Raw genomic sequence first — 44149 nt, 5'->3', positions numbered from 1 at the left:
AGCCCAATAGCGCCGATGGTACTGCATTTATGTGGGAGAGTAGGTCGCCGCCTTTCTTATTTCTAAGTCTCAATTCAGCCGAATTGAGACTTTTTTTTTATCCATATTTATGGTAAATACGGATCAATACCAAAAGTTGTGGATTAAATAAAAAAGGTTGAACTTTGATATTAAAATATTTATGTCTTCGGCCCCTTTATTATCGATAGCCAATTTATTACTTCCCGAAGTTCTTGTTACATATTTTGAACTGATTAAACACGAGGTTAAAGAAGAAGAAATTCATTTTTATTTCACAGAGTTACATAATATTCCAGAAGAATTTAAAGCTGTTAAACTACATTCTAAAGGTTTTTTTCCAGAAGCTACCGTTCAAGATTTTCCTATTCGAGGTAAAATTAGGGTATTCTTATAGTTTATAAGTATCTAATATTATGTTTTTTAACTTATAGCATTTTTTTTTAAAAATCCTATTAGAAATTTTGTATTCTTCCTCTAAATGTAAAACATAAGTTAATTAAAAAGGCAATTTGTATTTTATAAAGGCATTTTGATCTCTTTAGTCAAACATTATTTAGATTATTTTAGTTATATTTTGTGATAATATTGAATTATTTTTACGTTATGTAGTTAAGACTTTGTTTCTTTGTAATCGTATGAAAATCATAAAAATTATCATTTTATTATTTATTAGTTTTTTTGCCAATGCTCAAGTTGGTGGAGAAACTGTATACCAATTTCTTAACATTTCTACCTCAGCAAGACAATTGGCTTTGGGAGGTGAAGTTTTAACAATTACTGATGATATTAATCAGCCTATATGGAATCCTGCAACTATTAGTATTGATTTAGACAGAAAAGTTTCTGTAAATTATTCTAGTTTTCTGGCAGGCATAAATGTAGGATCAATTTCTTATGCTAGTGAAGTTTCGAGAAGGTTTGGCGTAATTCATGGTAATATAAAGTATTTTGATTATGGTTCTTTGATTGGTGCTGATGAACAGGGTAATGAAACGGGTACTTTTAGGGCTAACGATATTGCTGTTTCTTTAGGTTATTCTTACAACATACCAAGATCTAATTTCTATGTAGGAACAAATTTAAAATTTATAAATTCTAATATTAGTAATTTTTCTTCTGTGGGTGTTGCTGTAGATTTGGCGCTGTTGTATACAAGTATTTATAAACCTTATTCTTTTACTGCCGTTGTTAGAAATTTAGGAACTCAAATTAAATCTTTTAGTGGTCAAAATGAAGATTTACCATTAGAAATTTTAGTAGGAGGGAGTTATCAATTAGAACATGTTCCTTTAAAGTGGTATGCTACAGTTGATAATTTGCAACAATGGGATATTTCTGTGGCAAATCCTTCTGATCAAATTATAGATTTGGAAGGAAATATTACGGAGGCGGAAGTCGGTTTTTTAGGGAACGCAATAAGACATCTTGTAATTGGTGCAGAATTATTTCCCAAAAGTGTTATAAATTTAAGATTAGGTTATAATTTTAGAAGAGCGGCTGAATTAAAATTACAAAACGCTAGAAGTTTTAGTGGTATTTCTTTTGGTTTTGGTATTAAAATGAAACGTTTTAAGTTTAACTTTGCCAATTCTAGATTTCATTCTGCTACTAATGTGAGTACTTTTAGTCTAGAAATTGATTTGGATAGTAACCGATTTTAACTATGAAAAATATAACTATTGCTATTGATGGATTTTCATCTACAGGTAAAAGTACCATTGCAAAATTAATTGCACAAAAATATAATTATGTTTATGTAGATACAGGAGCAATGTACAGAGCTGTTACTTTGTTTGCAATGCAGCATAATTTGGTAAGTTCTGATTTTTTAAATGAACATGAATTGATTGAAGCATTAAAAAATATTGAACTGACTTTTATATTTAATGCTGATTTGGGTTTTGCTGAAATGTTTTTGAATGGTAAAAATGTTGAAAAAGAAATAAGAACTTTAGAAGTATCTAAGTTGGTGAGTAAAATTGCTACAATTTCTGAGGTTAGAAAAAAGTTAGTACTAGAACAAAAAGGTTTTGGAGTAAAAGGTGCCGTTGTAATGGATGGTAGAGATATTGGAACTGTAGTTTTTCCTAATGCAGAATTAAAATTATTTATGACTGCTTCTGCGGAAAAAAGAGCTACAAGGCGTTATAAAGAATTAATAGATAGGGGTGATAATGTTTCTTTTGAGGATATTTTATTTAATGTACAAGAACGAGATAGAATTGATTCTACCAGAGAAGATTCTCCATTATTAAAAGCTGATGATGCTATTGAGTTTGATAATTCTGATATGGGAATTACAGAGCAGTTTGAAAGAATTTGTAGTTTAGTAGACCAAAAAATTGGCGTATAACTAAATGCTTGCAAAAGTTGTAGCCCTGATTGAACGGTCTGTTTGAGCTCTTGCACTTTTTTGTGCAAAGCGAGTAGTGAAAGCAGGAAATAGCTTCAAAAAAACACTAAATTAAGTTTTATAGGCTAAGGTATGTTTAAATATTTATGGGTTTGTAAAGAAATTTTCCATTTTGGATTTTTCATTACATAATTTACAATTTCTTCGGTCATTTTTTCTTTTTTAGACCATTCTGGTTGTAAAAAAAGCTGACATTTTTCTGAAACTTTAGTGGCTTGTTCTTCAGCAAATTTAAAATCTGATTGATTGTGAATAATCATTTTTAATTCATCTGCTTCTTTATAAACTTCTTCTAATGGTAATTTTGTTTTTTTAGGAGAAAGACAAAACCAATTCCATTTTCCTGAAAAAGCATAGGCTCCAGAAGTTTCTATATGCGTTTTTATTTGATTTTTCTGAAGCAATGCTGTAATATAATCCATAGACCACATTAAAGGTTCGCCACCAGTAATTACAACAGTGTTTGCATGTTTTTTTACGTTTTTTACAATGTTGTCTGCAAGTGTTGGTGGGTGCAAATTAGCATCCCAACTTTCTTTAACATCGCACCAATGGCAACCTACATCACAACCGCCAACTCTAATAAAATAAGCGGCAGTTCCTGTATGAGCGCCTTCTCCTTGAATAGTGTAAAATTCTTCCATTAAAGGAAGCATAACGCCTTTATCTACTAAGTCTTTTGTTTTTTTATCCATTGTCTACTTTCTTGCAGCAACCACTTCAATTTCAATATTTGCAGTTCCAACTAAATCGGCTGCAAAGGTAGTTCTTGCAGGGAGATTATCTGTAAAAAAAGTGCGATAAATTGTGTTCATTTTAGAAAAATCATCAATATTAGATAATATAACTGTGCATTTTACAACATCTTTTAAGGTTAAATTATGTTGTTTTAAAACGGCCTCAATATTTTTTAAAGTTTGTTTGGTTTCTGCTTTAATACCTCCATTTACTAATTTACCTGTTTTATGATTTTTACCAATTTGACCTGTTAAAAAGTACAAATTACCAACTTGAACTGCATCAGAAAAAGGAACATTTGCCCTACTTTTTTCATGAGATTTGTGGTGTTTTATGATGGAAGAACTTTCTTTTTTGCATCCAAAATTCATCAGAAATAAAAAAAGAACTGCTATTTTTAAAAGTGTTTTCATAAAGTTTTGATTTTCAATACAAATATAAAAACAATTCTTCTAAAATAATTTGGTTGTAAGTTGTTAAAAATCAAATGATTTTTGTAAATTTGCACTCCTTTTTACGGTAACAGATTTGTGAAAGGAATAAGAAACAATTATTTATAAAAACATCTCTTTGCGTTTTAATCGTTAAAAATCTGTAAAACAATAAGATACAAAATTAATTTAGACACATGTCTGAAGAAACAAAAAACACTGAAGAGCAAGTAGCTGCTACTGAAGTACAAGAAACAGCAACTCCTGCTGTAGATCCAAAACAATTTTTAGCAGATTTTAACTGGCACAGATACGAAGAAGGTATTGATGAAGTTGATGAGCAAAAATTAGTAGCTTTTGAAAAGGCTTTAGAAGGAACTGTAGGTTTTGTAAACGAGCGTGATGTAATTGAAGGAACTGTAATTAGAATTACAGATAGAGATGCAATTATAGACATTAACTCAAAATCTGAAGGAGTTATTTCTTTAAACGAATTCCGTTACAACCAAGGTTTAGCAGAAGGAGATAAAGTAGAAGTATTGGTTGATAAGAGAGAAGATTCTTCTGGTCAATTGGTGTTATCTCACAAAAAAGCAAGAGTAATTAAAGCTTGGGAAAGAGTTAATAATGCACATGAAACTGGAGAAGTAGTTAATGGTTTTGTAAAGTGTAGAACTCGTGGTGGTATGATTGTAGATGTTTTTGGAATAGAAGCATTTTTACCAGGATCTCAAATTGATGTTAAGCCAATTAGAGATTACGATCAGTATGTAGAAAAAACAATGGAATTTAAGGTTGTAAAAATAAACCACGAATTTAAAAATGTTGTAGTTTCTCATAAAGCTTTAATTGAAGCAGATATAGAATTACAGAAAAAAGAAATCATTGGCCAATTAGAAAAAGGACAAGTATTAGAAGGTGTAGTTAAAAACATTACTTCTTATGGTGTGTTTGTAGATTTAGGTGGTGTAGATGGTTTAGTACATATTACAGATTTATCTTGGTCTAGAATTAATCATCCTAATGAGGTTGTAGAATTAGACCAAAAATTAAATGTTGTAATTTTAGATTTTGATGATAACAAATCTAGAATTCAGTTAGGTTTAAAACAATTATCTGCACATCCTTGGGAAGCTTTAGACAACGAATTAAAAGTTGGCGATAAAGTTACAGGAGAAGTTGTAGTAATTGCAGATTATGGTGCATTTGTAGAAGTAGAACAAGGAGTAGAAGGGTTAATTCACGTTTCTGAAATGTCTTGGTCTACGCACTTACGTTCTGCACAAGACTTTGTAAAAGTTGGAGATAAAGTAGAGGCGCAAGTTTTAACTTTAGACAGAGAAGACCGTAAAATGTCTCTTGGTATGAAGCAATTACACCCAGATCCTTGGACAGATATTACCACTAAATACCCAATTGGTTCTACACATACAGGTACTGTAAGAAATTACACAAACTTTGGTGTTTTTGTAGAGTTAGAAGAAGGTATAGACGGTTTAGTATACATTTCTGACCTTTCTTGGACTAAGAAAATTAAGCACCCATCAGATTTTGTAACTGTTGGAGATAAATTAGAAGTTCAAGTATTAGAATTAGATGTAGAGAACAGAAAATTAAACTTAGGTCATAAGCAAACACAAGATAACCCTTGGGATGCACATGAAGCTACGTTTGCAATAGGTTCTACACATACTGGTACTGTTAAAGATAAGAACGATAAAGGAGCTGTTGTAACACTTTCTGAAGGAGTAGAAGGTTTTGCACCAACACGTTTCTTAGAAAAAGAAGATGGTACAAAGTTAGCTAAAGGAGAAACTGTAGAATTTATTGTTACAGAATTTTCTAAAGAATACAGAAGAGTTGTAGTTTCTCATACTTCTATCTTTAGAGAAGAAGAAAAGAGAAATATTAAAGCTGCTGCTAAGAAATCTGCAGATGTAGAAAAAACTACATTAGGAGATATTGGAGGTTTAGCTGCTTTAAAAGAGAAAATGGAAGCTGGTAACAAAAAGAAATAATCTTTAGCTTTTTATTCCAATACATTTTAAACCCGATACATTTTTTGTATCGGGTTTTTATTTGTTATGAACTTATTATCAGTCTTTTTTTTAAGTACCAAAAATTACTTTTTTTAAGGTTTCCAAAACCTTTAGTTTATGTACTTTATTATTTTATCTCAAAATCTTAAACATTTCTTTTAATATTTAATGTTGATATTTTTTATTCTTGAGCTGTGCTGAAACAAAAAATACACTTTAATTTGATGAAAATGAGATGGAAATTACTAATAAATTTTCCTTATTTTTGTAGTACTTCGAGGATGATTTCTTTCCCACGCTGAATTTCTAGTACTTTCTAGAAGGATAAAGGTAGAACAGGAATGTTTTTATAATAAACATTTAAAAGATTACAAAATGGCTGTTTTAGACAACTTAACTTCGCAAGAAGCAATTGATTTAGAGAACAAATATGGTGCACACAATTATCACCCATTACCAGTGGTGCTAAGTAAAGGAGAAGGTGTATATGTTTGGGATGTTGAAGGAAAAAAATATTATGATTTCTTATCTGCCTATTCTGCAGTAAACCAAGGGCATTGTCACCCAAAAATTGTAAATGCAATGATTGCGCAGACAAAAACCTTAACACTAACTTCGCGCGCATTTTATAATGATATGTTAGGGAAGTATGAAAAATTTGCCTCAGAATTTTTTGGTTTCGATAAATTATTACCAATGAATACTGGCGCAGAAGCTGTAGAAACCGCTTTAAAAATTGCCAGAAAATGGGCTTATGAGGTAAAAGGAATTGAAGAAAATAAAGCAAAAGTTATTGTTTGTGAAAATAATTTTCATGGAAGAACTACTACAATCATTTCATTTTCTAATGATCCTGTGGCGCGTAAAAATTTTGGACCTTACACAGAAGGATTTATTAAAATTGAATACGATAATTTGCAAGCACTTAAAAATGCTTTAGAAATAAATAAAAATGTTGCCGCATTTTTGGTAGAACCCATTCAGGGTGAAGCTGGTGTTTATGTGCCTTCTGAAGGATATTTGGCAGCAGCTAAACAATTGTGTGAAGATAATAATGTACTTTTTATTGCAGATGAAGTACAAACAGGTATTGCAAGAACTGGGCGTTTATTAGCTACTTGTGGTAATTGTAATTGCCAAAATAAAAATTGTGAAGGTACACCAGAAGTAAAACCAGATATTTTAATATTAGGAAAGGCACTTTCTGGTGGTGCATACCCTGTTTCTGCAGTTTTGGCAAATGATGCTATAATGCATGTAATTAGACCTGGTAATCATGGTTCTACCTTTGGTGGAAACCCAATTGCAGCAGCAGTTGCAATAGCAGCTTTAGAGGTAGTTGCAGATGAAAAATTAGCAATTAACGCAGACAGATTAGGAGAGATTTTTAGAAAAGAAATTGGTGAATTTTGTAAAACAAATGCCTTAATAAAATCGGTAAGAGGTAAAGGTTTGTTAAATGCAATTTTAATAAATGATACCGAAGAAAGTTCTACAGCTTGGGATATTTGCATGAAGTTAAGAGATAATGGTTTGTTGGCAAAACCTACTCATGGCAATATCATAAGATTTGCACCACCTTTAGTAATTACAGAAGAGCAATTAAAAGATTGTATTGCTATTATAAAGCAAACAATTGCAGCGTTTTAATTATAGTAAACTGATTAAATTGATACTATGAAAACCACAAATAGAATGAATTTGTGGTTTTTTGTTTATTTTTGAAATATATCTAACTTAAAAAAAATACAATGCAACAAAATGCACTTACAGAATTAGAAGAATTAACGCTGAATGCAGCGTCAAAAAGCTTTTTGAAAGAAACCGCAAAATGGTCATATTTTTTATCGATTATCGGATTTATTTTTGTGGGCTTAATGATTGTTTTTAGTTTTTTTGCTGGTACTATATTTAATAGTTTACCAAATATGGAACAAATGCCTTTTGATATTGGACCAATAATGACAGGTACTTATCTATTGTTGTCTTTAATTTACTTTTTTCCCATTTTATATTTGTTTCAGTTTTCTGTAAAAATGAAAAAAGCACTGCAATCTAAAGATGATGCAGATTTAGCTACGGCTTTTGAGAAACTAAAGTCGCATTATAAGTTTGTTGGAGTTTTAACCATAATAATACTGTCTATTTATGTGTTGTTTTTTATAATGGCAATATTTGGTGCAGCTGTTACAGGTTAAGTACTTTAAAAATGATACTAAAAAAGCTTTCGAAAGAAAGCTTTTTTAATTTTAAAATAATTGCTTTAAAAAAGTAGCATTGTAATTGCCATAAGAATCATTATAGCGTTTTCTATAAATGTAGCCTGTGTCATTGGTAGTTTTAATGCAGTACCTAAACAAGCACATTGTATTTCTTTTTTGCTTAATAGCGTTTTGGTGACACCAATTGTTGTAATTCCTAAAATTATTATGGTTGTTATGATAGCAATATCAATTTGAAAACGCATCAGAAAAAATAAACCCAAAATAGTTTCTAAAAAAGGATATATTTTTGAGTAAAAAGTTATCTTTTTAGCTAAAGGATCATACATTTTAAAAGAAGTTCCAAAACCTTTTAAATCTAACATTTTAAAAAAACTAAATACAATATAAAATAAACCCATAAAATCTAACATGGCTTGTTGGGTTTGCCAATTTTTATAGTTTAATAATACACTAGCAACAGAAATATAAAAGAGAATTATAAAAAGTGGTTTTAATTGTTTTAGTTTAGAAATTTTCTCTTTTTTTTGCGATTTAACAATGGTTGCTCTTAAATTTTCTTTTAAAGTGATGCTGTATTTTACTGGTAAAACGTCTTTAAATTTTTCAATTGGAATTAAATTTTCTGTTGAAATTTCTGCTTCTTTTTCTTCTAAATTAATAACCACTTGTTTAACTTCTGGGATGCTTTTTAAATAATTTATAACTGTATTTTTACAGTTATTGCAAGTCATTCCTAAAATTTGATAAGTGTTTTTCATAAGACTAATTTACGGTATCCTTTTTCTTTTTACTAAAAAGCCCGTTTAAAACATTTTTTACTTTGTCTTTAGTTATTTCTTTTATGGCTTCTTTTGTGTCTTTTGTGTCTTTGGTTTTTGTAGAATCTTTAGCTTTGTCTTTTGTGCCTCCTAAGATATTTATTAACTTATTAGTTCCTTTATCTACTAAACTTGCTTTTTGTTTTGCAATTAACTGCTGCACTAAATCTGATGTTGCTTTTTTAATATTAGAGTTAAAGTTTGGGTTAGAGAAGCTACCTGTTAAAGATGCTTTTACGGGTATGCTTTTTATCTCATTCGCATCTTTTGGGTTTAATTTTGCTAATACACTTGTTACAGAATTCCCTAAATATTTTACAGGTATATTTAAAGTAAGATCATAATTCATTTCATTATTAAAACTATGATTTCCGCCAATGTTAATGCCAATGTCTTTATAATTAAAATTAAAAGGCGTAATGTTAACACGTCCATTATTAAAAGTTAATAAGGCATTTATTCCGTTTAAATCTAACTCTTCTGTATTTATAAAGTTAATTTTATTACCTACTAAATTTAAAACTTTAGATTGGTTTGGTTTTAATTTTGGGTCTAATAGTTTGCCAAATAAATCGCCAGAAATAGTTTGTAAATTAGGCGCCATATGTTCTCCCAATGTACCAGCAACATTTATGTTAGAATTTATTTTACCACCTATGCTTTCTGCAATAGGCGCTATGCTTTTAAGCATTTCTATATTGGTAAAAGATTCTTTAATATTTATTTTATTCAAATCTAAAGACATTTTAAACGTTGGTTGTTCTTGTTTGGTAGATACATTTCCGCTAAAACCAATTTCACCATCAAAAACATTAGATTTTATATTTTCTAGCCTTACTGCTTCATCTTTAATAAAAAGTTTTCCAGAAACGTTTTGAAGCGTAATATTATCATAAATTACACTTTTTGCTTGTGCATTTAAGGCAATGTCTAAGAAACTAGGAATTTTAAGGTTTTGGGTTGTTTGCGATGTGGCGTTTTCATTAGTATTATTTTCATCAGTAAGAAAATCGTCTATTTTTATAGTGTTCGCAGCTAACTTAAAATTACCTTCTAACAATTGGTCTTTAAATAGAAAGCCGTAAAAATTATCTAATTTACCATTTATATTTAAGTCTGAACTGCCTGTTTTTGCAATAAATTTTTCTAGGTTTATTGTTTTGGAATTAAAGGAAATCGTAGTATTTTCTATAAAGAAGGCATTCGCAACATCTTTATCTTCATATTTAAAGTTGTTTAAAGAAATTGATCCTTTGTTTTTTATGTTTTGGTAATTTCCTTTATCTACAGAATTCATATCAAAAGCAGTAGCAATATCTGCTTTTAAAATTCCGTCTAATTGGTTTTTAATAGCTACAGGATAAACTTGGCTAATGTTTTTAAGGTTAATTGTACCTTTTGCATTTAAATTAGTAAAAGGGTTTGTGGTAAAATTTGCTACTTTACCGTTTGCAGAAAACGTGTCTTCATCAATTTTAAAAGTGCTATTTTTTATATTGATATAGGTGTCTTTGGTAAAACCGGTTTCATTTATAATTTTTGCCGTTAAATTAATGTTGTTAACGGCCTTTGGCAAATCATCATACTTAAAACTTGCATTTTTGGCATCAAAAGAAATTGCCAATGTGGGTATTGTGGTTTTCGTAAGTTTTCCTTTTACAACACCTTTTAAATCAAAATTACCTGTTGTTTTTACAGATGATAAGTTATTTGCATATTGTTTAGGCAATAAACCTAATAAGTTTTTAAATGAAGATGTTGGTGTATTAAAATCGATATCATACAATTGATTTTCTTCTATAAGCTGAATAAAACCATGAAATTCTAGTGGTAATTTATTAATGTAGCCTACATTTTCTTTGAAAGTATATTTCGCGTTTTTTAAATCTAAACCTAAAAGTGCATCTAATTTTACGGAAACGTTATTTAAATAATTCGTATCCTCCATATCAAAAGAAACTTTTGCCTTAGTTTTTGTATCTAAATCTAATATGTCTTGTGCAAAATTTCCTTTTCCTGAGTGATAAATGCTGTCTACCTTCAAACGCATTTTAGAATTACTATCGTAATATGTAAATTTTAAATTATTGGCTTTGTAAGCATTTATATTTAGCGAAAACGTGTTTTGTTGTTCCTTTGTAATTGTGTCATTGGTTTTCTTTGCAATGTCATAATTACCAATATTTTCTTTATTAAAGTTAATATTAACAATACTATTGGTAACGCCTAAACTGGTTATGGCTAATGTTTCAGAAGCACTTTTAAATAATTCTGTTATTTTTAGATTTAGATCTAATTTTTCTGAATAAAACAAGGTATCTCCAGTAAACGGCGCTTTATTTATAATAGCTAAATTGTTTATTCGCAAACTTGCGTTTGGGAAGTTTCTAAGCAAACTTAAATCTGTTTCATTAAAAGTTAATGTTGCATTAATATTATTGTTTGCTGTAGTTTTAACCATTTCTACAATTTTATCTTTAAATAAAAAAGGAGCGGAAATTAAAACCACTAATAATACAAGTACTGTTATTATAGTAAATTTTAATACTTTTTTAAATAAAGGTTTTTTTTGGTTTGTGGCATTCATGTATTTAATTTTTTTGCTTAAAGCAAAAATACCTCTTTTACAAGAGGTATTTCTGTTAAGATACTATTAATAAAACAGTAAAAGCTGTGTTTTATTATTTAAACATATCCATTCCTGGTATATTTGGCATACCAGATTTGGCTGCAATTGCCATTTCATTTTCATTAATTTGGCTTGCTTTAGCAATGGCTTTGTTTAATGTTAAAATTAAGTAATCTTCCAACTCCTCAGCATCCTGTAACAAAGAATCATCTATTGTAATTGCTTTTATTTGTCTGTTAGCAGTTAAGGTAACTTTAATTTTGTTGTCGGTTGAGTTTTCATCAACCAAAACACTGTCTAGTCTTTTTTTTGTTTCCTCTACTTTTTTTTGAGCATCTTTTAACTTACCCATCATTCCAGAAATATCTCCAAACATATTTTTCTATTTATTTTAAAATACAAATTTACTAAATTTAGTAAGAATTTAAATCAACAAAAAATGAGAAAGTTATTTATTAGAACTACACTTTTAAGCCTTATTTTTGCAATTGCTTGTAAAAATAAAGACATGAAAAGTATAGACGCAAAAATACCTGTAGCAGAAAAACAACCCACTCAATTAGAGAAACATGGAGATGTTAGAATAGATAATTATTTTTGGATGCGACTTTCTGATGAGCAAAAATTAGCGCCTGTTAAAGATGAGCAAACTAAGAAAGTAATTGATTATTTAGAAGAAGAAAATAGTTATTATGATAAAGTAACTGCTTACACTAAAAATTTCGAGGAAAAATTATTCGAGGAAATGAAAGGTAGAATAAAAGAAGATGATTCTTCTGTGCCTTATAAAGATAACGGATATTTTTACATTACAAGTTATAAAACAGGCATGCAATATCCTATTTTTAGTAGGAAAAAAGAAAATTTAGATGCTAAGGAAGAAATTTTGTTTGATGTAAACGAAATGGCAAAAGGTTTCGATTATTTTCAACTAGGTGGTTTAAATGTTTCTCCAGATAATAAATTGGCAGTTTTTGCTACAGATACTGTTAGCAGAAGGCAATATTTTTTAAGAATTAAAAATTTAGAAACGGGCGAAATATATAAAGATATCATAGAAAATACCTCAGGAGGTTCTGTTTGGGCTAATGATAATAAAACTATTTTTTATACCAAGAAAGATCCCGTAACTTTAAGGAGTTATAAAATATTTAGGCATGTTTTAGGAACACCAACGTCTGAAGATGTTGTTGTTTTTCATGAAAAAGATGAAACTTTTGGTACTTATGTTACAAAATCAAAATCTGATAAATATATAATTATTGGCTCTTACAGCACCGTTTCTACAGAAGCACAATTTTTAGATGCAAACCAACCAACAGGCAGTTTGCAAATGTTGCAAGCTAGAGAGAGAGATTTAGAATATAGTGTTTCTCATTTTGAAGATCATTTTTATTTGTTAACCAATAAAGACAATGCCACCAATTTTAAGTTAATGAAAACCCCAATTTCTAAAACTAGTAAAGAAAATTGGGTAGATGTAATACCACATAGAGAAGATACTTTATTAGAAGACTTTTCTATTTTTAAAGAATATTTGGTTTTAGAAGAACGTGCAAACGGCTTAAACAAAGTACGCATAAAACGTTGGGATAATAAAGACGATTATTACTTGCCTTTTAACGAGGAAACCTATGCTGCTGGTGTGTATAACAACCCAGAGTTTGATACAGATGTAATAAGGTATTCTTACAATTCTTTTACAACACCAAGTTCTGTTATAGATTTTAATATGGCAGATAAATCCAAAGAAATTAAAAAAGAACAAGAAGTTTTAGGAGGCAAATTTAATAAAGAAAACTATAGAAGTAAGCGGGTTTGGGCTACTGCAAGAGATGGTAAAAAAGTAGCTATTTCTTTGGTGTACCATAAAAACACAAAATTAAACAAAGATACACCACTACTGCAGTATGCATATGGTTCTTATGGTTATACCATTTCAGATAGTTTTTCTACTACAAGATTAAGCTTGTTAGATAGAGGTTTTGTATATGCTTTGGCACATATTCGTGGCAGTCAATATTTAGGTAGAGATTGGTATGAGGATGGCAAAATGTTGCATAAAAAAAATACATTTAACGATTTTGTAGATTGTTCTAAATATTTAATAGAAAAAAGCTATACTTCTGCAAAGCATTTGTATGCCATGGGAGGTTCTGCAGGTGGTCTATTAATGGGTGCAATAGTAAACATGAATCCAGAATTGTATAATGGTATTATAGCAGCAGTGCCTTTTGTAGATGTAATTTCTACAATGATAGATGATTCTATACCTTTAACCACAGGTGAGTATGATGAATGGGGAAACCCAAATGATAAAGCATATTACGATTATATAAAATCGTATTCACCTTATGACCAAGTAGTAGCAAAAGCATATCCTAATATGTTAGTTACCACAGGTTATCATGATAGCCAAGTACAATATTGGGAGCCAGCAAAATGGGTAGCAAAATTAAGAGAATTAAAAACAGATAACAATCTTTTAATGCTTAGGACTAATATGGAAGCTGGTCATGGAGGAGCATCTGGCCGTTTTAATGCATTAAAAGAAACAGCAAAAGATTATACTTTCTTTTTGGCTTTAGAAGATAAATTAGACGTAGAATTGATAAAGGGTTAAAATCAATTTTGTAATTCAAACTGAAAATGTACTTTTGCATACGATAAATGATAAAACTTAGATTAAACGCTGTTTGGGTTTTTTATGAAATTGAAGAATGATAAGTAAAACAGGAATACACAATAATATTTTAGAGTTGGTAGGTGATACGCCCTTGGTAAAGCTTCAAAAAATTACCAAATCTTTAAAAGGTTCTTATTTTGCAAAATTAGAAGCTTTTAATCCTGGTCACTCATCAAAAGATAGAATTGCACTGCACATTATAAATGATGCAGAAAAAAAAGGAATCCTTAAAAAAGGAGCAACTATTGTAGAAACTACTTCTGGTAATACAGGTTTTTCTTTGGCAATGATAAGTATTGTAAAAGGCTACAAATGTATTTTAGCCGTTTCAGACAAATCTTCACAAGATAAAATAGAATTACTAAAAACAATGGGAGCAGAGGTGCATATTTGTCCTGCAAATGTGCCAGCAGAAGACCCTAGATCTTATTACGAAGTAGCCAAAGCAATTCATAAAAAAACTAAAAATTCCGTTTACATTAACCAATATTTTAACGAATTAAATATTGAAGCGCATTATAGAACCACTGGTCCAGAAATTTGGAAGCAAACACAAGGTAAAATAACACATTTAATTGCTGCAAGCGGAACAGGTGGTACAATTTCTGGTACTGGAAAATACTTAAAAGAGCAAAACCCAAATATTAAAATTTTAGGAGTAGATGCAATTGGTTCTGTTTTAAAAAAATACCACGAAACAGGAGAATTTGATACTAATGAAATTAAACCATATAAAATAGAAGGTTTAGGTAAAACTTTAATACCCACTGCAACAGATTTTGATGTAATAGATGTTTATGAAAAAGTTGCCGATAAAGCATCTGCATTTACAGCTAGAGAAATTATAAAAACAGAAGGTATATTTCCAGGATATACCTGTGGGGCAGTTATGCAAGCTACTAAACAATATGCTGCTAAAAACTATTTTAATGAAGATAGTTTTGTAGTTCTTATTTTTCCAGATCATGGATCTCGTTATTTAAACAAAATTTATAACGATTCTTGGATGAGACAACAAGGATTTTTAGACTAAATAACAATACTTTTCATCCTATTCTCTTAATTGCAAAAGATATTTAATTTTTCTACCTTTGCGCACCTCAAAAACAGTAGAAAATGACGACAGATTTATTTGAAAGAATCATAAAAGACAAAGGTCCTTTAGGAAAATGGGCAGACCAAGCAGAAGGCTATTACGTTTTTCCAAAATTAGAAGGTCCCATTTCTAATAGAATGTCTTTTAATGGTAAAAAAGTAGTTACCTGGAGTATTAACGACTATTTAGGGTTGGCAAATCATCCAGAAGTTTTAAAAGTTGATGGAGAAGCTGCTTTAGAGCATGGTATGGCATACCCAATGGGCGCTAGAATGATGTCTGGTCATACACCTTTACATGAACAATTAGAGCGTGAATGTGCGGAGTTTGTAAACAAAGAAAAAGCATATTTATTAAATTTTGGTTATCAAGGTATTATGTCTGCAATAGATGCTTTGGTTACCAAAAACGATATTATTGTTTATGATATAGATACACACGCTTGTATTATAGATGGTGTGCGTTTGCATGCTGGAAAACGTTTTGTTTATCGTCATAACGATATGGAAAGTTTTGAAAAAAACATTAAACGTGCCGCAAAAATGGCTGAAAAAACAGGTGGAGGAATTTTAGTAATTTCTGAAGGTGTTTTTGGAATGCGTGGTGAGCAAGGGCGCTTAAAAGAGATTGTAGCTTTTAAAAAAGAATACAATTTTAGATTGTTGGTAGATGATGCACACGGTTTTGGAACTTTAGGAGAAGGTGGAAGAGGAACTGGTTTTGAACAAGGCGTGCAAGATGATATTGATGTATATTTTGCAACATTTGCAAAATCTATGGCAGGTATTGGTGCTTTTTTAGCAGGAAATAAAGATGTAATTCAGTTTTTACAATACAACTTACGTTCTCAAATGTTTGCAAAATCTTTACCAATGGCAATGGTAAAAGGCGCATTAAAACGTTTAGATATGATAAGAACTATGCCAGAATTAAAAGAAAAGTTGTGGAAAAACACCAACGCTTTACAATCTGGTTTACGTGCCGCTGGTTTCGATTTAGGAACTACACAAACTTGTATTACACCAGTATTCTTAAAAGGAGATATTCCAGAAGCAATGGCTATGGTAAATGATTTGCGTGAAAATCATGGAATTTTTTGTTCTATTGTAGTATATCCTGTAATACCTAAAGGATTAATTATTTTAAGGTTAATACCTACAGCAACACATACACAAGAAGATATAGATGAAACAATAATTGCTTTTTCGGCAATTAGAACAAAGTTAGAAGACGGTACTTATAAAAAGATTGCTGCTGCTTTGGTTTCTTAAATTGAAGTAAAAATTTTATCAAATAAAAAGCCTATATTTTTAAAGTATAGGCTTTTTTATTACTTAAGTAACCAAAACTTTAACAACAATTGCTATTTGGATCGCAACAATTGGTTGTAGCTATTTTAACTTTTGCTTTTTTAGGAATAATACCACAACTATCTTCTGCTAAACAAGCAGTTTGCTTGGTAGTTAAAACAAAGTTTTTGCCATTAAAATCCAAACCAAACTTGCTAATAGTTTCTGCTTGATATTCCACTTCGATTTCTAAATCTTTTAAGTTTAAAATTTTTTCAGAAAGTGTTATAATGTCCATTAATTTTTCTGGATGCAATCTATGATCGTAATCATCTGCATTCCATAATTGAAAATTAATTACTTTCTCTTTACGTAATACACCACCACAATCTATAAAGTTTTTGGTTATTTTACCCACTTCTGTAACATGAAAATGATTTGGAACTAAATCTCCATTAGGTAGTTGAAAGGCAATGGTTTCTAATTGATTTAATTGACTTTTTACTTCAGATAATTTCATAATAAATGTTTTTTAGAATTATTTAGTGTTTCAAACAAATTAACAGCAGTTAATTGCCGTTAAATCTTGATTTAAAAATTGTTGCATAACTGTTTTCATCTTAGACCATTTCTGTGCATTAATACAATAACAAAGGCTATTGCCCGTAATTTCTCCTTGAATTAAATCTAAATGCGTTAACTCCTTTAAATGTTGAGAAATTGTAGGTTGTGCCAAACCAATTTCGTTTACCAAATCTCCGCAAACACAACTGTTAATTTTAAAGAGATGTTCTAAAATAGCAACTCTAGCAGGATGGCCAAAGACTTTTGCAAACTGAGCAATTTCGTTTTGTAAAGCTGTAAATTTTTCTGTCTTAGTAAGTCCCATAATGAAATTTTATTTATACATTGCAATATTACGATTAATAAAATTAATTTCATCAAAAAATATCCATTAAAAGCTATTGTACTCAGAATAGTTAAAATATTTTCGGTTGCATAAATTGATAGCAATAAAAAGTTACCACAAGGAAATTAAAGATATTTTAATAACGCTTTAATTATTGGTTGTATTTTTATTTTAGTGGGTATTCTTTAAAAGGTATTTTCAGCTAAAGCAATAAATATTCTTTTTGGGTGCAGCAACTTGAGTAAAATCTAATGTTTGTTGCGTATTTTAGCAAGAGTAAGCATCAACAAAAAAAAATATAAATTAATTTGTTTTTATGGTTGGTAAAACTTGGTAAATATTTTTCTTTCTTAGCGATAGCTATTTTTAGAAAAATTAAAATATCAGCATAAAAAATTAGCCTTAATAAAATAGTATTATAATCTTTCTTCAATCCATTTTTTAAAACTATAAAAGTTTTGTGGAGCAACACCATGCCCAACGTTATATTCAGAATAAGTACAGTTAAAATTTAGATTGTCTAAAAAAGGTTTTGTGTTTCTTGCCCATTCAATTGGTAAAACTTGATCTACAATTCCATGAGAAGCGTAATAATCTGTTTGTATTTCTTTAGAAATTTCTTCTGGTAATAATTCTGTATTTACATAACCACTTAAAGCAATTACGTAGTTTACTTTATTCGGGTAGAAAAAACTTAAAGAATAACTTAAAATAGCTCCTTGACTAAAACCTAACAAAAATGTTTTACTCGTTTTGTATTTCGTCTTTACTTCATCAATAAAAACTGCAATTTTATCAATAGAGTCTTTGGCTTCTTTTAAATCCGAAAATTTGCCATTAATATCATCAAAATTTATAGAATACCACGCATAAGCATTAAAACCCATAGCAAGAGGTGCTTGTGCACTTATAATTAATAATTCTTCTGGCAATTCTTCTGCAAAAGAAAATAAATCTTGCTCGTTACTGCCATAGCCATGTAGTAAAATTAATAAAGGTGGGTTGTCTGATGCTTTTTTAGGTGTTCTAACAATATGTTGTAAGCTCATTCTTTTAAAATCGAATTAAATATTTTTAAACCATTCTTGAAATTTCTCTCCAAATAAAGGTACTAATTTTAGTTCTTCTTGCACTGCACTTATAATTCCTAAAACAAAGAGTATTAAAACGCCAATTCTACCAATACTACCTGCAGTTGCTCCAAAATAACCATATACAATAAATTTATTTGCAAAATATAAAATGTGCAAACCTATGCTTTGTCTAACATGAAAACTCGTAAAATAGTTGTTGTTTTGTTTGTTTGTATACCATGCATACAATAAACCAATAATAGTAATGTAGCTTAAAATTCCTGTAGTTTTACCGTCTTTGAATGTGTGCTTTTCCATTGTGGTTAATCATTTAAAATTAACTGATTATTTGCAAAAATTCCATAAACTTTTCCTTTTAGTTTTTTATTGATAAAAGGACTGTTTTTTGAGGTCGATTGAATATCAGCCTTCGTAAACAGCATATTTTCGTCTGGATTAAAAAAAGAAAGTTCTGCTTTTTCACCTTCAGCAATGCTAATTTTATCTAAACTAAAAATGGCTCTAGGTTTATTGGTAATGCTATCAATATAACTTTCTATAGAAAAAACAGTATTTAATGCACCAAATGCAGTTTCTAAACCAATTACTCCATTTTTGGCTTCACTAAATTCTACCTTTTTATGTTCAATATCAATTGGGTTGTGGTCTGATGTTATAATGTCTATTACGCCATTTTTTACAGCTTTTTGTAAAGCAAGAGTATCTTTTGCAGTTCTTAAAGGTGGGTTTGTTTTAAAATTACTATCAAAACTATGCAATTCATTATCTGTAAGTGTTAAATGATGCACAGCAACGCTGCAAGTAACATTTAATTTTTTCTTTTTAGCTTCTTTAATTAAAGCCACAGATTTTTCTGTTGAAATTGTAGGAATGTGCAATTTTCCACCTGTATATTCCAATAAAAATAAATCTCTAGCTATTTGTATGTGTTCTGCTAAAGCAGGAATTCCTTTTAAGCCTAATTTTGTGCTATTAATACCTTCATTTGCAATTCCTTCTCCTGCAATAACTTTGTTTTTTGGAAAACTTAAAACTAAACCATCAAAATTTTGAGCATACAATAATGCAATTTTCATTAAATTATCATTAGCAATTGGTTTGTTGTAATCTGCAAAAGCAATTGCTCCAGATTGCTGCATGTCATACAATTCTGCCATATCAATTCCTTTACTTCCGCTTGTTAAAGCTCCAATAGGGTAAAGGCTTGTTGCACTGCCAATAGCTTTGTTTATTAAAAATGCTACACTAGTTTTATTATCTATTATTGGATTTGTGTTCGCATTTACTGCAATTGCTGTAAACCCACTTTTAGCAGCCACATTTAACCCATTTTTTATAGTTTCTCGCTCTTCAAAACCAGGTTCGCCTAAAGATACACTACTATCAAACCAACCACAGGAAACGTGCAAGTTTTCTTTAGATACAATTTGATAATTATCTTTTTTTGTAATGGAATCTGTTATTTGAGTAATAACACCATCTTCTATTAAAATGTCTTTTTTTTGTTGATGGTAAGCACTTGAAGAATCTATAATCGTTGCCGATTTTATAAGCGTAATCATGGTTTATAGAATTTTAATATCAAAATTTCTAATAACAAAGATACAATTGCCAATGCTAAAAACCATTTCCAAAGCCAATGAACTTCATTATTTTTCTGTATTCCTTTAAAAACAGCTGTTACATCATTAGAAACTTCAATTTTTGAATTTTCTGTTTGAAGTTTTTCTAAATCTAAATATTGCAACATACTTTCTTCCTTAGGATAGTTAAAAGCTAAATGTTGCAATACGTCTGTATTTTTTAAAACTTTATAAAAACCAGCGTGTAGCGGTTGTTCTTTGGTAAACAACGCTACTTTATTTTGATACGTTTTTTGTAACGGAATAAAACTTTCATTTTCTCCAGAGAGTTTTAAAATTTCATCTTTTTCTAATTTCGTTTCAATTTCTATGGTATTTTCAGTATTTAAAGGATAGGCTAATTTTGGGTATTGAAAACTTCTTTTTCCGAAATTGTAAAAAATAGGTACAATTAATGGTGAATTTAAAAAGTTGCTATTTTCTTTTTGGATGGCTCCAGAAACATAAAAAAAGTTATTTTTCAATTCGCTTATAAAGTTGCTATTGTCTTCAAAAGAAATTATGGTAGCACCTTTTCTAGAAATAGGGTAGTGGCTTTGCAAATTAGGATATTGAAAATTGTTTACTTTTTTAGAAAATACATTTTTAAAAATAGGGTGATTGTAATTGATATTAGTAATTTTTAAAGTGTCCTTAATTTGATTTTTTACAGTACCTAAATTTAATTTTTTAAGGAAGTTATTGTAAGAATTTAAGTCTATTTTTTTATTTGGAATCATAACAATACTTCCTCCATTTTTAGAAAAATCTTGTAAACTTTTAGATAGAATTTCAGGAATTTCTACAAGCTCATTTAACACAATTAGTTGTTGCTTTTTAAGCATATTATAATTCAAATTTAAAACGGAAAAACCCGTGAATTTAAATTCGTTTTTAGTGTAAATTTTAGAAAGGTATTCTAGGTTTTCTCCAATGGCTAAAACCTTTGTTTTTTGAGCATTGTTTAAAGAGAAAAAATAGTTATTGTCAAAACCATAAGTATCGCTAAAAGTTATGCTTATTTTGCCTAGAAAAACAGGTGTATTTTGCACTGTAAATGTTATTGTTTTATTAGCATCTTTTTCTATGGAAAAAGATTGTTTACTCACCAATGTGTCTTTATTAAAAATTGCAATAGGTACATTGTCTATTTTGTTACCTTGGTTTTTAACGATAACATTTACTAAAAAATTTGAAGTATTAGAATTGGAAATAAAAACACTATCTATAGAAATGTTATTTAAAACAGTTGGTACTAGTTGAATTGCCGAAAAATCTGTTGTTACATTTGTAAACTTAGTATTGTAATTTCCTTGAAAATCAGATATTAATATATTTTTATTTAAAGTGTTTGTTTTAGTTGATGTTTCTTGTTTTATTTTTAAGAAAACTGTAGATAACTCTAATGTTTTAGGTGTGTTTTCTACGTTTAACAAGATCTTTTTAAGTTCTTGTTGATTTAAATCTTTATAAAAATCTGTATTGGTAAGCAAAGAATAGTTGGCTTTGTCTAAAGTGTTTTCTATAATCTCTTGCGCAGCAATTTTTAATAAGTTACCCTTTTTTCCTTTTGTATTTGTACTTAAAGAATTGTCTAAATAGATAAAATTATGCTGTTTTTTATTGATGTTTTTATTGCTAAAATATGGTTGAGAAAAAGCAAGAAGTATCGCTGAAAATAATAACAATCTTGTGGCTAAAATTAACCATTTTTTTATGCGAGAACTTTTGCGTGTTTGTTGTTGTAGTTTTTGTAAAAATGCAACATTTGTAAAAGGGACTTTTACAAATTTTTGTAACTGAAATAAATGAATTAAAACAGGAATAATTAGTAGTGCTAAAAAGTATAAAACGTCTGGATTTTTAAATTGCATTTACTTAGCTATTTTGTATTTTTTTCTTAATTGAATTAGGTTGCGTATTATTAAAAATTAAATAAATTTATCATTTAAATTTTATACTTTTTTATGGGTGTTTTGTTTTTAAATTTAAGATTTCAAAAAACTAAATTATTACAAAATAAGCAGATTCAATAGAAATGTTCATTTTTAATTAAAACTTTTCAAAAACGCCCAAACCAAACAAAGCAAAATCATATTTTACAGGATCTTTTATGTCTAATTTTCGTAATTTTTTATCTAGTTCTGCAACAGCTTTCCAATCGTTTTGTTTTCTAGTTAGTAGTTTTAATTTCCTGGCTACATTGCCAGAATGTACATCTAAAGGACAAGATAAATGCGCAGGGTTATGTGTTTGCCAAATACCAAAATCTACACCTGCTTTATCGTTTCTTACCATCCACCGTAAAAACATGTTTATCCGTTTTGCCGCAGAATTTTTTAAAGGATCAGAAATGTGTTTTAATGTTCTTGGTTGATGCTTAATTTCAAAGAAAATTTGTTTAAAATTATGGATTGTAGTTTGGTAATTATTGGTGTTGTCTTTTATAGATAATACCTGTTCTAGACCATTATGAGAAGTGTAAATATGTTTCAAAGACTTTATAAATTGTTGAAAATCTATAAAATTAAATGTTCTATGCACAAAGTTTTCAAAAGTCTTTAAATCTTTTTCTTTGTGATTCATTATAAAATCATGCGGTGAATTTTCTAACAATTCAACCATTTTATTGGCATTTCTAATAATCATAGTACGGTTTCCCCAAGAAATAATTGCAGTTAAAAATGCAATAATTTCGATATCTTCTTTTTTAGAAAACAAATGTGGAATTTGTATTGGGTCTGATGCTATAAATTTTGGGTTGTTGTAAAGTGCAACTTTTTCATCTAAGAATATTTTTAAATCAGCTGTTTTCATTTGTAAATTACCCTAAAAAGCTCATTAATATTAAAATTCCATTATAGGCTCCATGTAATGCAATTGCCCAAATAAGGCCAAATCGAATTCTGATATAACCTAAATATCCACCCAATAATATTTGTGGTAATACTAAAAGTGGAGACAGTATAATTACGTTGGTGGTTATTTCAAAATTAAAAATATGTACAAAGCCAAATAATATCGCAAAAATGTAAAATGCGCTTTTAAAATTTCTTTTATTTTTAAATAAAGTAAGTGGTGCTCTAAAGATAGCTTCTTCTATTAATGGAGTTAAAACAGCACCCAATAATAGGACTTGTGTTTTGGACATGTTCGCAAACATTTCTTCTACTTTGTGAGTGCTCATGTCTATAAAGTTTAAGTACTCTAATAAAGAAAATAATGGCGAAATTGCTAACCCTGTAACCAAACAGATTATTAAAAGATGGCCAAATATTTTTAGTCGATAATTAATATCTGTATTTGAATCTTCTTCTAAAACAGGGTTTTTTAAATAGTTTACTAAATTTTTAAAGGTCTCTTTCATGTTTGTTTTTAAAAGTTAATACCAAATTTACATCCTAAAGAGAAGTTTAGCAGATTTTTTCTGTTATAATTTTTAAAATCTCTAACATCAAAACCAGGAAGACTATCATCATAAAATCTATGAATAGCTTTATCATATTCTAAATTTATATGGTCGAATCTTTTAATTCTTAATCCTAAACCTGTATAAAAATCAAAATAAAATTTATTGCCAATGGGCAAAAGCAAACCATATTTTAAGTTGATTACAGTTACCCTTTTTTTAGTAGCAAAGTCATCTGTAATTATGCTGCGTTCAGAAATATTGTCGTTTTCATAATAGGTTATGTAATCGTTATATTGGCTATTTATATTACGAACTTCAAAACCTAAATATTCATTTAAATGTACATTTTTTGTTAAGTTAATGGCATTGTACCATTTTGCTTCTAAGCGATAATTAAATGCTTTTTCTTCTAAATAAGAGATGTTATGTCTGTTTAATTTTATGTTAGGTAAAAGAGCACCATATTCTGCGCTTAAACTTATATTGTTTTTAACAAAGTATTCTAAGCCTAATGTTGCCATAGGAATAGAAAAAAAATCGAATGGTTTTAGAGGGGAAGTATATATAAAAAGCTTTTTTTGAGGAACAAAGGTTATTTTTTTATTACTTAATACAATTTTATTAGTTAAAGTATCTGTAATAAAGTGCAAATTATTACTATATCTAAAAGCTTTTTTTGTAATAATATCTGGTATTAAGCCAATACCATAGTTATATATATTAAGTAAAGTAGTAGCAGATATTTTTTTGTTAAAAGAAAAATCTTGTTGTAAACTATCTTTTAAAACAGTAATTTTTAGTGGTTTTGTAGAGCGAATTGGCCAAATAGTAGTTTTTTGCCTGTTTATAGAAATTGTATCTTTTTTAAAAATGATTTTACTGGTTTTATCCGCAGAAATTTTTACGGAAGTTGTCTTACCATTTAATATGGTTGCACAAGAGTTTAGCAAGAACATCAAGAATATAAAAAACGAGTATTTTTTCATAAAAACTAAATAATTTTACCATCTTTCATTGTTAGTTTTCTATCTGCCATTGCCGCCAATTCTTCGTTATGCGTTACTAAAACAAAGGTTTGCCCAAATTGGTCTCTTAATTTAAAAAACAACTCATGTAAATTTTTAGCGCTTTCGCTGTCTAAATTTCCACTGGGTTCATCTGCTAAAATTATAGATGGGTTATTGATTAGCGCTCTCGCAACTGCAACGCGTTGTTGCTCTCCGCCAGAGAGTTCATTTGGTTTGTGTTGAATTCTATGAGATAGTCCTAAAAAATCTAGGATTTCTTTTGCTCTTTTTTCAGTTGCTATTTTAGATTTTTTATTAATGAATGCAGGTATGCAAACGTTTTCTAAAGCGGTAAATTCTGGTAATAATTGATGAAATTGAAAAATAAACCCAACATGGTTATTTCTAAAGCTAGAAAGTTGTTTGTCAGTTAAATCTTTTAAAGAAATATTATTGAGTGTAAGCTCAGAATTTTTTTTGTTTATGGGCTTGTCTAAGGTTCCTAAAATTTGTAGAAGTGTAGTTTTTCCAGCGCCAGAAGGACCTACAATAGCCACAACCTCTCCTTTTTTAATGGTAAGATTTACACCTTTTAGTACTTCTACATCACCATAATATTTGTGAATATTTTTACAAACAATCATTCTTTATAATTTGTAACGAAATTATAAAAAAGAAATCAGAAATACATAGAAGTACCTCTGATTTCCAAATTCAAAAACTTAAATAACTCAAAAAATAATACTAAAACTATTTCTTATAACCATATAGTCTATAACATTTACAATTACTTACAAAATATTTGCGAATTTTTAAATTTTTAAATTATTGAATATTTGTATTTTTTTGAAATTATAATGCAAAGTTGTTAAAGAATTCTTAAAGAAAGTTTTTCTATTTAATTTTTGGTTTTTTTATGAGGTAGAGTGCTAAATTTTATATCTGAATTTGTACTTTTGCTTACGTTTAAAATATTACAAAGGATGAACTTACACGAATATCAAGGAAAAGAAATATTAAATAGTTTTGGAGTTAGAATTCAAAGAGGAATTGTAGCAAATACACCAGAAGAAGCAGTTGCTGCAGCTAAAAAATTAACAGAAGATACTGGCACAGGTTGGCATGTTATAAAAGCTCAGGTACATGCAGGTGGTCGTGGAAAAGGTGGAGGTGTAAAGCTAGCTAAAAACTTAGATGAAGTTAAAAGTATTTCTGATGATATTTTAGGAATGATGTTAATTACACCACAAACTTCTGCAGAAGGAAAGTTGGTAAATCAAGTTTTGATAGCAGAAGATGTGTATTATCCTGGAGATGAAGAACCAGATGAATATTATATGTCTGTTTTATTAAACAGAGCAACTGGCAAAAACATGATTATGTATTCTACTGAAGGTGGAATGGATATTGAAACAGTTGCAGAGGAAACTCCACATTTAATTTTTACAGAAGAAATAGATCCTTTATTAGGAATTATGCCTTTTCAAGCGCGTAAAGTTGCTTTTAATTTAGGTTTATCTGGTGTTGCTTTTAAAGAAATGACAAAATTTGTTACAGCTTTATATACTGCTTACATCAAATCAGACTCTTCTATGTTTGAAATTAATCCGGTTTTAAAAACTTCTGATTCTAAAATAATGGCTGTAGATGCTAAGGTTTCCTTAGATGAAAATGCGTTATACAGACATAAAGATTACGCTGCAATGCGAGATTTAAGAGAAGAAAACCCAATTGAAGTAGAAGCCAAAGCTGCAGGTTTAAATTATGTAGATTTAGATGGTAACGTAGGTTGTATGGTAAATGGTGCTGGTTTAGCAATGGGTACTATGGATTTAATTAAAGAATCTGGAGGAGAGCCAGCAAACTTTTTAGATGTTGGTGGTACTGCAGATGCAGCAAGAGTAGAAACTGCATTTGGTATTATTCTAAAAGACCCAGCTGTAAAAGCAATTTTAGTAAATATTTTTGGTGGTATTGTACGTTGTGATAGAGTTGCACAAGGTGTTGTAGATGCATACAAAAATATGGGAGACAAAATTACAGTGCCAATTATTTGTAGACTACAAGGTACAAATGCAACAGAAGCAAAAGAATTGATAGATAATTCTGGAATGGAAATAATTTCTGCAACAGAATTTCAAGAAGCAGCAGATAAAGTAAGTGAAGTTTTAGGATAAATTATTGTTTTAATAACTTTGTAGAAGTAAAAAACCTCGTGAAAACGAGGTTTTTTTTGTGTTTATATTTCGTATATTAAAAAAAAGTTAAATTTCATAAATCTTTTGGTTTTAATTTAAATTTATGATTTTAAGGGTTTTAATGTGATTTTGTTAAAAATCTATTCAATTTTTTGCGTTATATCAGGATTGTGCAGGATAGTTGAACATGGTATCATTTCTATTTTTGGCAAAAATAATATATACTAAATTAACTTAATTATGAGAGATTTTAACACTAAGGTGGGGGCTTTAGTGATTTTAATGTCCCTAGGAACATTTTATTCTTGTCAACAAGAAGATAATGAATTATTAAATGAAGAACAGTCTATTGGAAAAGAAGCTGCTTTAGAAAATGAACTGCAAGCAAAAGGTGTTTGTGACACCAATGATTGGGATATAATTGATGCCATAAGTGGTACTGATTATAACTCTAGTATTAGTACTAACATAGATGATAGAAGTTGTTCTTATGATTACAAACAATCTACTTATGGTTCTAGTTACAATTGGGGTGGGTACAGATTAAACAGCGCTAATAACCAGTCGGGTAAATTACAAGTTAGAATGGAGCGTACAAGTCCGCAGACAAATTTCTCTAACGGTAAATACATTGAAATTTCAGGTACTGTAAGAATTTTAAATACTGGTTTAGTAAATGGCCCTTATGCTCCTAATGACATGAGAGATAAAAACGGAACGTATATTGCGCAAGTTAAAGGAAAACACACAAATTTAAGAACAGATTTAAGAGAATCTAGAGATCCTGCAATTGTATTATTTATTGCAAAACCAAAAAGATCTAATAATGGTCTTGGTGGTGTAATAAGAGATAGTAATGGAAAAATAAAAGAATTTGAAATCTATGCAGAACTTGTAAAGAAAAGAGGTGGATCTTCAAGCTCAGGTAGAAGACTAATAAAAATTGCAACAGTAAAACGTAATAGAAACTTTAACGTAACCATTAGAACAGAATTTTATACAAGTGGTGGTAGAAAAAGACAGCGAGTTAGAGTTAATATTAACGGTGTAGCAAAAACATTTGAAATTTCAGTTCAGAATACAGCTGGTCAATCTGCAGATCCAGAGGAAATGAGAATTCGTATGGGAGCTTACAGATGTGTAGGTGGACGTGCAGAAATTTTATGGAGAGATGATTTAACGATGTCTAGAAACTAAAAATAAGTTTTTTTAAAATGTAAACCCAAAGCAGTAATTTGTTTTGGGTTTTTTTATTGTAAAATTTTCGAGATAATATGTTGTACCTATCAATTTTGTTAGAAATTTAAATGTGAGAGCAGTGCTAATTAAAAAAAAACATACAAATTCATTTGAATATCATAATTTGTTAAAAGTTAGATTTTATCAGTTTTTTTTAACTTTATATGTAGTTTCATAATAACCAAGTTTTCCATCATCAGCAATACTTTCTATAATAACCATCATTTCTCCAATATTGTCATCTGTATAAAATTCTATTTTTGAAGTTCCGTTTTTATCTAATTTTACTTCTGGTTGCCAAAAAATGGTTGAGCGTAAATCTGGTACTTCCCAATCTCTTTTAGTTAAATTTTGGTGTTTTGGAGCGTAAAATTCTTTGCTAATAGCAAAACTAGGTAAGATATTTTTATAGATACCTTTTGTTTCTGTAATGCCAAATAAGCCTTTACCTGTATGGGTGTAAATATTTAGAAAAGAAAAATCCGGTCTAATTCCAGCTGGCATAAATTTATTAAATACATCGTAATAATATTTTGCAGAATTTTTTGGAAACCTTATAATTTCTACACTTTTAATTTCTTCGGATGGAATATTTTCTAATAAAGGATAGTCTTGTATTCTTACAGGTATACCATCTATAATAGTAAAAGTAAAAAAAGTATCATAAACATGGGCGTAAGAGAAACCTCCAACTGCATCAGGGTCATTAGATTTAATTGAAACTATGTCTACAGGCGTGCCGTTTTGAGTGCTAAAACTAAAGTTTGTTCCTTGTACATAACTTAGTGTAGTAGAATCTGCTATATAATTTAAAGGAACATTAATTACATTTATATCTGCAGCGTAGTTAAAAGTTAGAATACTAAACAAACCATAAGACCATTTTTTAATTTTAGATTTCAATTCTTTTTCTTCAATAATAACATCGGGTTCACCGTGTTCTTCAGTCATTTTTTTTTGAATAGGAGAAAGTAATCTTGTTTTTACAATTACTTCATCTAACACAAAACCATTTTTATCTACACGAAATGGGTTTTCTTTCGCAAATCTTTTTCTATTTTCTTTTACGTAAAGATTAAATTCATCTGCAAGTTGTAATTTTTCTAGTTTTTCAAAGTTTATGTTTAAAGGAGTTGGTTTGTCTATATTAATGGTCAATTCCTTTTTTTTACCTTTATGGTTTGTTGTTTGTATTAAATATTCCAATTCGCTATTAAAAATATCTTCTAAATCAAAAGAAAATCTACCTAAACTATCTATAGTAGAAACCTTGGCTTGTAAATTTTTTTTGTCTAGGGTCATTAATGTCAGGTTTACTGGTTTTTTAGGCTTTCTTTTTCGCTTTGTATATTGTTCAACGGTCCCAGAAATTTGCAATTTTTTTTCAGGTTGATGTTTAAACTCGATTTTTTTATTAGTAGGCTTAAAAATATAATTTCGCCAACCTTGTGTTAATAATAAAGCATCCATGGCATAAAAACGATGTTTGTTTTGGGTGTTAAAATAAAAATTAGGTTGTTCAATTTTTCCTTTTAATTCTGATTCTAATAAAAAGTACGACAAAATATTTCCTCTTTGAAATTGCATCTCACCCAACTGTTTTTTGTTTAAAACTAAAAAAGAGGTTTTTGCGTTTAGGCTGTCTTTTACATGAATATCAAAAGTAATATTGTCTCGCTGTTTATATATTTTTTTATCTGTTTTTGCGCTAATTTTTAAACGATTGCTATTTTCTTTAAAATTAAATACCAGGCGTTCGCAAAGAGGTACTTTGTTTTTGTTAAATACAGTAAATGTTACAATTCCCTCGGGAAACAAGCTTTTTTTAAAAGCCATTTTTACGCTACCTTTTTTGCATTGCACTTTAGTTTTAGAATAAGTTATACCTCTTGCTTGTGTCTTTATAAATAAACTATCGGTTTTAGAAAGGTTGGAGTGTACTAATACATTAAAAAAATCTTGACTAGATTTTACACTTAATACATGTCCTTTTTCACGGGTTTTAGGTAATTGAAATTTGTAAGTAGTTTCTGGATCTTTAATAATTTCTGCATAATAAGAATTGTCTTTATCAGGTTTTAATTGATAAAATCCCATTCCTAACTGGTTGCTTTTAAATTCAGTAATAGAAATCCCATTTTTATCTTTAATAATTCCACTAATTGGTATTCCTTCGTTTTTATAATCTAAAGCTTTAAAGGCAATATTGCTTGTTAGTCCATGTACAAGTTTGCCACCTTCTGGAAAAAATTGTAAATCGATATAATTTTTATCAATACCTATTGTTTTACTGTAAGAATTAAAGGTTTTAAAGTTGTTGTTTTTTATTCTTACAGCATCTAATTGAATATCAATTTTAGCCTTAACAGCGTTAGAAGGTAGTATATAATTAAAAGAGTATTCTTTGTTTTTATCTTTAAGAACTATTAATGAATCCTTCTTGTTATCAATACTTAAAAATACTTTTAGTTTTCCCTTAAATGCTGGATTAATTATTTTTGGAAACACTTTAGCGGAAAGTTCTAATGCTTTATTTGCTTTTTCAGAGATAACAACATTTCTAATTACCTTTTTGTCATAAGCTGTTTTTGTGGGTTTATAAATATCAATGTATTGTTTGTGAATAATGCTTTCTTTGAAATTTGTATTCCATTTTGTGTAAGCACGTACCAAGTATTTACCAGCTGGTAAAGAGCGAGTGTTTTCTTGAAGATCAAAAAAATTATTTCCAATGCCGTTTTTTAACTTAACTAGTTTAGAAGCAATAATTTTTTCATCAAAATTTATAAGTTCTACATAAAGTATATTACTTAAGTTAGATTTTTTATGGTTAATGTTGGTAACAATTGCTTTAAACCATATAATTTGGTCTGTAGTAAAAACAGTGCTATTCAGTTGCAGGTAGATTTTTTCTGCGTAAGCTATTTTATCAAAACTTTTAAGATTTGTCTTTGTCTGTGCCTTTGTATTGTTGGATAGCGTAATACTGAAAATAATAATTATACAAAGGATAATAGGTTTCTTCATAATTAAAGTTTGATAAAATTATTTTAAGTTACGAAAAAAAAATATTAATCTGTTTTAAATCGTTTAATTTTAAGTAGTTATTAATACAAAAGGTTTCTAGTTTGTTTAAATAATGTTTTTTGTAGTGGTTAATCAAATTTTAATTTGCTTAAATTGAAAAGCATAACCATAAGATCGAAATTTAGAATATAAAATAAGTAAACAGACTAGTGTTTAGTTGAAGAATACTTTTATACAGATAGCAATAAATACAGTTTTTGTTACTCAAATTAAAAAGGCATAATTTTTACAAAACGGATTTTTTTTAAAGAATTGCAGTATTCGTAACAGTTTATTTGTACTTATTAATAATAGTTAGAAACTTCTTTTTTATAGTATTCATAATAGTAATTAAAGTTAAGATTGTTTGGGTATTTAATAATTAGTATATGTATTAATCGTAATTTTAATATCAATTTAATGTAAATAGTGTATTTTTAAAGTGTTTATCACTTATTTTTTTAAGGAATTTATAACATTTTAAAGTTTTTTTCCTTTGTATTTTTGCATCAGTTTTAAAACACACAAACAAAAAAATAAAAAACAAAATGAATACATTAAAAATTAAAACAGTAGTAGTAGCCTTTTTATTAGGGTTTAGTAATTTAGTAGCAGCATCTAATGAATTACCGCTTGATAAAAAAGAAGTAATGACAACAATTACAAAAGATGTACAAAAGCTTTTAAAAAATTCTGAATTAAATTTAACTAATACAGAAAAAGCAACGGTAAAAATTATGATTAATAATAAAAATGAAATTGTAGTTTTATCCGTGGAGACCAATAGTGCAGTGGTAGATACTTTTGTTAAAAGTAGATTAAACTACAAGAAAATTTCTACAAAAACAGCCTCAGAAGTATTTATACTACCAATTAAAATATTAGGTATTAAATAATTTTGTTATAAATTAATTAAAAAGAGTTCCTATAAAACTAAAATTTTATAGGACTTTTTTTTGGTATTATTTTTGTTTCATTTTTGTTTGAATAGTCTTTTTAATTTGTAAGTTTGAAACAATGTTTAAAAAAATAATATTATTTAGTTTATTAATGTTTGCCATACAAGCTAAAGCAGTTAACTCAGTATTAGGAGTTGTAAAGTTTGATAAGGTTTATCAAGATAAAACTATTTTAATTCAAAAAATTAAAGCAAAAATTAAGGCTTTAAATGAAAAACGAGAGAAGTTGCAATCGCTTAAAAAATGGACTCCAGAAAAGGAAAAAGTTTATCAGAAGCAGGTTGCAAGTTACACCAATAGTTTGCGAAAATTAGGTGTTAACTATATAAAAAAGTTACATCCAGATGCCATTATAAGAAAGTTGCAAAAGGAATTAAAATACATTAATAACGCAAGAATTAATAAGAATGCAAGAGAAGACGGTTTGTCTGACAGATATGATTCTATCTACAAAAAAAAGGCGCAAATATTAATTGATAGTATTATTAAGTTAAGAAGCCTAAAACCTAAAACTATTGATTAATTCTTTCTTAAAAATCATAAAAAAGCCTTTGAAATTTCAATTTCAAAGGCTTTTAAGTATTTGTTAATTTAATAAATTGTAAGATTGTATGGCTATTTCTAATTCTTCATTAGTAGGAATTACAAATATTTTTACTTTGCCTGTAGTTTTCTGTATTTCTCTTATTTCTTTAGATTTTAAAGCATTTTTATTAAAATCTAAATCAATACCCAAAAAGTCTAAATTTTCACAAACTAGCGCTCTTATTATTGCAGAATTTTCTCCAATGCCTGCAGTAAATACAATAGCATCTAAACCATTTAATGCGGCTGTAAAAGCACCTATATATTTTTGAATTTTGTAAGTTGCCAAATCAAGTGCATTTTTACAATTTTTATTGCCATTGCTTGCTTTTTCGGTAATTTCTCTTAAATCAGCATGTCCTGTTAAGCCCAACATACCAGATTCTTTTTGTAATAAAGTATTTACTTCTTCCGCGTTTTTATTCAATTTTTTCATCAAAAAGAAAATTACAGAAGGGTCTATATCACCAGACCTGGTTCCCATTATTAAACCATTCATTGGTCCAAAACCCATAGATGTATCTATAGTTTTGCCATTTTGTAAAGCAGCCATACTGCAACCATTACCTAAATGAATGGTAATAATTTTTGAATCTTTTAGGGCAAGTTTTTCTATTGCTTTTTCAGAAACGTATTTATGACTAGTACCATGAAAGCCATATGCTCTAATATGATGGTTGTCTAGATAATTATTAGGAATTGCATATTGATAGGCTTTTTTTGGCATGGTTTGATGAAAAGCAGTATCAAAAACAACGATTTGTTTGGCAGATTTAAAAATGGTTTCTGAAATTTCTATTCCTGTTAAATTTGCTGGATTGTGCAATGGAGCTAAATCAAATAAGGCTTTTATGTTGCTTTTTACCTCTTTTGTAACAAGCACTGTTTTGCTAAATTTGTTACCACCGTGAACTACTCTGTGCCCAACAGCTTCAATTTCATTTGCATTAGTAACTACGCCAATTTTAGGGTCTGTTAAGGTATCTGCAATTTTTTGCAAACCTATTTTATGATTTAAAATTGGCAACGTTTCCAAAAATTCTTCTCCCTCTTTTTCATGCTTAAATATGGCATCTTCCATTCCAATTCTTTCTACCAGACCAACACATTTTACAATTTGTTTAGGCATTTCTATTACTTGATATTTTAAGGAAGAAGAACCTGCATTTAATACTAGTATTTTCATTTTGTTTGAGTTGTAAAGTTGCTGTATAATTTAAAAATCTACTATTTTAATTACTATTTTTATTTTTAATTAATTACTTATTTATTTTACAGTGAGCTTCGTTAAGATTTAAGTTTTTTTGTTACTAACAACCAACAACTAATCCTGGTTTGCTTGAATTGCTGTTAGTAAAACCGTGTTAAAAATGTCATCTACAGTACAACCTCTACTTAAATCGTTTACAGGTTTGTTTAAACCTTGTAGCATTGGGCCAATAGCCAAAGCACCTGTTTCTCTTTGTATGGCTTTGTAGGTATTGTTCCCTGTATTTAAATCTGGAAAAATTAGCACAGAAGCTTGTCCTGCCACATTAGAATCTGGCATTTTAGTTTTGGCTACAGACATATCAACTGCTGCATCATATTGTATAGGGCCTTCAATTTTTAAAGCAGGTTTCTTGGTTTTTGTTAATTCTGTGGCTTTTCTTACTTTTTCTACTTCTTCTCCTTTTCCTGAACTTCCAGAAGAGTAGGAGAGCATTGCAACTTTAGCTTCTATGCCAAAAGCTTCTGCAGATTGTGCAGATGAAATAGCAATTTCAGACAATTGTTCTGCATTAGGGCTTGGGTTTACAGCACAGTCTCCCATAACAGAAACTCTATCTGACAAACACATAAAAAATACCGATGAAACCACTGAAACCCCTGGTTTTGTTTTTATCAATTGTAAAGCAGGTTTTATGGTGTGCATTGTGGTGTGTACTGCTCCAGAAACCATACCATCTGCCAAACCGTTTAAAATCATTAAAGTACCAAAATAAGAAACATCATGCACCAAATCTTTTGCGGTAGTTTCAGACATTCCTTTATGTTTTCTTGCTTCGTACAAAGTGCTTTCAAAGTTTTTATTATGAATAGAATCTGTAGGATTTAAAATATTTATTTTATCTAAATCTATTTGTAAACCAATTTGATCGCATTTTAGTTGAATCGCATTTTTGTCTCCTAACAGCGTTAAATCTACAATATCTAATAATTGTAAACGTGCTGCAGCTGTAATAATACGTTCATCTTCTCCTTCTGGTAAAACAATATGTTTTTTATGTACTCTTGCTTTTTGTAATAAATTATATTGAAACATACTTGGTGTTAATTTATCTGATTGATAAGAAGTAAGTATGTTTGTAAGACCTTCTGCGCTTACATGTTTATCAAAAGTATCTAAAGACAATAATATTTTTTTGTTGTGTGAAGCATAAATTTTAGATTTTACCGCTCCAATTTTATTAGTTAGGTTAAATGTACCACCATTAACAGCAATAATAGGCACTGTAGATTGTACACCTTCTATTAATTTTAAGATAGATTCTTCTGGTATTAAAGAGCCCGTAAGTATAATGCCCGCAATTTTAGGATAGTTTTTAGATGCGTTTGCTTGTAAGGCGCCTAAAATAATATCTGCTCTATCTCCAGGTGTAATTACCAATGCATTTTCTTTTATTCTTGTTAAATAATTTCTAAGTTGCATTGCACCAGTACTGTAGCTTCCAATGGCATTTTCTAAAAACTGATCGCCAAACAAAACAACTCCGTTTAAGGCTTTAACAACTTCTTTTACGGTTGGGAAAGCTAAAAAATCTATTTTAGGAATAATGTCAATTTGTAATTCTTTAGGAAAATGATTGGTTAATTCTTCTTGAATATAATCTACCTCGTCTACTTCGATTTTGTTGGCAATAATACCCAAAACATCCACCTCTTTTTGAACAAAAGAATTGTAAGATAATTGCATGGTATTTATAAAATCTTTTTTCTTTTTGCCGTTTCCAGAACCTACAATTAGTGCTGGTATTCCTAGATTTTTGGCAATCATTAAATTTACGTCAAGTTCAGTAAAACCACCACTTCCAGAGAAATCTGTACCTTCTACAAGCACATAATCGTAGTTGGCCTCTAATTTCTTGTATTTTTTTATAACGGTTTGTATTACTTCATCTTCTTTTCCTTCACTTAAAAGTTCTACTACCTCACCTTGTTTGTAAGCGTAACAGTCGTTATAATCTATTTCTAAATTAAAAAAGTTGATTGCAGTATTGGTGTGCTCATCTATTTGGTTTTCATTTAACTCATTAATAATGGGTCTAAAATAACCTACTTTAGAAGATTTGGTTAGCATCATTCTTAAAAGCCCTAATGATATTAAAGATTTTCCACTATCAGATTCTACGGTAGCAATGTATATGGCTTTACTCATGTTTTATATAGTTATATTACAAAAATAAGGCATAAAAAAATGACTAATTGTGATATTAGTCATGATTTATAATTTATTTATGAAATTTTTTCTTTTAGAAGAATAGTTTTTAAACCTGTAAAATTCCCATATTAAATTTCTTTTCGATAGGAGCGTGGTTTGCAGCTTCAATACCCATAGAAATCCAAGTTCTGGTGTCTAGAGGATTTATAACAGCGTCTGTCCAAATTCTGGCAGCCGCGTAATAAGGAGAAATTTGCTTGTCATAACGCGATTTTATTTGATCAAACAATTCAGCCTCTTTTTCAGGTGTAATTTCTTCTCCTCTTTTTTTAAGAGATGCAGTTTCTATTTGTAATAATACTTTTGCTGCAGAATTACCACTCATAACTGCCAATTCTGCACTTGGCCAAGCAACAATTAATCTAGGGTCAAAGGCTTTACCACACATGGCATAATTACCAGCGCCATAAGAATTGCCAATAATTACCGTAAATTTTGGCACAACAGAATTGCTTAAAGCATTTACCATTTTTGCACCATCTTTTATTATGCCTCCGTGTTCAGATTTAGATCCTACCATAAAGCCGGTTACATCTTGCAAAAATACTAAAGGTATTTTTTTCTGATTGCAATTGGCAATAAATCGAGTTGCTTTGTCTGCAGAATCATTATAAATAACACCACCAAATTGCATTTCTGTTGGTTTGGTTTTAGAAGAAGTTGTTTTTACTAATTTACGTTGGTTGGCAACAATACCAACTGCCCAACCATCAATTCTTGCATAACCTGTAACTATGGTTTGCCCGTAACCTTTTTTGTATTGTTCAAATTCAGATTTATCTACCAAACGTTTAATGATTTCTAGCATATCATATTGCGCGTTTCTTTCTTTGGGTAAAATTCCAAAAATATCTTCTTCTTTCTCCTTTGGAGGAAAAGCTTCTTTTTTATTGAAACCTGCATTTTCTGGAGCACCTATTTTATCAACAATAAATTTAATTTTGTCTAAAGCATCCTTATCATCTTTTGCTTTGTAATCTGTAACTCCAGAAACTTCACAATGTGTAGTTGCTCCTCCTAAAGTTTCGTTATCTATAGATTCTCCAATGGCGGCTTTTACTAAGTAACTTCCTGCTAAGAAAATACTTGCAGTTTTGTCTACAATTAAAGCTTCATCACTCATAATTGGCAAATATGCACCACCAGCAACACAACTTCCCATAACTGCAGAAATTTGGGTAATTCCCATACTGCTCATTATTGCATTATTTCTAAAAATACGTCCAAAATGTTCTTTGTCAGGAAAAATTTCATCTTGCATAGGTAAATATACACCTGCAGAATCTACTAGATAAATAATAGGAAGTTTGTTTTCTATGGATATTTCTTGTGCTCTTAAATTCTTTTTACCCGTAATAGGAAACCAAGCGCCCGCTTTTACAGTAGCATCGTTTGCAACTACAATGCATTGTGTACCTTGTATATAGCCAATTTTTACAATTACACCACCAGCAGGACAACCTCCGTGTTCTGCATACATATCTTCACCGGCAAAAGCACCAATTTCTATAGATTTTTCATTATTATCTAGTAAATAATCAACTCTTTCTCTTGCAGTTAATTTTCCTTTTTGATGTAGTTTGTCTATTCTTTTTTGACCACCACCTACTTTTACTTTTACAAGTCTTTTACGTAAATCTGATGCTAGTAATCTATTATAATCTTCGTTTTTATTGAAGTTGATGTCCATAGATAAATTTTCTTAATTTTTGCTAAATTAAGAAATATAGTTGTGATAGTTTTAGCATTAAAACATGATTAACCATAAAACTTTCTTAAACTTTTTTAATATTTTTTACCTTCTTCTTAATAAGGAAAAATTACCTTTTTTATGAATTGTAGGTTTGCTAGTATCTGCAGGAATTAAGGTGATGTTATACCAATAATCATCAGAAGATAGTAGTTTTCCATTAAAAGTACCATTCCAGCCACCAGATTCTAGCGGAATTTGTGCTACCAACTTACCAAATCTATTAAAGATATTTATACTACTATTTGGATAAAATGCTTTGTTGGCACCTTTTACTACCCAAGTATCATTTACACCATCGCCATTAGGCGTAAAGAATTTAGGAAACTGTAAAACAGATATTTGTAAAGTAGTATCTGGCGAACAACCATTTTTATCATTTACAATAATGGTATAAATTCCACCTGCTAAGTTTTCAAAAATAGGTTCGTCTTGAAAAAGTGTTGTGGTATTTTCATCATCGTTTCTTAAAGCAAATTGATAATCTCCTATGCCTAAATTATTGTTGATAATATCTATATTTACCGATAAATTATTTTCTGAACCAATATTATTTCCTTCATCTACAACGGTTACAAATTCTGGTAATAAAATAGCAGGGTTTGATTCGTTTACAGAAATAATTTCTGTTCTAGAACAATCGGTGCCGTTTGTGGTTGTTGCAGTAACTGTGTAATTTCCGCCAACAACAACATCTAGCGTTTGAGAATTTCCTACAACGTTTCCAGCCATATCTTTCCATTCATAAGTGTAAATTTCTGAAGGATTTTCTGCAGAAATAGGTAAAGGAGTATTATTTAAACAAACAATTTGTGGCGATGTTACATTAAAATTTGGCAAAGGATTTACAATAACATCAAAAGTAGCATCATCATTTACACAAAAAGTTGCTTTATTTTGAATTCTTACAAAAATGGTTTCTGTGGATGAGGTGTTTGTATAAGGAGATAAAATAGCATCAGCACCAGAAGATGCATTTGCAGATGAATTATGAAAGGTAACAATAAAATCATCTGGATCTTGGGCGTTTCCTAAAAGCGCAGGAATTTGACTGTCTAAATCTATGTTTTGAATAATTCCGTTTGCATCATCGCCATCAACAGCATCATCACAAAAAGAAAGATTAGAAACAGGATTAAAAGTAGGTTCTGGATTTACTAAAACATCAAAATTAGAAATACCATTTGCACAGCCTGTTGTATTATTTACAATACGCACAAAAATAGTTTCTCTGTTTGGTGCTAGATTAGTATAAGGAGACATTAAAGGCAAATTACCACTTTGTGCATCTGCTAAACTTCTATGGTAGGTTACAGTGTGATTTGCAAGATCTTGAGTTCCTAAAATAGTAGTTGTTTGTGCTTCTAAATCAATAGATTGAGAAAACCCATTTCTTGCAGAACCATCAGAATTGTCATCACAAACTTCTAAATCTGGTACAAAATTAGCGACAGGAACAGGATTTACAATTACATTAAAAGAAGTTTGACTGGTATAACAACCTGTAACATTATTAGTAACCCTAACAAATATTTCTTGAGAATTGGCAATTGTATTAGCAAAAGGAGAAAGAATAGGAGCATTACCAGTATTGGCATCTGTAGCCGTTAGATGATAAGTTACTTTAAAATCGGTATCATTTTGTGTCCCTAAAATATCTGTAGTTTTATTTTCTAAATTAAAGTTTTGTACAATTCCATTGGTGTTCATTCCATCTTCGTTATCATCACATAATTCTAAATCGGGAACAATTTCTGCAGTTGGTACAGTGTTAATTTGTAAGAAAAATTGGCCTAAACCTTGGCAATTATTGTTTATAGTACTTAAAATTTTATAATATATAGGAAAACGAATTCCGTTTGCATTTGTGGTAATATCAATTTTAGAAAGATTGTTTCTATAATTGGTAATATCAATTTGGTTTAAAGAGTTGTTTCTATCTAAATTATTTTCAAAATATAAAATTTCGAGATTATTACGATTTGTAATCATTGCACCATTAAATATGTTAGCATCTATAGTGTTTTTATCTAACATAAAAGTTGTAATGTTATCTGTATCATTATTGTTTGGTCCGTTTGTGCCATCTGCTTGTAAAAAATCGTCACAAGCAGGTGTTTGTAAATCTGCATAAGGACTATCTGACTCTTCACCTACGTTAATTTGTAATTCTACAAGATCTCTAGCACAATTTTGATTTGTTGTAACGCTAACAAATACAGATTGTGTAAGATTAGTCTGCACTGGGTAAGAAGTAATAGCTGTTATTTGATTGGTACCTGCTGCATCTGTAAAATATTGAAAAGTAACATTTGTTGTGTTAGAAATATTTGGTTCTGCCAAAGTTAAATTAACAGTTGGGTTTGCAGTACCAGTAGCCACACAATGTTGTAAAATAGGGTTAGGAAGTAATACAGGTAAAGGATCTACAATTAATTCTAAGGTAAGATTAGCATTAAAACAAGCTGAATTGTCTACATTTTCTACTCTTATAAAAACAGTTTCTGAATTGGTTACTGTGTAGTCATTGTTTTTATCAATTATTGTACTTGCATCATTATTTATGGCGCCAATTTGCGTGGTATGATAACTAACGTTGTTTTGTGTATTACTTAAAGTTCCTAAAATTTCAGTATCTTTTGTATTGAGTAAAAAAGTATTAATAATGCCATCTGTATCGCTGCTACTTTCTATATCATCACAAATTCTATAAGGTTCTGGTTGGGTAGGAGTGGGAAGTCCTGTTACAGCCAATTCAAATTCTGTAATATCAAAACAAACATCTGGTACAAAAATATTTTGTATTCTAGCATAGATAGTTTGTGAGCTAAAAGGATTTTGATTTGTGTATGGATTAGGTAAGGCATTTTCTCCAGAATTTGCATCTGTTAGATTGTCAAAATATAAAACATCAAAAACCCCAGCGTCTAAACCATTTCTAATTTCAATAGATTTAGTTGCTTGTAAATCAAATGTATTAAAACCATCGTTATCTGTATCACAAAAAATAATATCTTCTGGTTTTGTGGCATTTGCAGCTTCAAATACAGTTATTGCAAAATTAGCTTCAAACCTAGTAATATTTCCACATTCATCTGTTAAATTTACTTCTAATGTATAAGTACCTGAGTCTGCATTTGCTAAATTAGTAAAAACTAAATTTGGGTTTGTTGTAACTGTGTTTCTTGTAGTACCATCATTAAAAAACCATTCATAGCTAATATCTGTGCCAGATAATACTTCTGGTACAATGGTTTTATTAGAACCCGCACAAAAACTTAAATCTTGATTATTAATTACTGTATCACTATCATTATCTGTAACTTCTATTGGTAATAATAAAGATGATAAAAAGGGAGGAAGACCTTGACTTGCAGTAACTGTTGCTCCTACTGGTACAGAAAGGTGACTGTAATCGCAGTTTTCACCCAATTCATCTGGTCTGTTAATTACACTAATATTGTTAGAATTGTTGGCAGACCAATATATTTTACCATCTGGACCTAACTGTAAAGCAGCTCTAGAGTTTCTATAACTCATTATAAGTTCTCTAGAGTTATTAATTTCTTCAATAGATGCTTGTTTAAGATCGTATTGATACAAGTTTGCATTTGAACTTTCATTGTTAAAAAAACCAGTTGATATATAAAGCACATTACTAGTTATTGAAAACTCAACACCATAACCATCTGCAGAACCAGAACCAAAAGTATCTAATCTGCTTACTTGATTGCTTCCATTTAAATTAGAAACCAAACCTGTAGTTGCATCAAAATCAAAAATAAAAGTGCCTGAGCTCATATTTGCTGCTACTAATTTGCTTCCGTCTGGAGAAACTTTTAAATAACCTCTTTGATCATCTGTACTAAAATTAGGGATAACACTAATTACTGGGTTTAAAACATCTACACCACTTTCATTTACTTTGTAGGCATAAAATTCATTATTTCCAGAAGCTGCTGTTCCTTGAGCCATGGAAATCACCCAAAAGCTATTACAAGCAGCAGCCCTTACAGCTGTTACTTTTTCTGACCATAAATTATCTTTTCCGCTAGATAAATTTATTGCGCCTGCATCTCCAATACTTGTATTAATGTCTCCTAAACCGTTGTTTAAAGACATATCAATTTCGTAATAAAAAAAACCAGGCGTTCCTGGAAAAGGAGCGTTTCCTGTGGCTGTTGTACCTACAGTAAATAAATAATAAATATTAGGTTTACCAGGAGCTGGCACTGTTAAAGCAGATTGAGAGCTTGAAGAATCTCCTTTTAATCCTGTAGCATTTGGCATTGGGTTGTTGTTTTTATCCCAAATTGTAAGATTTCTAGAAGTTCTTAAACTATCATCATTTGTAGGCGCGCCAACATAAAATAATAAATTACCATTAGCGTCTGAAAAAGAAGAACAACCTTCTAAAGTATTTAATTGACTACCAGAAACGGGTATGGGAGAACCAGAATTAAAATCTAAAGCTGCGCCATTACCAAAATACCAGAAATTAGCTTCTTTTTGAGCAAATACATTTAACGCAATAAACACTACTATTAAGGGCAAGAAATTCTTCATTTGATGGCATTTCAATTACAAGCCTCAAATATATTTAAAAAGCACTATAAATCTCGCTTTTTTAACAATGTAAAAGATAAATAAACAAAGATAAATGTCCAGACAGCAACAATAAGAATGGTAGAAAAGTCTACGGCATAACTTTTTGTAAAAGTTTCTCCCATTTGGTTAGCAAAAGTTTTCACAGCGCCTAGTTTAGATCCTGGTTCTTTTATTAAATTAGACATGGCTTCTAAAGGTAAAAATTGCATAATTTGAGCAACTATTTCAGATGTACTTTCTTCATTTTTATAACTCCAGTATAAATAGCCTCTAAAAATATTTTCAGCAATAAACCAAACTACTATTGCGCCAACGGCAAAGGCAGATCTTTTAATTAATATTCCAAAAAATAAGCCCATTGAGAAAAAACAAACTAGTTTTAGAAAAAAAGCAAATAAATATTGCAAGCCAGATGTTATAATACCAAATTCTGTATAATCTGAATAGCATAAACCTAAAATTAGCGAAACCAAAAAAACAAAAATTGTAGAAATAGCAGCAAAAGCAATAACCGTATAAAATTTAGAAAGTATAAACTCTTTTTTACTTAGACCGTCTATTAGATTTTGTTTTAGTGTTTTGTAACTATATTCATTCGCCATCATAGAAACAATAACTAACAACAAAAAGAATTTTAAAATAGAAGCTATATAGGTGTTAAAATGCCATATGTAAGGAAAATTAAAAATACCCATTTCTGCTAAATGGAATTTTATAGGGCCAATATCAAATCTTATGGCAGCAATTAAGGCAATACAAGTTAATAACCCAAAATATATTAAAGTTAAAACTTTACTAGCGCTATTGTATTTTAATTTATGAAACTCTATAGTTAATAATCGTAACATGGTACTTGTGTTTTTAAAAGGTTGGCAGTTGTACTAAAACAAAGGCTAAAAAATTTTAATTGATAGTTGTTAAATCTAAAAACTTTTGTTCTAAACTAGGTTTTCGTTTTACTAAATGGCTTAAAATAAAGCCTTTATTAAATAAAAAACTATTTATTTCTGTTGCAGTAATATCTTCTTTTAAAGTTGCGATAATAGTTTCTTGTTCTTTGTTTACTTTTAAAATTGAAGGATGATTATTTAAAACAGACAGCAAGTTACTTTCATTTTCTGCTACTTTTAATTCAAAAAAACCGTTTGATGCCGTCATTTCATCAACACTACCACTGTAAAGTTTTACGCCATTTCTAATAACAATTACATGAGAACAAACTTTCTCTACTTCATCTAATAAATGAGAAGCTAATAATATTGTTGTTCCTGTGCTTGCAATTTTTTGTATTATTTGTCTAATTTCATGTATTCCTTGTGGGTCTAATCCGTTTGTAGGTTCATCTAAAATTAAAATTTCAGGATCATTTAGCAATGCAGATGCTATTGCCAAACGCTGTTTCATACCTAAAGAGTAAGTTTTAAATTTACTATTTCTTCTATCAAAAAGATTTACTGTTTTTAGCTTTTCTTCTATTTTTTCTGTTGATATGTCTTTTATGGTACAAATCAATTTTAAATTTTGAACGGCAGTCATGTACGGGTAAAAATTAGGTCGTTCTATAATTGCACCTACTTTTTTTAAGGCTTCATGCGTAGATAATTTTCCGTTAAACCAAGAAAAATTTCCAGAAGTTTTATTTACAACATTTAAAATAATACCTAAAGTAGTAGATTTTCCACTACCATTAGGACCTAAAATACCATAAACATTACCTTTTTGAATATCAAAAGAAAGATTATTTACAGCATGTACAGCACCATATTTTTTGTCTAAGTTTTTAAGCGATAAGATGGTTTCCAAAGAAAATATTTTAGTTAGTTATTTAAGTAA

Annotated in this window: 35 protein-coding genes; 13 read left to right on the top strand and 22 right to left on the bottom strand. The window is 29.4% G+C overall.

Going from position 1 to position 44149, the window contains the following annotated elements; all coding sequences use genetic code 11:
- Positions 1-181 precede the first annotated feature (181 nt).
- The 3 genes from Q0762_RS05825 (at position 182) to cmk (ending at position 2374) form a co-directional block, all read left to right on the top strand.
- On the top strand, positions 182-415 hold the full coding sequence (locus tag Q0762_RS05825; RefSeq protein ID WP_298764729.1) for a hypothetical protein: 234 nt from the start codon (positions 182-184) through the stop codon (positions 413-415).
- Between the two features lie 241 nt (positions 416-656).
- Positions 657-1682 (top strand): type IX secretion system protein PorQ, encoded by a 1026-nt coding sequence (gene porQ / locus Q0762_RS05820; protein WP_298764726.1) that lies wholly within the window; start codon positions 657-659, stop codon positions 1680-1682.
- Positions 1683-1684: 2 nt separating this feature from the next.
- Entirely contained in the window at positions 1685-2374 is a 690-nt protein-coding gene (gene cmk, locus Q0762_RS05815; RefSeq protein WP_298764723.1) for a (d)CMP kinase, read from the top strand.
- A gap of 125 nt (positions 2375-2499) precedes the next feature.
- Here the strand turns inward: cmk and Q0762_RS05810 are convergent, their stop codons facing one another.
- Positions 2500-3129, bottom strand: a complete 630-nt coding sequence (locus Q0762_RS05810; RefSeq protein WP_298764720.1) for a 7-carboxy-7-deazaguanine synthase QueE — start codon at positions 3127-3129, stop codon at positions 2500-2502.
- Between the two features lie 3 nt (positions 3130-3132).
- Positions 3133-3585 (bottom strand): Rid family detoxifying hydrolase, encoded by a 453-nt coding sequence (locus Q0762_RS05805; protein WP_298764717.1) that lies wholly within the window; start codon positions 3583-3585, stop codon positions 3133-3135.
- 215 nt (positions 3586-3800) lie between these two features.
- Here Q0762_RS05805 and rpsA point away from each other — a divergent pair, with 215 nt between their 5' ends.
- From rpsA to Q0762_RS05790, 3 genes are all read left to right on the top strand, one after another.
- The gene (rpsA, locus tag Q0762_RS05800; RefSeq protein WP_298764714.1) at positions 3801-5621 is read left to right on the top strand and encodes a 30S ribosomal protein S1; all 1821 of its coding nucleotides are present in this window, start codon (positions 3801-3803) and stop codon (positions 5619-5621) included.
- A gap of 396 nt (positions 5622-6017) precedes the next feature.
- On the top strand, positions 6018-7292 hold the full coding sequence (rocD, locus tag Q0762_RS05795; protein ID WP_298764712.1) for an ornithine--oxo-acid transaminase: 1275 nt from the start codon (positions 6018-6020) through the stop codon (positions 7290-7292).
- 101 nt (positions 7293-7393) lie between these two features.
- Entirely contained in the window at positions 7394-7840 is a 447-nt protein-coding gene (locus Q0762_RS05790; RefSeq protein ID WP_298764709.1) for a DUF5362 family protein, read from the top strand.
- Positions 7841-7905: 65 nt separating this feature from the next.
- On the opposite strand, the gene Q0762_RS05785 is transcribed toward Q0762_RS05790, so the two are convergent.
- The 3 genes from Q0762_RS05785 to Q0762_RS05775 all read right to left on the bottom strand — a co-directional run bounded on the left by Q0762_RS05785 (position 7906) and on the right by Q0762_RS05775 (position 11690).
- Positions 7906-8625, bottom strand: coding sequence for a heavy-metal-associated domain-containing protein (locus Q0762_RS05785; protein ID WP_298764707.1), 720 nt, complete (start codon positions 8623-8625; stop codon positions 7906-7908).
- 4 nt (positions 8626-8629) lie between these two features.
- Positions 8630-11272, bottom strand: a complete 2643-nt coding sequence (locus Q0762_RS05780) for an AsmA-like C-terminal region-containing protein (RefSeq protein WP_298764705.1) — start codon at positions 11270-11272, stop codon at positions 8630-8632.
- Between the two features lie 94 nt (positions 11273-11366).
- Positions 11367-11690, bottom strand: a complete 324-nt coding sequence (locus tag Q0762_RS05775; RefSeq protein ID WP_298764702.1) for a YbaB/EbfC family nucleoid-associated protein — start codon at positions 11688-11690, stop codon at positions 11367-11369.
- Between the two features lie 132 nt (positions 11691-11822).
- Between Q0762_RS05775 and Q0762_RS05770 the strand changes: the two genes are divergently transcribed.
- The 3 genes from Q0762_RS05770 (at position 11823) to Q0762_RS05760 (ending at position 16367) form a co-directional block, all read left to right on the top strand.
- On the top strand, positions 11823-13937 hold the full coding sequence (locus Q0762_RS05770; RefSeq protein WP_298764732.1) for a S9 family peptidase: 2115 nt from the start codon (positions 11823-11825) through the stop codon (positions 13935-13937).
- 97 nt (positions 13938-14034) lie between these two features.
- On the top strand, positions 14035-15033 hold the full coding sequence (locus Q0762_RS05765; protein WP_298764700.1) for a PLP-dependent cysteine synthase family protein: 999 nt from the start codon (positions 14035-14037) through the stop codon (positions 15031-15033).
- A gap of 83 nt (positions 15034-15116) precedes the next feature.
- A complete protein-coding gene (locus Q0762_RS05760; protein WP_298764698.1) occupies positions 15117-16367 on the top strand; it encodes an aminotransferase class I/II-fold pyridoxal phosphate-dependent enzyme in 1251 nt (416 codons plus the stop codon).
- Between the two features lie 79 nt (positions 16368-16446).
- Here the strand turns inward: Q0762_RS05760 and Q0762_RS05755 are convergent, their stop codons facing one another.
- The 10 genes from Q0762_RS05755 to Q0762_RS05710 form a co-directional block, all read right to left on the bottom strand.
- Complete coding sequence (locus tag Q0762_RS05755; RefSeq protein WP_298764696.1) at positions 16447-16905, bottom strand: DUF6428 family protein; 459 nt, start codon at positions 16903-16905, stop codon at positions 16447-16449.
- A gap of 39 nt (positions 16906-16944) precedes the next feature.
- Entirely contained in the window at positions 16945-17274 is a 330-nt protein-coding gene (locus Q0762_RS05750; protein ID WP_298764694.1) for a metalloregulator ArsR/SmtB family transcription factor, read from the bottom strand.
- Between the two features lie 437 nt (positions 17275-17711).
- The gene (locus Q0762_RS05745) at positions 17712-18344 is read right to left on the bottom strand and encodes a phospholipase (RefSeq protein ID WP_298764692.1); all 633 of its coding nucleotides are present in this window, start codon (positions 18342-18344) and stop codon (positions 17712-17714) included.
- A 15-nt stretch (positions 18345-18359) separates the two neighbouring features.
- Positions 18360-18686 carry a hypothetical protein gene (locus Q0762_RS05740; RefSeq protein WP_298764689.1) on the bottom strand — a complete coding sequence of 109 codons (327 nt, stop codon included), beginning with the start codon at positions 18684-18686 and terminating at the stop codon, positions 18360-18362.
- Between the two features lie 5 nt (positions 18687-18691).
- Positions 18692-19951: a dihydroorotase family protein gene (locus Q0762_RS05735; protein ID WP_298764686.1), complete on the bottom strand. Its 1260-nt coding sequence runs from the start codon at positions 19949-19951 to the stop codon at positions 18692-18694.
- Positions 19948-21885, bottom strand: a complete 1938-nt coding sequence (locus Q0762_RS05730; protein WP_298764684.1) for a BatA domain-containing protein — start codon at positions 21883-21885, stop codon at positions 19948-19950. Before Q0762_RS05730 ends, Q0762_RS05735 begins: the two co-directional genes overlap by 4 nt.
- Before the next feature lie 178 nt (positions 21886-22063).
- A complete protein-coding gene (locus Q0762_RS05725) occupies positions 22064-22828 on the bottom strand; it encodes a TIGR02757 family protein (protein WP_298764682.1) in 765 nt (254 codons plus the stop codon).
- Positions 22829-22835: 7 nt separating this feature from the next.
- Entirely contained in the window at positions 22836-23378 is a 543-nt protein-coding gene (locus Q0762_RS05720) for a CPBP family intramembrane glutamic endopeptidase (protein WP_298764680.1), read from the bottom strand.
- A gap of 8 nt (positions 23379-23386) precedes the next feature.
- Positions 23387-24409 (bottom strand): hypothetical protein, encoded by a 1023-nt coding sequence (locus Q0762_RS05715; RefSeq protein WP_298764679.1) that lies wholly within the window; start codon positions 24407-24409, stop codon positions 23387-23389.
- Between the two features lie 5 nt (positions 24410-24414).
- Positions 24415-25074, bottom strand: coding sequence for an ABC transporter ATP-binding protein (locus tag Q0762_RS05710; protein WP_298764677.1), 660 nt, complete (start codon positions 25072-25074; stop codon positions 24415-24417).
- Between the two features lie 339 nt (positions 25075-25413).
- On the opposite strand from Q0762_RS05710, the gene sucC reads away from it, so the two are divergent.
- Together sucC and Q0762_RS05700 are read left to right on the top strand one after the other, a co-directional pair.
- A complete protein-coding gene (sucC, locus tag Q0762_RS05705; RefSeq protein WP_298764675.1) occupies positions 25414-26607 on the top strand; it encodes an ADP-forming succinate--CoA ligase subunit beta in 1194 nt (397 codons plus the stop codon).
- Positions 26608-26910: 303 nt separating this feature from the next.
- Positions 26911-27825 (top strand): hypothetical protein, encoded by a 915-nt coding sequence (locus Q0762_RS05700; RefSeq protein WP_298764673.1) that lies wholly within the window; start codon positions 26911-26913, stop codon positions 27823-27825.
- A gap of 186 nt (positions 27826-28011) precedes the next feature.
- On the opposite strand, the gene Q0762_RS05695 is transcribed toward Q0762_RS05700, so the two are convergent.
- The gene (locus Q0762_RS05695) at positions 28012-30894 is read right to left on the bottom strand and encodes a hypothetical protein (protein ID WP_298764671.1); all 2883 of its coding nucleotides are present in this window, start codon (positions 30892-30894) and stop codon (positions 28012-28014) included.
- A gap of 587 nt (positions 30895-31481) precedes the next feature.
- Between Q0762_RS05695 and Q0762_RS05690 the strand changes: the two genes are divergently transcribed.
- Both Q0762_RS05690 and Q0762_RS05685 read left to right on the top strand, forming a co-directional pair.
- On the top strand, positions 31482-31829 hold the full coding sequence (locus tag Q0762_RS05690) for a hypothetical protein (RefSeq protein ID WP_298764668.1): 348 nt from the start codon (positions 31482-31484) through the stop codon (positions 31827-31829).
- 121 nt (positions 31830-31950) lie between these two features.
- Positions 31951-32415 carry a hypothetical protein gene (locus tag Q0762_RS05685; RefSeq protein WP_298764666.1) on the top strand — a complete coding sequence of 155 codons (465 nt, stop codon included), beginning with the start codon at positions 31951-31953 and terminating at the stop codon, positions 32413-32415.
- Positions 32416-32478: 63 nt separating this feature from the next.
- Here the strand turns inward: Q0762_RS05685 and Q0762_RS05680 are convergent, their stop codons facing one another.
- From Q0762_RS05680 to Q0762_RS05655, 6 genes are all read right to left on the bottom strand, one after another.
- The gene (locus Q0762_RS05680; protein WP_298764664.1) at positions 32479-33663 is read right to left on the bottom strand and encodes an acetate kinase; all 1185 of its coding nucleotides are present in this window, start codon (positions 33661-33663) and stop codon (positions 32479-32481) included.
- A 138-nt stretch (positions 33664-33801) separates the two neighbouring features.
- On the bottom strand, positions 33802-35895 hold the full coding sequence (pta, locus tag Q0762_RS05675; RefSeq protein ID WP_298764662.1) for a phosphate acetyltransferase: 2094 nt from the start codon (positions 35893-35895) through the stop codon (positions 33802-33804).
- Positions 35896-36004: 109 nt separating this feature from the next.
- Entirely contained in the window at positions 36005-37648 is a 1644-nt protein-coding gene (locus Q0762_RS05670) for a carboxyl transferase domain-containing protein (protein ID WP_298764661.1), read from the bottom strand.
- 105 nt (positions 37649-37753) lie between these two features.
- On the bottom strand, positions 37754-42274 hold the full coding sequence (locus Q0762_RS05665; RefSeq protein ID WP_298764658.1) for a T9SS type B sorting domain-containing protein: 4521 nt from the start codon (positions 42272-42274) through the stop codon (positions 37754-37756).
- 44 nt (positions 42275-42318) lie between these two features.
- On the bottom strand, positions 42319-43164 hold the full coding sequence (locus Q0762_RS05660) for an ABC transporter permease subunit (protein WP_298764655.1): 846 nt from the start codon (positions 43162-43164) through the stop codon (positions 42319-42321).
- Between the two features lie 55 nt (positions 43165-43219).
- Positions 43220-44119 (bottom strand): ATP-binding cassette domain-containing protein, encoded by a 900-nt coding sequence (locus tag Q0762_RS05655; RefSeq protein WP_298764653.1) that lies wholly within the window; start codon positions 44117-44119, stop codon positions 43220-43222.
- Positions 44120-44149: the final 30 nt, after the last annotated feature.

The organism is uncultured Polaribacter sp., from assembly GCF_947495205.1.
In the GTDB taxonomy this organism is placed as follows: Bacteria; Bacteroidota; Bacteroidia; order Flavobacteriales; family Flavobacteriaceae; genus Polaribacter.
Note: the sequence above shows the minus strand (reverse complement) of the source record. Positions and strands in the feature narration are given on the sequence as shown.

What these genes read in the sequence shown, in the direction of transcription:
- Q0762_RS05770 (WP_298764732.1), top strand. Translation starts at nt 11,823, where the DNA reads ATGAAAAGTATAGACGCAAAAATACCTGTAGCAGAAAAACAACCCACT.
- porQ (WP_298764726.1), top strand. Translation starts at nt 657, where the DNA reads ATGAAAATCATAAAAATTATCATTTTATTATTTATTAGTTTTTTTGCC.
- Q0762_RS05780 (WP_298764705.1), bottom strand. Translation starts at nt 11,272, where the DNA reads ATGAATGCCACAAACCAAAAAAAACCTTTATTTAAAAAAGTATTAAAA.
- Q0762_RS05825 (WP_298764729.1), top strand. Translation starts at nt 182, where the DNA reads ATGTCTTCGGCCCCTTTATTATCGATAGCCAATTTATTACTTCCCGAA.
- Q0762_RS05775 (WP_298764702.1), bottom strand. Translation starts at nt 11,690, where the DNA reads ATGTTTGGAGATATTTCTGGAATGATGGGTAAGTTAAAAGATGCTCAA.
- Q0762_RS05755 (WP_298764696.1), bottom strand. Translation starts at nt 16,905, where the DNA reads ATGAAATTATCTGAAGTAAAAAGTCAATTAAATCAATTAGAAACCATT.
- Q0762_RS05720 (WP_298764680.1), bottom strand. Translation starts at nt 23,378, where the DNA reads ATGAAAGAGACCTTTAAAAATTTAGTAAACTATTTAAAAAACCCTGTT.
- sucC (WP_298764675.1), top strand. Translation starts at nt 25,414, where the DNA reads ATGAACTTACACGAATATCAAGGAAAAGAAATATTAAATAGTTTTGGA.
- Q0762_RS05670 (WP_298764661.1), bottom strand. Translation starts at nt 37,648, where the DNA reads ATGGACATCAACTTCAATAAAAACGAAGATTATAATAGATTACTAGCA.
- Q0762_RS05760 (WP_298764698.1), top strand. Translation starts at nt 15,117, where the DNA reads ATGACGACAGATTTATTTGAAAGAATCATAAAAGACAAAGGTCCTTTA.
- Q0762_RS05710 (WP_298764677.1), bottom strand. Translation starts at nt 25,074, where the DNA reads ATGATTGTTTGTAAAAATATTCACAAATATTATGGTGATGTAGAAGTA.
- Q0762_RS05735 (WP_298764686.1), bottom strand. Translation starts at nt 19,951, where the DNA reads ATGATTACGCTTATAAAATCGGCAACGATTATAGATTCTTCAAGTGCT.
- Q0762_RS05700 (WP_298764673.1), top strand. Translation starts at nt 26,911, where the DNA reads ATGTCCCTAGGAACATTTTATTCTTGTCAACAAGAAGATAATGAATTA.
- Q0762_RS05810 (WP_298764720.1), bottom strand. Translation starts at nt 3,129, where the DNA reads ATGGATAAAAAAACAAAAGACTTAGTAGATAAAGGCGTTATGCTTCCT.
- Q0762_RS05730 (WP_298764684.1), bottom strand. Translation starts at nt 21,885, where the DNA reads ATGCAATTTAAAAATCCAGACGTTTTATACTTTTTAGCACTACTAATT.
- Q0762_RS05745 (WP_298764692.1), bottom strand. Translation starts at nt 18,344, where the DNA reads ATGAGCTTACAACATATTGTTAGAACACCTAAAAAAGCATCAGACAAC.
- Q0762_RS05665 (WP_298764658.1), bottom strand. Translation starts at nt 42,274, where the DNA reads ATGAAGAATTTCTTGCCCTTAATAGTAGTGTTTATTGCGTTAAATGTA.
- Q0762_RS05685 (WP_298764666.1), top strand. Translation starts at nt 31,951, where the DNA reads ATGTTTAAAAAAATAATATTATTTAGTTTATTAATGTTTGCCATACAA.
- pta (WP_298764662.1), bottom strand. Translation starts at nt 35,895, where the DNA reads ATGAGTAAAGCCATATACATTGCTACCGTAGAATCTGATAGTGGAAAA.
- Q0762_RS05765 (WP_298764700.1), top strand. Translation starts at nt 14,035, where the DNA reads ATGATAAGTAAAACAGGAATACACAATAATATTTTAGAGTTGGTAGGT.
- Q0762_RS05785 (WP_298764707.1), bottom strand. Translation starts at nt 8,625, where the DNA reads ATGAAAAACACTTATCAAATTTTAGGAATGACTTGCAATAACTGTAAA.
- cmk (WP_298764723.1), top strand. Translation starts at nt 1,685, where the DNA reads ATGAAAAATATAACTATTGCTATTGATGGATTTTCATCTACAGGTAAA.
- rpsA (WP_298764714.1), top strand. Translation starts at nt 3,801, where the DNA reads ATGTCTGAAGAAACAAAAAACACTGAAGAGCAAGTAGCTGCTACTGAA.
- Q0762_RS05695 (WP_298764671.1), bottom strand. Translation starts at nt 30,894, where the DNA reads ATGAAGAAACCTATTATCCTTTGTATAATTATTATTTTCAGTATTACG.
- Q0762_RS05660 (WP_298764655.1), bottom strand. Translation starts at nt 43,164, where the DNA reads ATGTTACGATTATTAACTATAGAGTTTCATAAATTAAAATACAATAGC.
- Q0762_RS05725 (WP_298764682.1), bottom strand. Translation starts at nt 22,828, where the DNA reads ATGAAAACAGCTGATTTAAAAATATTCTTAGATGAAAAAGTTGCACTT.
- Q0762_RS05805 (WP_298764717.1), bottom strand. Translation starts at nt 3,585, where the DNA reads ATGAAAACACTTTTAAAAATAGCAGTTCTTTTTTTATTTCTGATGAAT.
- Q0762_RS05680 (WP_298764664.1), bottom strand. Translation starts at nt 33,663, where the DNA reads ATGAAAATACTAGTATTAAATGCAGGTTCTTCTTCCTTAAAATATCAA.
- Q0762_RS05750 (WP_298764694.1), bottom strand. Translation starts at nt 17,274, where the DNA reads ATGGGACTTACTAAGACAGAAAAATTTACAGCTTTACAAAACGAAATT.
- Q0762_RS05690 (WP_298764668.1), top strand. Translation starts at nt 31,482, where the DNA reads ATGAATACATTAAAAATTAAAACAGTAGTAGTAGCCTTTTTATTAGGG.
- rocD (WP_298764712.1), top strand. Translation starts at nt 6,018, where the DNA reads ATGGCTGTTTTAGACAACTTAACTTCGCAAGAAGCAATTGATTTAGAG.
- Q0762_RS05715 (WP_298764679.1), bottom strand. Translation starts at nt 24,409, where the DNA reads ATGAAAAAATACTCGTTTTTTATATTCTTGATGTTCTTGCTAAACTCT.
- Q0762_RS05740 (WP_298764689.1), bottom strand. Translation starts at nt 18,686, where the DNA reads ATGGAAAAGCACACATTCAAAGACGGTAAAACTACAGGAATTTTAAGC.
- Q0762_RS05790 (WP_298764709.1), top strand. Translation starts at nt 7,394, where the DNA reads ATGCAACAAAATGCACTTACAGAATTAGAAGAATTAACGCTGAATGCA.